This window comes from Nannocystis exedens, from assembly GCF_002343915.1.
Lineage (GTDB): Bacteria > Myxococcota_A > Polyangia > Nannocystales > Nannocystaceae > Nannocystis > Nannocystis exedens.
The window spans coordinates 4658811-4716152 of the sequence record NZ_NETK01000001.1 but is presented as its reverse complement, the minus strand read 5'-3'; the positions used below and the strand labels follow the sequence as shown (position 1 = coordinate 4716152).

At 72.5% G+C, this 57342-nt stretch carries 48 protein-coding genes (2 of these 48 running past the window's edge); 18 read left to right on the top strand and 30 right to left on the bottom strand.

Going from position 1 to position 57342, the window contains the following annotated elements:
• Positions 1-646: the 3' portion of an RNA ligase gene (locus NAEX_RS18550; RefSeq protein WP_096328815.1), read on the top strand. 494 nt of this gene lie to the left of the window's left edge; 646 of the gene's 1140 nt are visible here — the last part of the coding sequence; its start codon lies beyond the left edge, outside the window; the stop codon is at positions 644-646.
• 232 nt (positions 647-878) lie between these two features.
• Here NAEX_RS18550 and NAEX_RS18545 read toward each other — a convergent pair whose 3' ends face one another.
• Complete coding sequence (locus NAEX_RS18545; RefSeq protein ID WP_096328814.1) at positions 879-1841, bottom strand: AEC family transporter; 963 nt, start codon at positions 1839-1841, stop codon at positions 879-881.
• Between the two features lie 524 nt (positions 1842-2365).
• On the opposite strand from NAEX_RS18545, the gene NAEX_RS18540 reads away from it, so the two are divergent.
• A complete protein-coding gene (locus NAEX_RS18540; protein ID WP_170135817.1) occupies positions 2366-2905 on the top strand; it encodes a DUF1697 domain-containing protein in 540 nt (179 codons plus the stop codon).
• Positions 2906-2912: 7 nt separating this feature from the next.
• On the opposite strand, the gene NAEX_RS50395 is transcribed toward NAEX_RS18540, so the two are convergent.
• From NAEX_RS50395 to NAEX_RS18515, 5 genes are all read right to left on the bottom strand, one after another.
• Positions 2913-4145: a hypothetical protein gene (locus tag NAEX_RS50395; RefSeq protein WP_096328812.1), complete on the bottom strand. Its 1233-nt coding sequence runs from the start codon at positions 4143-4145 to the stop codon at positions 2913-2915.
• Positions 4146-4339: 194 nt separating this feature from the next.
• A complete protein-coding gene (locus NAEX_RS18530) occupies positions 4340-5284 on the bottom strand; it encodes a hypothetical protein (RefSeq protein WP_096328811.1) in 945 nt (314 codons plus the stop codon).
• Positions 5285-5384: 100 nt separating this feature from the next.
• Positions 5385-6299 carry a hypothetical protein gene (locus NAEX_RS18525; RefSeq protein WP_143140898.1) on the bottom strand — a complete coding sequence of 305 codons (915 nt, stop codon included), beginning with the start codon at positions 6297-6299 and terminating at the stop codon, positions 5385-5387.
• Positions 6300-6665: 366 nt separating this feature from the next.
• A complete protein-coding gene (locus NAEX_RS18520; RefSeq protein ID WP_096328809.1) occupies positions 6666-7928 on the bottom strand; it encodes a tetratricopeptide repeat protein in 1263 nt (420 codons plus the stop codon).
• Positions 7925-8548, bottom strand: a complete 624-nt coding sequence (locus NAEX_RS18515) for an RNA polymerase sigma factor (protein ID WP_096328808.1) — start codon at positions 8546-8548, stop codon at positions 7925-7927. Before NAEX_RS18515 ends, NAEX_RS18520 begins: the two co-directional genes overlap by 4 nt.
• Positions 8549-9266: 718 nt before the next feature.
• Here NAEX_RS18515 and NAEX_RS18505 point away from each other — a divergent pair.
• The gene (locus NAEX_RS18505; RefSeq protein WP_096328806.1) at positions 9267-9581 is read left to right on the top strand and encodes a hypothetical protein; all 315 of its coding nucleotides are present in this window, start codon (positions 9267-9269) and stop codon (positions 9579-9581) included.
• A 234-nt stretch (positions 9582-9815) separates the two neighbouring features.
• A complete protein-coding gene (locus NAEX_RS18500; protein ID WP_096328805.1) occupies positions 9816-11144 on the top strand; it encodes an ArsB/NhaD family transporter in 1329 nt (442 codons plus the stop codon).
• 60 nt (positions 11145-11204) lie between these two features.
• On the opposite strand, the gene NAEX_RS18495 is transcribed toward NAEX_RS18500, so the two are convergent.
• On the bottom strand, positions 11205-12746 hold the full coding sequence (locus NAEX_RS18495) for a hypothetical protein (RefSeq protein ID WP_096328804.1): 1542 nt from the start codon (positions 12744-12746) through the stop codon (positions 11205-11207).
• Between the two features lie 76 nt (positions 12747-12822).
• Here NAEX_RS18495 and NAEX_RS18490 point away from each other — a divergent pair, with 76 nt between their 5' ends.
• From NAEX_RS18490 to NAEX_RS18480, 3 genes are all read left to right on the top strand, one after another.
• Complete coding sequence (locus NAEX_RS18490; RefSeq protein ID WP_096328803.1) at positions 12823-13953, top strand: alpha/beta fold hydrolase; 1131 nt, start codon at positions 12823-12825, stop codon at positions 13951-13953.
• On the top strand, positions 13950-15017 hold the full coding sequence (locus NAEX_RS18485) for an ATP-binding protein (RefSeq protein WP_096328802.1): 1068 nt from the start codon (positions 13950-13952) through the stop codon (positions 15015-15017). The genes NAEX_RS18490 and NAEX_RS18485 overlap by 4 nt, the downstream gene beginning before the upstream one ends.
• Before the next feature lie 276 nt (positions 15018-15293).
• Positions 15294-15767: a hypothetical protein gene (locus NAEX_RS18480; RefSeq protein ID WP_143140901.1), complete on the top strand. Its 474-nt coding sequence runs from the start codon at positions 15294-15296 to the stop codon at positions 15765-15767.
• Between the two features lie 31 nt (positions 15768-15798).
• Here NAEX_RS18480 and NAEX_RS18475 read toward each other — a convergent pair whose 3' ends face one another.
• Positions 15799-17205, bottom strand: coding sequence for a CotH kinase family protein (locus NAEX_RS18475; RefSeq protein WP_096328800.1), 1407 nt, complete (start codon positions 17203-17205; stop codon positions 15799-15801).
• Positions 17206-17807: 602 nt separating this feature from the next.
• On the opposite strand from NAEX_RS18475, the gene NAEX_RS18470 reads away from it, so the two are divergent.
• From NAEX_RS18470 to NAEX_RS18440, 7 genes are all read left to right on the top strand, one after another.
• Entirely contained in the window at positions 17808-18581 is a 774-nt protein-coding gene (locus NAEX_RS18470) for a polyphosphate polymerase domain-containing protein (RefSeq protein ID WP_170135816.1), read from the top strand.
• Positions 18578-19261, top strand: coding sequence for a DUF4956 domain-containing protein (locus NAEX_RS18465; protein WP_096328798.1), 684 nt, complete (start codon positions 18578-18580; stop codon positions 19259-19261). Before NAEX_RS18470 ends, NAEX_RS18465 begins: the two co-directional genes overlap by 4 nt.
• Before the next feature lie 42 nt (positions 19262-19303).
• The gene (locus tag NAEX_RS18460; RefSeq protein ID WP_170135815.1) at positions 19304-20476 is read left to right on the top strand and encodes an HlyD family secretion protein; all 1173 of its coding nucleotides are present in this window, start codon (positions 19304-19306) and stop codon (positions 20474-20476) included.
• Positions 20473-21810 carry a TolC family protein gene (locus NAEX_RS18455; protein ID WP_170135814.1) on the top strand — a complete coding sequence of 446 codons (1338 nt, stop codon included), beginning with the start codon at positions 20473-20475 and terminating at the stop codon, positions 21808-21810. Before NAEX_RS18460 ends, NAEX_RS18455 begins: the two co-directional genes overlap by 4 nt.
• A 44-nt stretch (positions 21811-21854) precedes the next feature.
• Complete coding sequence (locus NAEX_RS18450; RefSeq protein ID WP_096328795.1) at positions 21855-23216, top strand: lamin tail domain-containing protein; 1362 nt, start codon at positions 21855-21857, stop codon at positions 23214-23216.
• Between the two features lie 156 nt (positions 23217-23372).
• On the top strand, positions 23373-24548 hold the full coding sequence (locus tag NAEX_RS18445; protein ID WP_096328794.1) for a small-conductance mechanosensitive channel: 1176 nt from the start codon (positions 23373-23375) through the stop codon (positions 24546-24548).
• A 103-nt stretch (positions 24549-24651) separates the two neighbouring features.
• On the top strand, positions 24652-25311 hold the full coding sequence (locus tag NAEX_RS18440; RefSeq protein ID WP_143140902.1) for a hypothetical protein: 660 nt from the start codon (positions 24652-24654) through the stop codon (positions 25309-25311).
• Between the two features lie 28 nt (positions 25312-25339).
• Here NAEX_RS18440 and NAEX_RS18435 read toward each other — a convergent pair whose 3' ends face one another.
• From NAEX_RS18435 to NAEX_RS18420, 4 genes are all read right to left on the bottom strand, one after another.
• Positions 25340-25672 carry an RNA recognition motif domain-containing protein gene (locus NAEX_RS18435; protein ID WP_096328792.1) on the bottom strand — a complete coding sequence of 111 codons (333 nt, stop codon included), beginning with the start codon at positions 25670-25672 and terminating at the stop codon, positions 25340-25342.
• 308 nt (positions 25673-25980) lie between these two features.
• Positions 25981-26418 carry a hypothetical protein gene (locus NAEX_RS18430; RefSeq protein ID WP_143140903.1) on the bottom strand — a complete coding sequence of 146 codons (438 nt, stop codon included), beginning with the start codon at positions 26416-26418 and terminating at the stop codon, positions 25981-25983.
• A gap of 421 nt (positions 26419-26839) precedes the next feature.
• The gene (locus NAEX_RS18425; RefSeq protein ID WP_096328790.1) at positions 26840-28198 is read right to left on the bottom strand and encodes a DUF1552 domain-containing protein; all 1359 of its coding nucleotides are present in this window, start codon (positions 28196-28198) and stop codon (positions 26840-26842) included.
• A gap of 3 nt (positions 28199-28201) precedes the next feature.
• Complete coding sequence (locus tag NAEX_RS18420) at positions 28202-29890, bottom strand: DUF1592 domain-containing protein (RefSeq protein WP_096328789.1); 1689 nt, start codon at positions 29888-29890, stop codon at positions 28202-28204.
• A gap of 323 nt (positions 29891-30213) precedes the next feature.
• Between NAEX_RS18420 and NAEX_RS18415 the strand changes: the two genes are divergently transcribed.
• A complete protein-coding gene (locus tag NAEX_RS18415) occupies positions 30214-30420 on the top strand; it encodes a hypothetical protein (RefSeq protein ID WP_096328788.1) in 207 nt (68 codons plus the stop codon).
• A gap of 61 nt (positions 30421-30481) precedes the next feature.
• On the opposite strand, the gene NAEX_RS18410 is transcribed toward NAEX_RS18415, so the two are convergent.
• Positions 30482-30871, bottom strand: coding sequence for a VOC family protein (locus NAEX_RS18410; RefSeq protein ID WP_096328787.1), 390 nt, complete (start codon positions 30869-30871; stop codon positions 30482-30484).
• Between the two features lie 83 nt (positions 30872-30954).
• On the opposite strand from NAEX_RS18410, the gene NAEX_RS18405 reads away from it, so the two are divergent.
• Positions 30955-31674: a hypothetical protein gene (locus NAEX_RS18405; protein WP_096328786.1), complete on the top strand. Its 720-nt coding sequence runs from the start codon at positions 30955-30957 to the stop codon at positions 31672-31674.
• Positions 31675-31793: 119 nt separating this feature from the next.
• Here NAEX_RS18405 and NAEX_RS18400 read toward each other — a convergent pair whose 3' ends face one another.
• A complete protein-coding gene (locus tag NAEX_RS18400) occupies positions 31794-32399 on the bottom strand; it encodes a hypothetical protein (protein WP_096328785.1) in 606 nt (201 codons plus the stop codon).
• A gap of 130 nt (positions 32400-32529) precedes the next feature.
• Here NAEX_RS18400 and NAEX_RS18395 point away from each other — a divergent pair, with 130 nt between their 5' ends.
• Positions 32530-33123, top strand: coding sequence for a class I SAM-dependent methyltransferase (locus tag NAEX_RS18395; protein WP_420814166.1), 594 nt, complete (start codon positions 32530-32532; stop codon positions 33121-33123).
• 417 nt (positions 33124-33540) lie between these two features.
• On the opposite strand, the gene NAEX_RS18390 is transcribed toward NAEX_RS18395, so the two are convergent.
• From NAEX_RS18390 to NAEX_RS18370, 5 genes are all read right to left on the bottom strand, one after another.
• Positions 33541-34020 (bottom strand): hypothetical protein, encoded by a 480-nt coding sequence (locus NAEX_RS18390; protein WP_143140904.1) that lies wholly within the window; start codon positions 34018-34020, stop codon positions 33541-33543.
• Positions 34021-34530: 510 nt separating this feature from the next.
• The gene (locus tag NAEX_RS18385) at positions 34531-36114 is read right to left on the bottom strand and encodes a bifunctional 3-(3-hydroxy-phenyl)propionate/3-hydroxycinnamic acid hydroxylase (protein WP_096328782.1); all 1584 of its coding nucleotides are present in this window, start codon (positions 36112-36114) and stop codon (positions 34531-34533) included.
• A gap of 115 nt (positions 36115-36229) precedes the next feature.
• Entirely contained in the window at positions 36230-36673 is a 444-nt protein-coding gene (locus NAEX_RS18380) for a hypothetical protein (protein WP_143140905.1), read from the bottom strand.
• A 65-nt stretch (positions 36674-36738) separates the two neighbouring features.
• A complete protein-coding gene (locus NAEX_RS18375; RefSeq protein ID WP_096328780.1) occupies positions 36739-37764 on the bottom strand; it encodes an aldo/keto reductase in 1026 nt (341 codons plus the stop codon).
• Between the two features lie 679 nt (positions 37765-38443).
• On the bottom strand, positions 38444-39601 hold the full coding sequence (locus NAEX_RS18370; protein WP_096328779.1) for an FAD-dependent oxidoreductase: 1158 nt from the start codon (positions 39599-39601) through the stop codon (positions 38444-38446).
• Positions 39602-39692: 91 nt separating this feature from the next.
• Here NAEX_RS18370 and NAEX_RS18365 point away from each other — a divergent pair, with 91 nt between their 5' ends.
• On the top strand, positions 39693-40709 hold the full coding sequence (locus NAEX_RS18365; RefSeq protein WP_170135813.1) for an AraC family transcriptional regulator: 1017 nt from the start codon (positions 39693-39695) through the stop codon (positions 40707-40709).
• A 287-nt stretch (positions 40710-40996) separates the two neighbouring features.
• Here NAEX_RS18365 and NAEX_RS18360 read toward each other — a convergent pair whose 3' ends face one another.
• The 11 genes from NAEX_RS18360 to NAEX_RS18305 form a co-directional block, all read right to left on the bottom strand.
• Entirely contained in the window at positions 40997-41965 is a 969-nt protein-coding gene (locus NAEX_RS18360) for a DUF2156 domain-containing protein (RefSeq protein ID WP_096328777.1), read from the bottom strand.
• A 240-nt stretch (positions 41966-42205) separates the two neighbouring features.
• The gene (locus NAEX_RS18355; RefSeq protein WP_096328776.1) at positions 42206-42574 is read right to left on the bottom strand and encodes a hypothetical protein; all 369 of its coding nucleotides are present in this window, start codon (positions 42572-42574) and stop codon (positions 42206-42208) included.
• Positions 42575-42886: 312 nt separating this feature from the next.
• Positions 42887-45349, bottom strand: coding sequence for an FG-GAP-like repeat-containing protein (locus NAEX_RS18350; protein WP_096328775.1), 2463 nt, complete (start codon positions 45347-45349; stop codon positions 42887-42889).
• A 507-nt stretch (positions 45350-45856) separates the two neighbouring features.
• Positions 45857-48115, bottom strand: coding sequence for a hypothetical protein (locus tag NAEX_RS18345; RefSeq protein WP_096328774.1), 2259 nt, complete (start codon positions 48113-48115; stop codon positions 45857-45859).
• 13 nt (positions 48116-48128) lie between these two features.
• Positions 48129-48587, bottom strand: coding sequence for a pepsin/retropepsin-like aspartic protease family protein (locus tag NAEX_RS18340; protein WP_143140906.1), 459 nt, complete (start codon positions 48585-48587; stop codon positions 48129-48131).
• A gap of 14 nt (positions 48588-48601) precedes the next feature.
• Positions 48602-49252: a DUF5678 domain-containing protein gene (locus NAEX_RS48005; protein WP_143140907.1), complete on the bottom strand. Its 651-nt coding sequence runs from the start codon at positions 49250-49252 to the stop codon at positions 48602-48604.
• A 15-nt stretch (positions 49253-49267) separates the two neighbouring features.
• Entirely contained in the window at positions 49268-51097 is a 1830-nt protein-coding gene (locus NAEX_RS18325) for an ATP-binding protein (protein WP_096328770.1), read from the bottom strand.
• The gene (locus NAEX_RS18320) at positions 51094-53451 is read right to left on the bottom strand and encodes a serine/threonine-protein kinase (protein ID WP_096328769.1); all 2358 of its coding nucleotides are present in this window, start codon (positions 53449-53451) and stop codon (positions 51094-51096) included. Before NAEX_RS18320 ends, NAEX_RS18325 begins: the two co-directional genes overlap by 4 nt.
• A gap of 471 nt (positions 53452-53922) precedes the next feature.
• Positions 53923-55056 carry an FAD:protein FMN transferase gene (locus NAEX_RS18315; RefSeq protein WP_096328768.1) on the bottom strand — a complete coding sequence of 378 codons (1134 nt, stop codon included), beginning with the start codon at positions 55054-55056 and terminating at the stop codon, positions 53923-53925.
• A complete protein-coding gene (locus tag NAEX_RS18310; RefSeq protein ID WP_096328767.1) occupies positions 55053-55310 on the bottom strand; it encodes a hypothetical protein in 258 nt (85 codons plus the stop codon). The genes NAEX_RS18315 and NAEX_RS18310 overlap by 4 nt, the downstream gene beginning before the upstream one ends.
• Positions 55256-57342: the 3' portion of a methyltransferase domain-containing protein gene (locus tag NAEX_RS18305; protein ID WP_143825592.1), read on the bottom strand. 160 nt of this gene lie beyond the right edge of the window; only the last 2087 of its 2247 coding nucleotides appear in the window; the start codon falls outside the window, past its right edge; it ends in the stop codon at positions 55256-55258. The genes NAEX_RS18310 and NAEX_RS18305 overlap by 55 nt, the downstream gene beginning before the upstream one ends.

The following is a 57342-nucleotide window of genomic DNA, read 5'->3' as shown; positions in this document are numbered from 1 at the left end:
TCCGGTGCTGATCCGCCACGCCGCACCGCGCCTGCTCCTGCACGGGGCCCGCGACCTGACGACGATGCAGGAGGTCGAGCCCCACCCGTTCGCGCGCGCGTACGGGTGGGAGCTGGTGCCGACGCACGCGGTGTCCGAGCTCAAGCAGGCGCTGCAGCTCGCCCGCGAGCTCGACCCGGCCCGCCACGAGGGGCTGGTCGCCCGCGACGCCCGCTTCCACCGGGTGAAGATCAAGTCGCCGGCGTTCGTGGCGCTGCACCACATGCGCGGCGCGACCAACCTCCGCCACCTGCTCGAGGTGGTCCGCACGAACGAGAGCGACGAGTTCCTGGCGTACTTCCCGGAGGCCCGCCCGGCCTGGCGAGCCGTGCGCGACCGCTTCTTCGCCCTCCGCGCGGAGGCCGAGGCGGCGCTGGAGCGCGGCAAGGAGCTCGCCGACGACCGCGCGTTCGGGCAGTCGGTCCGCGACCTGCCCTACCACTCGCTCCTGTTCGCGGTCCGCAAGGGCAAGGCGCCGTCGATCGCGGCCGTGTTCGCGGAGATGTCGCTGCAGAACCTGGAGAAGCTGCTGCGCCTCGGCGAGCTCAGCCGCGAGCTCGGCGTGCCGCTCGAACCGCGCGCCCGCGGGCCGGTCGACGACGCGTGAGCCCGGCCCGCTCGCGCCTCGCGCGGGCGGCTCGGTGCGGCCGGTCGGGGGCGATGGATGCGCTCGGGGACATGCTCTATCGAGCATGTTTGAGAGGGCAGGATCCCGGAAGGCGGCGCCTCGCGCTCGTCGGCGAAAGGCTCGGCCCGGCCGGGTCGCGGCATGCGCTTCAGGACATGCGCTTTCGGGCATGCTTGAGAGGACATGCCCCTCAAAACATGTCCTTGGAGGGTTACAGGCCGATCGCCTGCAGGCAGGTGAGGACGAGCGGGAGGGTGGCGAGCGACAGCAGGGTGGTGACGACGGAGGCGGCGGCGGCGAGCTGGGCGTCGCAGCCGGCGTCGGTGGCGATGATCGCCGAGACCACGGCGGTCGGCATGGCGGCCTGCAGGACGGCGGTGCGGGCGACGTCGCCGCGGACGTCGAGGAGGAGCAGGACGAGGCAGGCGATCGCCGGGGCGACGAGCAGTTTGATCGCGGCGATGCCGGCGAGCGGGACGGTCTGGCCGCGCAGCGAGCGGAGGTCGAGGCCGAGGCCGATGGTGAGGAAGGCGAGGACGGCGGTGGTCTGTCCGACCTGGGCGAGCGGGCGCGCGAGCGCGGCCGGGAGGGCGATGCCGGCGACGGCGAGCGCGAGGCCGACGAGGACGGCGACGATCATCGGCTGGCGCAGCAAGGAGCCGCCGGCGCGGAGGAGCCGCGGGACCCGCGGGCTGTGTACGGGAGCCCGCGGCCGCGCCATGGCGCCGGCGAAGGCGACGCCGAAGGTGAGCAGGAGGATGGTGGTGTCGACGGTGTCGATGATCACCGCGGCGGTGGCGGCCCCACGCGAGCCGGGGAACACGGCCAGGACGAACGGGACGCCGAGGAAGGCGGTGTTGGCGAAGGCCGCGGTGACGCCGGCCGCGCCCTGGGCCGGCCGCGAGGCGCCGCGCAGGCGCATGAGCACGACGCCGAGAGCGCAGGCGCTGAACAGGGCGACGGTGCATGCGAGCACCGCCGGCACCAGCGCGGGCTCGAAGCGCGCGTCGGCGAGGATGACGACGATCAACGCCGGCATCGTGACCTGCAGGATGACGCGCGCGAGCACGTCCGGCGCGCTGGTCGGCACGGCCCCCGTGAGCCGCAGCAGCTGGCCGACGGCGACGAGCCCGAACAGGGCGATCAGGAGGGGGAGGACGTCGCCGGTCGGCACGGCGAGACTGTTGTAGTCGCAATCGCGGGCGCTGTCTGCGTCGACGGACGGCGAAGGCGGCGAACTGCAGGGGGCCGTCTGCGGGCTACGGCGAAGGTGACGGACCGTGGGCCTCCGTCGGCCGAATGACGGGGAGGTGGCGAAAAGGACAGGTGTCCGCCGTCGGCTCCTGCGGGACGATTCGCCCGTGAGCTCGCGGCGTTCCAGCTCGCGGCCGTCTTGCTCGCGGTTCTCCTGGTGACCGACCGGCTCGCGGTCTTCTGTTCGCGGCGCCCTCGCCCGGCGAGCACCAGCGCGAGGCGCGGGCCTCGATCGCGGCCACGTCGGCGAGGCCGGGGCGGGTGCGGTCGTCCCACCCGCCGTCGAAGGCGGTGGTGCCGAAGGTCGTGCCGCAGCGCAGGCCCTCGAGGCGGCGCGGGTCGGTGACGCGGCCGCGACGAGCACATGACCGATCGGCCATGTACAGCGCGCCGTTGCTTCGGACTTGCCAGCCCCGGGCCGGCGCACGCACCATCGAGCGCGACATGACCACGTTCATCGCGCTCCTCCGCGGCATCAATGTCGGCAGCACGCGCAAGCTGCCGATGGCCGGGCTGCGGGCGCTGGGCAGCGAGCTCGGGTTCGCCGCGGTGCAGACGTACATCCAGAGCGGCAACGTGGTGTTCACGGCGAGCGGCCCGGCGGCGGCTCACGCGGCGGCGCTCGAGCAGGGCATCGTGCGGGTGTTCGGGCTGCAGGTCGACGTCATGGTGCGCACGGCCGCCCAGTGGGGGCAGATCGTGGCGGGCAACCCGTTGCGGGCGGAGGCCCAGGCGGAGGCCAACCACGTGCTGCTGGGGGTGCCGAAGCAGCCGCCGAAGGCCGACGCGGCGGCGAAGCTGCAGGAGCGCGCGACGGCGGGCGAGCGAGCGGTGGTCGCGGGCGAGGTGCTTTGGTTCCACTACCCGAACGGGATCGGGGGTACCAGGTGGTCGCCGGCGCTGATCGATCGGCTGGTCGGATCGCCGCTCACGGCCCGCAACTGGCGGACGGTCCTGCAGCTGGCCGCGATGGCCGGGGTCTGATCCGCGGTCAACGGCGAGGCAGCGGCCAGTCCCAGGCGAGGCCGAGGACGCCGCGCAGCAGGGGCACGCCGATCCGGAAGGCCTCGACGCCGCCGCTGCGGATGCTGAGCGGCGGGAGCAGGAGGTCGAGCACGGCGCCGGCGTGGGCGGACAGCCGCGGGCCCAGTCGCACGGCCAGGGTGAGGGTGGCCGAGAGCATGCCGATCGGTCGAACGTCGCTGGCGCTGCGGTAGGGGCTGGTGGCCCGTCCGACGGCCCAGCCGAGGGCGAGACCGCCGCCGAAGCCGAGGCGCAACACGGTGCGCGAGCCGAGCTGCCGGCGCAGACCGAGCTGCGCGCGGCCGCCGACGAGGCCGAGCAAGATCGATCCGCGGAGGTCGTCGCGCCAGCCGGGCGTCACGAGCGCGGTGAGGCCGCCGCTGAATTCGAGGCGAGGAGTGAGCTCGCGCCAGCCGGCGAGGTCGAGACCCGTGAGGACGCCGGCGCCTCCGGGACCGCCGCCGAGGCTGGCGGCGACGAGCAGACCGTGATGTCGCACGGGCGCAGCAGGGGGGACGGGCGAGGTCGGCGGGAGGTCGTCCACGAACTCGGCGAGCGCCGGCACGGCGGGCGTCTGCGGGCGCGGCTGCGGCGGGGGTCCGGGCGGGGGAACCGGGGCCGAGGGGGTGGGCGGAGTTGAGGTCGAGTCGAGCGGGAGCGAGGCGCTCGATGCCGGCCGCGAGGCGGAGGGCGAGGGTTGTGGCGAGGTCGCGCTCGCGGGCGCGGCGACGGCCCACGGGGCCAGCGGGACCAGCGGAGCGGCGGGCGTGGCGGTGACGGCGACCGGCTCGAGCTCGGGGCGGGCCCGGGTCTCGGTGTGGACCAACTCGGCGGCGCGGAGGGCGACGAGGCCGGGGTGACGGCTGTCGTCGACCGCGAACTCGAGGCGGCGCGGCGCGGTCGCAGCAGGATCGACGAGCCAGAGCGTGACGTCGGCGCGCTCGTGGTCGCGGGAGATCTGCACGGCCGCGGCGGCGGCGTGCTCGGCCAGCAGCGTCGCCATGGCGCCGTCGTCGCGGCCGCGCGCGCCGGCGTCGGTGACGGTCATGCCGAGCGCGCGCAGCTCGTCGCGGACGCGCAGCTCGGCGAGCCGCCAGCGGGCGTCGGGGGCGTGGACCAGGACGACGGTGGCGGCGGAGGCAGGGCCGCCGCCGAGGAGCCAGACCGTGGCGGCGAGCAGACATGCGGCGCGGCGAGCCATCGCGCGACAAGGATGCCCGATGCCCGGCCGATCGGCGACAGGCGGTCGCGGAGCTCGATCGGACCCGCTCGCGGCGCGTCGACGCGACGAACCCGCGGCACACGCGGGTGGCCGAACGAACATGTTTATAAGAACATGTTCAAAGGTTTATGCGCAGAGCTCGCTTCAAGGTTTCGCGGGCGCCCCGGTCGCCGTCACGGGAGGGAGCACACCCCGAGGTGCTCCAGCCCGGCCGGGGGCGGGCCGTCCTGGTAGAAGGGTTGGCAGTGCAGCTCGAGCCCGGGGCAGGTGTCGGGAGAATTCAGGTCGCAGAGGGGGAGGCAGCAGCCGAGCTCGTCGAGGTCGCACTCGCCGGCGCCCGCGGGGTCGTCGCAGAACAGGCCGTCCGCGCACTGGTCGAAGGATTCGCACACCTCGAACAGCCCTCGCTTCGGCGAACCGCTGTCGGGCCAGCACCCGAACCCGGACGAGAGCGGCGCGCAGGATTCGCCGGCCGGGCAGGTCGGCAGCAGCGGGTCGCAGGCGGCGAGGCACAGCGGCAGGGCGAGGTCCATGCACACCTGGCCGAGAGGACAGGTGGGGTCGTCGAGGTCGCCGGTGCAGAGCGGGATGCAGGTGCCCTTCTGACTCCGCGGATCGACGTCGTGGCAATAGAGGCCGAGGTCGCAGGTGTCGGGCCCGAGGTGCCCCTCGACGAGCACCTGACACGGCTCGCCGAGCTGATCGGGCTCGGGGACGAGGGTGGTGCAGGCGATGCTGTCGGTGTCCAGCGGCGGCGGCCCGGCGACGGCGCATTTCTGGCCGGCGGGGCAATCCTGGGCCCATACGTCGCACTTCACGTCGACGGGGGGCATGATGAAGCTGCCGTCCTCGCCGGTGGTGGGGAGGCAGACGAAGGTGCAGTCGTCGGGGATGCCGGTGGTGATGGAGGTGTCGGGGGCGCTGCTCGAGGCCGAGGGGCCGGAGGTCGAGGACATCGAGGCGCCGGAGGTGGCCTCGGGCGGCGGACCTGCGGTGTCGAGCGCGGTGGTGTCGGCCGGGCCCGAGGTGTCGAAGCCGATCGTGGTGGTGAGGATCGGGTCGAGGACTCCCGGGCCGCAACCGGTGAGCGTGATGGCGAGGAGGAGCGCTCGACGCATGCGGAGAAAGGTCGCGCGAGGCGGGGCGGGCGGCTCAGCAAAATTCGGCCCGCTCGCGGCCGGGCGTGAGGGCGCGGCCGCGGCGGGGAAATTGCGATCGTCAGGGCAGGACGCAGGCGCCGACGTGCTCCAGCCCGGGCGGGAGGTCGCCGGGGGCGAAGTACGGCAGGCACTCCTGGCCGACGCCGGGGCAAGTGCCGGGGGCGCTGAGGTCGCAGTAGGCGAGGCAGCAGCCGGCGCCGTCAGGGTCGCACTCGACGGCGCCCTGGGTGGTGCTGCAGAACAGGCCGTCGTCGCACTGGTTGACGAGATCGCAGCTCTCCAGCGGCCCCTTCGGCGGATCGGTGTCGCGCCAGCAGGCGAACCCGGGGTAGAGCGGGATGCACACGTCGTCGTCCGGGCAAGTCTCGAGCAGCGGGTCGCAGGCCTCGAGGCACAGCGGGACCTCGTTGGAGGTCAGGCACACCTGGCCGGCGCCGCAGACCGGGTTGTCGGGGCTGCCGGTGCAGATCGCGTGGCAGGTGCCTTGCTGCGTGACGGGGTCGACGTCGAGGCAATACAGGCCGACGTCGCAGGTGTCGGGGCCGAGGTGGCCCTCGACGAGCACCTGGCAGGGCTCGCCGAGCTGCGCGGGGTCGGGGACGATCGGGGTGCAGGCGATGCTTCCGGAGCTCACCGGCGGAGGCCCCTCGGCGGCGCACTTCTCGCCGGCAGGGCAGTTCTGCGTCCACACGTCGCATTGCGCGGGCGGATCGTCGGGCGGGACGATGAACACCGCGCCGCTCGGGTCGGGGCTGTCGGTGGTGACGGTCGAGGTGTCGCTGAGGGTGGTGGCCCCGTCGGTGGTGCCGCCCGGGTCGTCGGTGGTGACGGTCGAGGTGTCGCTGAGGGTGGTGGCCGAGTCGCTGGTGCCGGTCGAGGTCACCCAGGGGCCGGTCTCGGAGGTGACACCGGTGGTGATGATCGGGTCGAGGATGTCGCAGCCGCCGATGGCGAGGACGAGCGCGAGGGGCAAGGGAGAGTGCAGGAATGTCGGCATGCCCTGGAGTCGCGGGTGGCCGGATCGACGGCTCACGCTTTTGTCGTCGCCGGCGAGGCGGGACGAGCGCGGTCCGAAAGCCCATGCTGCGGGTCGCGAGGAGTGCGAGCCGCGGCGAGCCCGAGCCCCCGGGCGGGCGAGCTCGTCCGGTGATTGCGGGGCAGGCGCTGCAGGACGCGAGGCGTCGAACGTCGGCGCCGCGGGAGGAGCGTGAACGCCGCGCAGCGGGCCCGGCGGAGCCGCGGAACGAATGTGGGGGGTCGCTCTTCGCGGGGCGTCGAGCGAATGTTCGGCCGCTCGCCGATGGGTCGGGCGACGCTCGGGCCAGCGGACGAGGTCTTGTCAATGCTGCACGCCGAGCTCTTCGAGGCGGCGGCGGGCGTCGGCGGCCAATGCACCATCTGGCGCTTCGGACAGGTACTTATTGAACCAATCGGCGGCGGCGGCCGGGTCGCGGTCGAGGTCGAGGGCGACGCGGCCGAGCAGGAAGGCGGCCGTGCGGGCGCGCGGGTCGGTCGGAAAGCGCCGGCGGAGGGCGAGCAGGGCCTCGCGCGCGTGCGCGGCGTCGCGGGTGACGCGGGCGCAGTGGGCCAGCAAATCGAGGCGGTCGGCGGCCAGCGTGCGGTGCAATTGCGAGAGGCCCTCGCGCTCGGCGGCAGCGAGGGCGGCGGCGCAATCACCGGCCTCGGCCAGGGCGATCCACGCGGGAAAGGACGGATTCGCGGCAGAGGTGCTCGCACGGGCTTCGGCGGAGCGGGACGACGGCGGCGAATCGGCTGAGGACGGGCCGCCGGCGGAGCGGGGCGAGGGTGGCGAATGGGAGCTCGAGGAGGGGCTCGGGCGGGCGTCGGCGGAGAGTGAGGTGTCGGGCGCGGTCGAGGAGGCGGCGTCGGCGGTCCGCGCCTCGGCGCCGAGGTCCGATGTTCGCGGGGCGGTCGCGATCGGTGGGAGGCCGGAGCGCGTGGCCGGTGGATCGTTCGCCGCGGCGACGATCGCGGAATCGCGCAGCTCGAGGCGCTGACCGGGGCCGACTCGCGTGGTGCCGGCGGCGTCGGCGACGTCGACGCTGCCTCGCGCGACGTCGACGCGGAAGGTGCCGGTCTCGGGGCTCCACGCGGCGGTGACGTCGGCGTCGGTCAGCGCGACGGTGAAGGGGCCGGCGGTCACCGACCACGCGCGGCCGGGGACGGGCCGGACGCGGAGGGTGACGGCGCCGCGCTCGAGGGCCAGCTCGACGTGGGCGGGCTCGGCGCGGGTGAGGCGAGCGGCGGCGCGGGCGGCCAGCTCGGCGCGGTCGTCGTCGGGGAAGTCGAGGACCAGGGCCTCGCGCTCGGGGGCGGCCAGCCGGGTGCCGACCATGACGGCCTGCTGGGCGACGGTCACCGTGAGCGGCGCGGTCAAGGTCGCGGGGCGGGCGAGGAACATGGCCAAAAGGACAGCTGCGGCCAGGGGCACGAGCCACCAGGTGGTGCGCTCGCGGCGGACGCTCGGGGCGCGGGTGAGGCGGGCGACCGCGGCCCGCTGGCGCTCGCGGCGGACCGGGCCGGGGCCGTCGCCGAGGTTGCGGGCGACCTCGCGGGCGAGGCGCTGCACGGGGTCGGTCATCGCTTCCCCTCGAGTTCGCGCAGGTGTTCGGCGAGCATCGGGTCGCGCTCGGCGAGCCGGCGGAAGCGCGCCTGGGCCGCGGACAGCCGGCGCTTGACGGTGGCGAGCGAGCAGTCGCAGGCGGCGGCGACGTCGCCGAGCGGCTGCTCGTCGATGAAGCGGAGGGCGAAGGCGATCCGCTCGTCGGCGGGGAGGCGGGCGAGCACGCCGTAGGTCCGCTCGAGCAGCTCGCGCGCCTCGTGCGAGGCGGTCGGGGTGTGAACCTGCTCGGCGGCGGCCGCCTGCATGCCGAACAATCGCCGCACCCGGCGACGGCGAATCTCGCTGCGCACGGTGTTGACGGTGACGGCGGCGACCCAGCCGTGCAGGGCCTCGGGTTCGCGGACGCGCTTCAGGCCGGCGAGGAGGGCGACGAAGACCTGCTGCACGAGGTCGTCGTGGTCCTCGTCGGCCCCGAGCACGCGCCACACGAGCCGGTTGACCTGCGCCCCCACGAGGTCGAACAGGGCCGCGCCGGTGCGCGGATCGCCGGCGTGCGCGAGCTCGAGCAGCGCCGTCGCGGCGTCGGCCGCTCCCCGCCGTTCGGGCTCGTGCTCGCTGCGGAGGACTCGCAGGGACATCCGGGTCCAGAGGTCGCACGAGCCAGGGCCGACGGCTCAGAATAGATTCGGACCTGCGCCGATGCCGCGAACGGGCGCGGTTTGCCGCGTTCGGCTGGTCCTGTGCAGCCTTGGCCACCGTTGCCGCGAACGGCAGGGCGGGGCGCGCGGGGGTCGTTGCCGATCGCGGCCGAGGCGGCGGCCGGACTGTCGCGGCGCCAGAAGCCGCGGGGAAGTGGCAATCGCCCGGGCCCGGAGAGCTTCCATCCGCGCCGGTCCGCCGGTCCGTCACCCGTTCGATGCCGCCGGTCGCGATTGCCGGCGCGCTCGCGCTGCTCGCCGGATGCGGCGATGACCCTGGAGGCGAGCACGGGCACGACGGGGGCCGAGGCGCCGCCGCTCGGGCCGCGGATGGCGATGACCCCTCAACGTCATGGGCGCCGGCAACACGCGCGAGTTTTTCTGAGCGCTGGGACGCGAGCGTGCCGTCCACGGGCGACACGAACAGCCGCCGCGACCCGGACCCGTTCGAGGGGCGGGAGCTTGTTCTTCGGCGAGCAGGTCGCGCCGAACGACACGAGCGTCTGGTCGGCCAGGCCCGACGACATGCGCCTCGATGACGGCGACGCGGCGATCTTCGGCCGCAGCGACTGGTTCACCGACGTCGAGCGGCCGTCGCCGACGCCGACGTGCCGTACTCCGCCGGGTTTCCGCGCCCTCGGTTCGCGCGGATGGTCACGTGGGCCGCCTGCGCGCGATCGCCGACGAACCTGAATTTCCATTCGTCACCCCGCGCTTCGACGACGACTCGCCGGTGCTCGAGCGGACTGCGCCGCGAGCGTCGGAGCTGCCGGTGATTCTCGTCGGCGACTTCAGAATGCGGACAGATGACCAGGCGTGGCCGATCCTCACCGGAGGCGAGGCCGGCGCCGGTCCGCGGTTCGACGACGCGTTCGTGCTCGCGGGGCGCGTGGCGCAGCGACAGCGACGGCGCTCCCGTGCGTACGACCCTTCGCAGCGCATCGACCCCGCATTCGTCGCCGGGGCAGACTGACGATTGGGTCGTCGACCCCGTGGGGCCACGGGCCGATGTTGCACGCGACGTCGGGCCATTTTGCGATCGCGGTCGAGCTCGCTGTGCATTGATTGCAGGTCATCGCAGACCGCGCCGCGTAGACTCACTGTTCGGGTGATAGCAAGCGCGAATCGCTTGGGCTAAGCCCCGCCGCGCAGGCAAGAGCTCGGCGTGAGCTGGCTCTTGCATCATGACCCACGAGACATCTTTCCCATGCCCGAACACGTGATCTTCGGCCTCGATCCCCTCTGGCTGGCCACCGCGCTGCTCGTCCTCACCTACGCCGCGATCATGTCGGAGAAGATCAATCGCGCCGTGGTCGCGCTGCTCGGCGCCGGTCTGATGATCAGCCTCGGCGTGCTCACGCAGGAGCAGGCCATCCACGGCGTCGACTTCAACACCATCGCGCTTTTGACGGGGATGATGATCCTCGTCAACATCACGCGGAAGAGCGGCATCTTCCAGTACATCGCGTTCTGGTCGGCGCGCAAGGCCGGCGGCGTGCCGTGGAAGCTGCTCATCATGCTGACGCTGGTGACGGCGGTGTTGTCGGCGCTGCTCGACAACGTGACGACGGTGCTGCTGATCACGCCGGTCACGCTGCTGGTGGCGCGCGAGCTCGACGTGCCGGCCTACCCGTTCCTGTTCGCGGAGATCTTCGCGTCCAACATCGGCGGCACGGCGACGCTGATCGGCGACCCGCCGAACATCCTCATCGGCTCGGCGACGGGGCTGTCGTTCAACGACTTCGTGCAGAACCTGGCGCCGGTGGTCGGCGTGCTGATCGCGCTGCAGGTGCTGGCGCTGCACGCGCTTTGGGGCAAGAACCTGCGCGCCAACCCGGAGGCGCAGCGCAAGATCATGGCGCTCGAGCCGGCCGAGGCGATCAAGGACCCTGGCCTTCTGGTCAGCTCGCTCGGGGTGATGTTCGCGGTGCTGGCCGGCTTCGTGACCGCGCGTGAGACCGGGCTCGAGCCGGGCACGATCGCCATGTTCGGCGCGGCGGTGCTGATGTTCCTCTACGTCCGCAAGCACCCGGGCGCCGACCAGTCGCACCGCGTGCAGGACATCTTCGGCGAGGTCGAGTGGGTCACGATCTTCTTCTTCGTCGGCCTGTTCATGGTCGTCGCCGGCGTCGAGCACGCCGGGCTGCTCGACCACCTCGCCCACGGGCTCGTCGACGTGACCGGCGGCGACCGCAACGTCACCGCGGTCGTGATCCTCTGGGCCTCGGCGGTGCTGTCGGCCATCATCGACAACATCCCGTTCGTCGCCACCATGATCCCGCTGATCAAGAGCATGACCCCGGCGATGGGCGGCACCGAGGGCGTGATGCCGCTGTGGTGGGCCCTGTCGCTCGGCGCGTGCCTCGGCGGCAACGGCACGCTCGTCGGCGCCAGCGCCAACCTGACGGTGGCCGGCCTGGCCGAGCGCGAGGGCGTCCACTTCAAGTTCCTGACGTACACCAAGCTGGCGTTCCCGCTGATGCTCGGCAGCATCGCGGTCGCCCACGCGTACCTGTACTTCTGGTTCCTGGTCTGAAAGTTCTCGCGCGAGGCGAGCGACGCGGCCGCGCCCGGGTGGGTGCGGCCGCGGTCGCGATCAGGGTTCGAGCAGGTGGGCCGGGACGTGGGCGACGAGGCCGTAGGGCGCAGGGGCGTCGAGCGACTGGCCGAACAGGTCGACGGGACCGGCGAAGCGGGCGAGGAACACGACGTGTCCTTCGGGATAGGCGGCGATCCGATCGACGCCGCCGCCGCCGCCGGCGCACAGCGGCAGCGACCAGCGGTGATCGCCGTGGTCGTCGAGGCTGGCCAGGAAGGCGCACGGAGCTGTCTTTTTGGTCAGGAGCTCGCCGCCGAATTCGATCTGCTGGCTGAAGGTGCCGCCGAGGACCCAGCCCGGGCCGGGGCCGACGGCGACGCCGCAGCCGGAGTCGACCTTGGGGCCGCCGTGCGCGCCGGCCCACGCGAGATCGCCGTCGGCGGTGTAGCGGGCGGCGAAGTAGTCGGCGTCCTCGTCGGTGGCGAGGGCCGGGCCGGTGCCGAAGTCGATGCTGCCCTGGAACCACCCCGACAGCAGGACGCCGCCGTCGGCCGCGAAGCGAGCGCCGCAGCCGGCCGAGTTGCCGCTGCCGAGCTGCTTCGACCAGCGGTGCTCGCCGCTGTCGCCGTCGAACACGGCCAGGTAGGCGCCGCCATCGAGGAAGGGGCCGCCGCCGAGGTCGATCGCGTTGGCGAACCAGCCGGCGACGGCGATGTCGCCGTCGTCGGCGACGGAGAGGTCGTGGGCGGCGGCGTCGGCGAAGTTGCCGAAGGCCTTCGACCACAGGTGGAAGCCGCTCGCGTCGAGCTTGGCGAGCAGGAGGTCGCGGGCGTCGGCGGCGGCGAGGGGGCCGCCGCCGAGGTCGATGGTGGCCTCGAAGGCGGCGGAGAGGATGATGTCGCCGGCGCCGTCGACGACGGCGCGCGGCGCGAGCTCGAGGCCGGGGCCCCCGAAGCCGCGGGCCCACTCGGGGGCGCCGTCAGCGGTCAACTGCAGCACGAGGATGTCGCTCAGGCCGAGCGAGACGAGCGGCGCCAGGCCGGGCAGCTCGAGGGTGTCGCTGAACTCGGCGACGAGCAGGAGGCGGTCGTCGCTGCCGACGCTCACCGAGGTCTCGTGCTCGTCGCCGGGGCCGCCGAACCGGCGCGCCCACAGGAGCTCGCCCGCGGCCGTCCAGCGGGCGACGAACAGGTCGAGGCCGCCGGCGCTGGTAAGGACCTCGCCGCCGAGCTCGAGCGTGCCGCCGAACACGCCGGCGACGACGACGTCGCCCTGCTCGGCGATGTCGACGCTGTGCGCGCTCGCGCCCTCGGGGCTGACGAGCGGCACCAGCCACAGGCCGGCTTCTTCGGGGCCGCTGGTGGTGGTGGTGTCGCCGGTCGTGGTGGTGGTGGCGCTCGAGGTCGTCGGCTCGGCGGTGGCGGTCGGCTCGGCGACAGTGGTCGCGGCCCCGCCGCCGCCGGTCGTGGTCGAGTCCGCTGCCGTCGCGCCGGTCGAGCTCGCCGGGTCGCCGTCGCTGGTGGTCGCGGGATCGCCCGGACAGGCGCTCACGAGCGCGAGCGCGAGGGCGAAAGAGCAAGGGCGCGCGAGCGAGTTCATGCGTGGGATGGTACCAGCCGGGCGAGCGGCGCCGATCGGGGGCTGACGGGTGGGCGAACTCGTGCGACCATGACGTGTGCGCTCGTGGTCCCTCAGGCGGCCCGACGGCGTCGCGCTGGTCGGCGAATCGCGCGGACAGGGCGAGCCAGTGGTGCTGGTACACCCGACCGGGATGACGCGGCGCGGGTTCGCGGCGACGGCCGAGCAACTCGCGCGGCACCTCCGCGTCGTTACCTACGACCGCCGCGGCTGGGGCGACAGCCGCGGGAAGGTGGCGCCGCAGCGGTGGTGGGCGACCCATGGGGACGACCTGATCGCGGTGATCGAGAGCATGGGCGAGGCGGCGGAGGTGGTGGCGTGGGGGAGCGGCGGCGCGGCGGCGATCCACGCGGCCCTGCGGCGGCCGGAGCTGGTGCGCCAGCTGGTGCTGTTCGAGCCGACGCTGGGCGCGGGTCCGCCGCGGGCGCGCAGGCTGCGACACCTGCGGCGCTCGCTGGCGTGGGCGGCCGCCGGCGAGCACCGCCGCAGCCGCGCGGTGTTCTGGCGGGCGACGACGCAGCGCGGGGTGTGGTCGCTGCAGACGGGGCACCGCGGCATCACGTGCGCTTTCGACCATGTCCGATCGGACATTCGTGAAATGCTGCTGAGCGCGCCGGGGCCGCTGGCCGACGAGCTGCTCGCGGGCACCGAGGACGAGCTGCTCGAGCGGCTCGGCGAGCTGCGCCCGGAGGTGCACATCCTGCTCGGCGGCATGAGCGTGCGGCCGGTGTTCCGGATCGCCGACCGCTGGGTCGAGCGCTGCCCGACGGCGGGCTTCCGCGGCGAGGACGACTGCGACGCGCTGCTGCCGCTGAACCGCCCGCGGGTGTTCGCGGCCTGCGTGCTCGAGATGCTCGGCTATACCGACTGGCGAGCGATCGCGGCGGCCCGCCTGGCCGAGCTGCGCGAGGTGCTGCGCCTGCCGGCGCTCGAGCGCGTGCGCGTGAGGTGCGTGCGCAACAGCGAGGTGTTCGTGCCCGACGCGACGACGGGGGCGCTGCGCTGGGACCCGGAGGCCGAGTCCGCGTGCGCGAGCCTGATCGTCGGCTCGACCTACGAGGTCACCGGGGTGAGCCCGCGCGAGTTCGGGGTGATCGACGAGTGCGGCGAGGACTACGGCTATCCGCCGCAGTGGTTCGAGCCGGTGGCGATCGACTGGCATGAGTGATCCTCGTGGACGAGGCAGGTGAGCCGGAGACGCTGCTGGGATGGGTGCGCAAGCGGCCGGGGATGTACGTCGGCGGCGTGCACGACGGCAGCGGGGTGCTGCACGTCGCGCTCGAGCTGGTCGCCAACGCGGTCGACCAGGCGCTGGCCGGTCGGCTCTCGCGGCTCGACGTCGGCGTGGAAGGCGACGAGACGCTCGTGGTGAGCGACGACGGACCGGGAATCGCCGCCGACGGCGCGAAGGATCGTCCGTCGCTGCGCGACATCCTCGAGCGACGCTTCGAGCTGCCGACGGTCGACGGGCATCGCCCGCACGTTCACCTCGGGTTCGGTGGGATCGGCCTCGCCGTCGCCAATGCGGTCGCCGAGCGACTCGAAATCGTCACCGTGCATGCGGGGCGCCAGGCGACGGCCTGCTATTGCCGCGGCGTGCCGCTGACGGCGATGCGCGTCGAGGCGACGGATCGGTCGTCGGGGACGTGCATTCGTATCCGCGCCGATCCACAGATCTTCAGCTCGGTCTGCGTGCCGCGGGAGGACCTGCAGCATCGCTTGACGGACCTGTCGTTCTTGCTGCCGCAGCTCCGGATCTCGTGGATGGGCGAGCGGGAGCACCACGGGCGCGGGCTCCCCGAATTGGCGCGACTGCACGCCCCCGCGACGATCGGCGGCGTGGCGCACCACCGCGCCGTCGTGGGCGGTCTCGAGGAGCCGATCGACGTCGAGGTCGCGCTGGTGTGGGGCGAGGGGTCGACGCGCGAGGCGACGGTCCAGAGCTTCGTCAACCTCGGGCGCGCCGCCGAAGGGGTCCACCGCGAAGGCGTGCTCGACGGGCTGCGCAGCTTCTTCCCGCGACGCGGGGCGGCGGCCCGGCGCGTCGGGCTTTCGGCCGCGGTGGTGGTCGTGCTCGCGGATGTCCAGTGGGGTAGCCCGATCCGCGACAAGCTCGTCACGCCGGCGGTGCGGCCCGCGGTCCAAGCGGTGACGATGACAGCACTGCGGGCGTGGGCGGAGCGCTATCCGGAGGCCGCGGCGCGCATCCGGGCGCGTGGGCTCGAGGCGTGAGCGAGCGTCTCGAAATTTGGTTGAGATATGCGGGCAGGGTGATCGACGCGTTTGGCGAACATCAGGCCGTCCGCTCGCGGGGGTCGAGCAGGTGGCGAGCGGCCGGTGAGCGGGGTGCCGTTTCGTCGGTCGGCGACTCCGCCGTTCGTCGGTGGCGCGAGGTCGTCCGGTTGCTCGCGCGGCGGCCGCTGGCGTTCTGCCGAGTCCGCGGGAGGGCGAGGGTGCCGCCATGGGTCGCGGTTTGCCTGGCGGGGGCGGTTGCGCACGCTGACCGCGATGAGAGCCATTCCATTCTTCCGTCCCCGGTCGCTCGTCGGCGTCCTGGCGGTCGTGATGATCTGCCCTGCCACCACGGCCGTGACTGCTGCGCCGGATGCCACGCCGACCGACGCGCTGATCGTCGGCGCGGACTGGTGCGCTCCGCTCGTCGCGCGGGTCCGCGAAGCGGCCGCAGAGCGGGGGCATCCGGTCGCGGTCGGTTCGTCGGTGCCCGCGCTCTCCGACTCGGGCGAGCGAGGCGATCCGGTGCGGGTCGAGCACCTCGACCTCGTGGTCGAGATCGATGTCCCGCCCCCTCGCACGTCCGCGATAGGGCAGAGCATGAAGACCCAGGCGATGGTCTGCGGGAAGGCGGCCGTGACGTGTACGCTGGCGGCCACCGGGTTCGCGCCGGCGGTCGTCGCCTGCTACGGCGAGAGCGTCCTGTGTGCCGGGGCCGTCGTCTGCGCGGTGGCGTCGTGCCTCGATTGAGGACGGCGCCGGGGGCCCTCGCGGCTTTCGATCACGGCGGGATGCACTGGCCGCCGCCGCTCTTCGTGCCGCCGTTCTGCCAGCACGCCAGCCAGACGTCGACGAACGCGGCGCGGTCGGCGATGAACTCGCGCATCGTCTCGACGCCCTTGTAGTACTCCTTGTTGGTGAACGGCTTGTTCACGTCGGCCAGCGCGGCCTCCTCGATCTGCGCCGACCAGGCGTCCATGCGGGCGTGCAGCACGTTCACGTCGTAGGCCACCTTGCGGACGTGGGCGAGCGCGGCGATGTACTTGTCGAACCACTCCGGGTCGTGGGTGACGATGTCGTAGAGCGGGCGGCCCTTGTCGTTGGGTTTGGTGTAGGTGTACGGGTCGACGTTGGGCTCGACGCGGTCGAAGGTGGCGTCCTTGTCCCAGGGGATGACGTTGAAGCCGGTCTTGGGGTCGTTGTACATGTAGAGGTTGAGGCCGCCGGCCCAGGCGCCGTCGTTGTCGGGCATGACGGCCTCGGCGGCCCACTCGAGCACGGCCTGGTCGATGTTGAGGAGCGGGACCAGGTCGGCGAGGTCGTCGGCGTCGTCGAGCGCCTCGATGTCGCTCATGTCGGGGTTTTCCTCGTTGGTCTTCTTCTCCCAGTCGCCGCCCTTCTTGTAGAGGTTGCCGTCGGGGAACTCGAACACGCGCTCGAGGAACTCGCTGTCGACCTTCTCGATGCTGGTGAACAGGCCGTAGTACTCGCCGTTGAGCATCAGGCGGGCGTTGTTGGCGCAGGGCGCGGGCAGGCCGAGGTCGCGGAAGATGTGCATCGCCATGCGGTCGCGCAAGAAGGCGCGGTTGTACTCGGCGGCGTCGAACAGGATCTTCTTCAGCCCGCGGAACCGGCCCTTCTTGTCGTAGGTGTTGAAGCCGATCTCGAACTGCATCTTGTTCTGCCCCGGCCACCAGGTCGAGTTGCCGCGCAGGCGGATCGAGGCGTAGGTGATGATCTCGTCCTGGTACTTGAATTGCTTGACCGGGTGGTCGGGCGTGTTGTCGTCGTCGCCGGCCTCCCACTCGGCCTTGAGGCCCGCCAGCTCCTCCGGGTCCAGCTCGATCTCGAAGGTCGGCAGGATGTCCTGCGCGTAGATCTCCGGGCAGCCCTTCGGCGCCCACGCCGGCGGGTCGACGGCGCCGGTGGTCTCGTCGCCGGTCGTGGTCGCCGGCGGGTCGCCGGTGGTGCCGGCCGTGGGATCGGGCGCGCCGGTGGTCTCGCTGCCGCCGTCGCCGGTGGTCGGAGGAGCGCCCGCGGTGATGGTGTCGGTGCCCGACGGCTGGGTCGAGCCGGCGGTGCCGTCGCCCTCGTCGGCGCCGCCGGTCCCCGTGCCGGAGGCAGTGTCAGAACCAGGACATCCACTGATTGTGATGATAGCGAGGAAGGTCGTCCAATAACAGCGCATGCTCGGTAAATGTACAGAGCGAGGCCCGCGGTTCAAGGGCGGCGCGTCACGGAACTGCAGGTCTATACACTCGACACGCTGGACGCGGGGGACGATTGAAGCGTAGACCCATTGCCCACAGCGCGCCAGGAGTACGTCGAGTGTGTGTCGAGTGCGTCACGTAGGGGGCCGCCCGACCGCCGTGGTCCGCGTCACCGGGCGACAGCGACGAAAACCGGCGGGGCAGCCGCTGTGGCGGCCGTCGCGGCGGTTTTCGGCGATGGAGTGATCGCCGGGGCCGAGGCGCACGACAGCGCCGCAGTAGCGACATTGGCCACGCCGCGAGAGGGGCCGGCGAGGGGCGGACGGGGCGGGCGCTGCGCGGGGAATCGATGCGACCGCGGACGACGCCGTGGAGCGGGTCGCCGCCCGGGTGCGCCGCCCGAACGGGCCCGACAATGCTCGAGCTCACGGTCTCGGGGCACGGGCGGTCCTAGGATGGACGGATGTGAAATGGCGGGCATCCCGGCCCGAACGATCGCTGCGGCGATTCATCACAACCAGGCGCCGTTGGGCGCGGCGACGACGGAGGGCGATGTGTCATGTCCGTGGTAACGGCAAACGTGATCGAGAGGCGTGAGTACAAATACTTGATAGACGACGCGACCGCGGCGCGGCTGCGCGCGGCGATCCGGCCGTTCTGTGACATCGATCCGTACGCCGCCCGCAGCCCGGGCGGGCGCTACACGATCGAGAGCCTGTACCTCGACTCGCCGCTGATGGGGCTCTACTGGGCCAACGAGCACGAGCAGGTCGACCGGATCAAGGTGCGCGTGCGCGGCTACGCCGATTCGCCGGGCAGCCCGGTGTTCCTCGAGGTCAAGCGCCGCATCAACGACGTCATCACGAAGACCCGCGGCCGGGTGCCGCGCGCGTGCTGGTCGCAGCTGCTGGCGGACCCCGCGGCGCCGATCCCCGCCGAGGTCGCCGGCAAGGACCGGGCCGCCGTCGAGCGCTTCCTGGCGCTGACGCGGACGCTGCACCTGCGACCGTTCACGCTGGTCCGCTACGACCGCGAGCCGTACTTCAGCCGCGTCGACGACTACGTGCGGGTGACGATGGACACGCGGATCCGCGCGCAGGCGATGGACCAGTGGACGTTCACGGCGCCGCCCCGCAACTGGCGGGCGCTCGACGACGGGGTGACGATGAAGTCGCCCGAGTCGCTGATCGTGCTCGAGCTCAAGTTCACGACGCAGGTCCCGCTCTGGCTGCACAGCATCGTCGAGCGGCTCGACCTGACGCGGCGCTCGTTCTCGAAGTACGGCACCTCGATCAAGGCGTTCTACGGGGCGATGGACGCGCGGACCTGCCGGTTCGCGGGAGGTTGGCGATGAACCCGGTCGACGTGTTCCTGGCCGGCGACGCCGAGCCGTTCGCGCTCAAGAGCGCCGCGCTGGCGCTGCTGCTGGCCTTCGGCCTGACGCAGGTGCTCGGCGCGGTCTATGTGTGGACATTCCGCGGGATGTCTTATTCGCAGGGGCTGGTCCACGCGATCGTGCTCGGCAGCATCATCGCCTGTATGTTGATGCTGGCGATCGGTGGCAGCATCGCCGCCGGCCTCGGCATCGCCGGCGGCCTGGCGATCGTCCGCTTCCGCACCGCGCTGCGCGACCCTCGCGACATGATCTTCGTGTTCGCGGGGCTCGGCACCGGCATCGCCGCCGGGCTCGGCGCCCACGCGGCGGCGCTGTGCGGCACGGCGCTGTTCTGCCTCGCGGTCTGGCTGCTGACGCTGTCGGAATTCGGCAGCCAGCGCCGCTTCGACGGGCTGCTGCGCTTCCAGCTGCCGATCGGCGCCGACGAGGCGCCGGTGATGAAGCTGCTGCGCCAGTACAGCCGCTTCCTCGCGCTCGTGACGCTGCGCGAGGTGGCCCAGGGCGAGGCGATGGAGCACGCCTATCAGGTGAGGCTGGGCGACCCACGGCACCGCGCGGCGCTGGTGCGCGCGCTCGAGGAGCTGCCGGGGGTCCAGGACGTTTCGTTGCTGCTGCAAGAGCCGACGGTGGAGATCTGAGCAATGATGACCGGGTATATCAGGACTCGTATCCTCCCCTGGGTGGTATGGGCCGGCACGATGGCCGGCGCCGGCTGGCTGTGGCTCGACGTGCGCGCCGAAGGCAACGCCGTCGGGTTCGCGCTCGGCGTCGAATACACGGTGCAGCCGCCGGCGGCCGGCCGGGTGCAGACGATCGAGGTGGCGCCGGGGCAGCACGTGCGCGCCGGCCAGGTCGTGGCGGTGCTCGACACCGCCGAGCTCGACGCCGAGCAGGCGATCCTGGCCGCCGAGCGCGCGCGCCTGGAGGCGTCGCTCGGGGCGGTCCGCGCGGAGACGGCGATGCAGGTCGACGACAAGGCCCGCGAGGCCGAGGAGTCGGTGGCGGCGGCCGATATGGCGGTGCGCTCGGCTCGTAGCAATCGCGAGGTCCGCGCCGCGGAGCTGCGGGCGATCAGCACGCAGTTCGACACCCTCGCCGGGCTGGTCAAGGAGCGCATGGCCGATCGCCGCGAACTCGACGCGCTCGGGGTCAAGCGCGCGGCGCTGCGCAAGGAGGTCGAGGCCGCCGACACGCTTGTGCCCGAATTGGTGCGCCAGGCGGCGGCGGCCCGGGCCCGTCGCGCGGCGCTGCCGACCGACGCGACCGAGCTGGCGCTGCGGCCGGTCCGCGCCGAATTGGCGGTGATCGCCGGGCGCGAGCAATTGCTGGCAGCGCGGCGCGAACAGACGATCCTGCGCGCGCCCGCCGACGGCCAGGTGGCGGAGATCCACGTGCGCGCCGGCCAGGTCGCGGGGCCCGACGCGCCGGTGCTGACGATCGTCGGCCGCGGACCCGGCGACGAGGACGAGGTGGTGGTGTGCCTGCGCGAGAACCAGGCCGCCAGGGTCCGCGTCGGCGAGGCGGTGCTGCTGCGCTCGCGCGGGACCGGCGGGCCGGCGGCGACCGCCCACGTGACCCGGCTGGGGCCGCAGATCACCGAGTTGCCGCCGCGCTGCCGCAAGAACCCCGAATTGCCGGAGTACGGCCGCGAGGTCGCGGTCGCCCTCGACGAGCACGCGCCGCTCTTGCCCGGGCAGGCGTTCGCGGTCAGCTTCCTCGGCCACCCGTCGCCATGCGCCGCCGAAGCGCGCGAGCCGGCGCCGGCGGACGAGCAGGTGCTGGCGGCGCCGATGATCGACGCGATGCTGCAGCCGACCCGCGCCGCCGCGCCGGAGAAGCCGGGGGTGCCATGATTCGCGCGGGCTGGACGCCGATCGCGGCGATGTTGGCAGTCGGCTGCGCGAGCGCGCCGGCGGTCTCGCCCGAGCGGGCGATCGCGACCTGGCGCGAGATGCAGGTCGGCCACCCGCGCGGGCCCCTGCCGGAGGCCACGGCGGCGGCGCTGGCCGACGGCGACGCACTGACGGTCGAGCAGGCCTACGCGCTGGCGCTGGCCAACAACCCGGAGCTGGCGGTGGTCGAGGCGCGCGCCGAGGTGGCGACGGCGGAGATCGGGGCGGCGCGGCAGATCGAGAACCCGAGCGTGCGGGTGTCGAACGTCGGCGTCGACGACTCGGCGCCCGGACGGCTCGGCTTCAACATGGGCCTGCGCGCGCCGCTGCCCCGGCCCGGCAGCGTGCGCGCGCGCGTCGACGCGGCCCGCCACGCGGCCGCGGGGGCGCAGGGCGAGACCGAGGCGGCGCGCCGGCAGCTGCGGGCGAAGGTGTATCGATTGTTCGCCCGCCTGGCCTGGCTCACCGCCGACCTCGAGGAGGTGTCGCGCGCGGTGTCGCTGTGCGAGGAGCGGCAGCGGCAGCTCCGCGCCCGGGTGGCTCGCGCGGTCGCGACCGACGTCGCGCTGGCGATGGCCGAGGTGGCCCGCGCCGAGGCGGTCGACGAGGCCCGCAAGCTGCGCGACGAGCTGGCCCGCGCCGAGGCCGAGCTGGCGCGGCTGGTCGGGCCGGGGCCGGCCTTCAGCGTGCGCGTCGACCGGGCCCAGCTCGACATCGCCGATGTGGTGCTCGACCCGGCGGCATTGACGGAGCAGGCGCTGCGCTCGCGCCCGGAGCTGCGCGCGGTGCAGACGAGGGTCGGTCAGGCGCGCTCGGCGATCACGCTGGCGAAGGTCGAGGCGGCGCCGTGGATCAGCTGGGCCCAGGTCAATTACTTCTTCGGCCCGGGCCCGGCGACGCCGTCGTCGTTCGGGGTCGGATTCGCGGTCGATGTCCCTTTGTTCAGCCTCAACCGCGGGAAGATCAAGACCGCGAAGGCGATCATGCGCCAGCGCCAGGTCGAGGAGCGGGCCGAGGTCGCGGCGATCGCCGGCGAGGTCGGCGAGGCGATCGCGCGCGCGCAGCGGGCCGACGCGCGGGTGCAGGAGATCGAGCGCGACCTGCTGCCGCAGGTCGACGCGGCGGCGCGTCAGGCAGACGCGGCGCTGGTGGCGGGGACGCTCGACGTGGTCGAGGTCCTCGATATCGAGGCCCGCCGGGTCGCCGCGCGACGGCTGCACCTGGCGGCCCGCTTCGAGCGCCGGGACGCGCTCATCGAGCTCGAGGCCGCGGTCGGGGCGCCGCTGCCGCGCTGACAGGGCTGTCTTCACGCCCCCACTGCCATCATCGAGTGTTCGTCATGTCCGAGCGTAAAATCGTAGGAGTCAGTCTGTCCCTATTTTCCATCTTGGCGCCGGCCGTCCTCGGCTGCAATCAAGGCGGCGGTATGAACGACGCCGGCACCGACGACATGCCCGTGGAGAGCACCGGCGAGACCGGCGACGAGCCGGCCCCGGGCACCACGACCACCGGCGACGAGCCGGCGGTGACGTCGGAGGCGCCGACCCGGCCGGTGTGCGGCGACGGGATCGTCGAGGGCGACGAGCTGTGCGACGGGGCCGAGCTCGGCGGGATGGCGTGCGCCGACATCGACCCCGGCTTCACCGGCCCGCTGACGTGCGCGTCCGACTGCCTGTCGTTCGACGTGTCCGACTGCGAGGGCACGCCGGCCGAGTGGGTGGTGCGGCTCAACGAGCTGACGTCGAAGGGCGCGGCGTCGGGGCCGTTCGCCGGCAAGGGCGACGCGATCGAGCTGTTCAACGCCGGCGGCGCGCCGGCCGAGCTGTCGGGCTGGCGGCTGTCGGACGACCCGCTGCTGCCGGCCGACAAGACTTACGTGTTCCCCGACGGGACGACGCTGATGCCCGGCGAGCGGCTGGTGCTGGTCGAGCTCGACCCGATGACCGGCGAGGGCGAGCTGCCGTTCGGCCTCAGCTCGAGCAACGAGGAGACGCTGACCCTGGTCGACGGCGACGAGGCGGTGGTCGACGCGCTGACGGTCGAGGGCGTGGCGGCGATGGTGTCGTGGTGCCGCCTGCCCGATGGGACAGGTTCGTGGGGGCACTGCCAGCAGACCCTCGGCGCGCCCAACCTCGAGGCGGTGACGATCTGCGGCGACGGCGTGCGCGAGGGCGCCGAGCCCTGCGACGGCCTCGACGTCGGCGGGGCCAAGTGCGCCGACCGCGGGTTCACCGGCGGGGCGATGACCTGCACGCCGCAGTGCGTCCTCGACACGTCGATGTGCATGTCGGACCTGGCGGCGGCGATCAACGAGCTCGAGTCGACCAACGACGAGATCGAGCTGTTCAACGCCGGCGCCGACCCGATCGACATGACCGGGTGGATCCTCACCGACCAGGCGTTCGACGCGACCTACGACCCGGTCGCCGACCTCGAGAAGCTGGTGTTCGCCGCCGGGACGACGCTCGCGCCCGGCCAGTTCATGGTCGTCGAAAAGGGCGAGCTGGCCGGGCAGCACCCGTTCGGCCTCAGCTCCAACGGCGACACGGTGACCCTGCTGAAGCCCGACCTCAAGCCGGTGTCCCAGGTCACCTACCTCGCCGACCAGGCCGCGCTGTCGTTCTGCCGCCTGGCCGACGGGCCGCAGGGCAGCTGGTCGTCCGGCTGCAAGCCGACGTTCGGGGCCGCCAACTCGAAGTGAGGCGCGCGGTTCGATGACCGAAGGGACATGCTCGAAAGAGCATGTCCATCGGGTCATTGATGCAAGGTTCGGCGCGGGGTCGCCCGCGCGGGCGCGGCCGCTCGCCCGGTCGCGGGAGACGGCCGCCGGCGCTCGTGGTATACGTCGCGGCCGAACATGTCCGCGAAGGTCCGCAAGCCGCCGCTCGTCCTCGGCCTGGTCGCCCTGGTGGCGACGCCCCTCGTCACCCGCCTGCTGGTCCACGGCGACATGCCCGACACCTGGGGCAAGTTCCCGCCGCCGAAGAGCCCCGACGTGCCGGGCTTCAACTGGCTGGTGTTCGGCCTCGGCGTCGCGCTGGCGCTCGGCATCCTCGAGTTCCTGCGCGCGCCGCAGCGGTTCGGCTTCGCGCCGCCGACGGCCGCCCGCGACGAGCACGTGCCGCAGGTCCGGTTCCCGCCGTGGTGCGTGCCGGGGGCGCTGCTGGCGATGGCCTCGTGGGCGCTGATGTGGGGCGAGCTGCCGGAGGCGGCGGCGCCGTTGGTGCCGTTCAGCTTCGTGCCGCTGTGGTGGGGCTTCATCCTCGCGCTCGACGGGGTGGTCTACCGCCGCACCGGCGGGCTGTCGCTGGTGGCGACCAGGCCCTGGACGGTGCTGGCGATCGCAGCGACCTCGTGCGTGAGCTGGTACTTTTATGAGTATCTCAATTACTTCACGCGCTCGAACTGGTACTACCCCAACGACGCGATCTTCTCGCAGTGCGGCTACCTGGTGTGGTTCGGCCTGGCGTTCACGACGGTGCTGCCGTCGATCTTCGTGGTCTATCAATTGCTGACGACGATCGCGCCGCTGCGGACCCGCTTCGAGCGCGGGCCGAAGGTCGAGCTGTCACGCGCGGCCGTGCAGCGCCTGCTGGGGCTCGGCCTCGCGTCGCTGGCGGCGCTGGTGCTGTGGCCGGCGCCGCTGTTCCCGCTGCTGTGGCTGAGCCCGCTCTTGGTGCTCGCGGCGGCGACGTCGCTGGCGGGCGCGTGGACGCCGTTCTCGGCGATCCGCCGCGGCAACTGGGCGCCGGTGGTGCTGATCGGGCTGGCGACCGCGCTCAACTACCTGGTCGGCGAGATGTGGAATTTTTACAGCACGCCGCAGAACCCGAACTTCTGGAAGTACGACGTGCCGTACGTCAACGTGCTGCACGTGTACGAGATGCCGCTGCTCGGGTACTTCGGCTATCTGCCGTTCGGCATGCTGTGCTGGGTGTGGTGGATCCACCACGCGCGGCTGTTCGGGCTCGACCCGACGATCGACGTCGTCGCCGGGGCCGGGCCGACGCTCGCGCGGCGCGATGATGCTTGAGGTGGGCGCTTGAGGTGGGCGCTTGAGGCGGGCGCTTGAGGCGGGCGCGTGAGGCGGGCGCGTGAAGTGAGCGGGTGAGTCGACCGCGCCGCGGGTTCGTCGGGTGGGGGTCGATGTACCCCGCTTTATCGCGGGGATTCGCTTCCCAAACCCGGCGAAGCGTGCCATGATGGAATCCATGTCTGGCAGGTTTTCGCGCGTCGATTCGCGCATTCGTCATGCGCGCGTCGACGTCTACGGTGCAGAGCTCGACCTCCGCACCCGCGCCGCCACGATCTTTTGGCACCGCTCCGGCCAGACGCCGCTCGTCGTCGGGGAGGGCACGTGGGTCCCTCTGCCCGAGCCGATGGGAGACCTTCGCGGCAGGCTCGTCGTCGAGGGCCTCCATCGTCGCACCTGCGCCTTGCTCGAGCATCAACTCGCGCGCGGCAATCGCGACTGGACGTACGAGAAAGGCCCGTGGATCGGCGCCGAGGCGAGCGCGCGCGCCGCCGGGGTCGAAGCCCAGGCCGCGGACGCCCTGCGCAAGGTGTTATGGCTGTTTTACCGCAACTGCTGGCCGCTTCAATTCGCCGACGGGTGCGGCTGGGGCAGCCGCGGCTACGGACCCCTGATCGCCGCGGCGCTCGCAGACCCAATCCACATGCGGGCCCGCTGGGAATTGCTCATCCTCACCGGCGCGCTGCAATGGCCCGCCAGCGAGGGAGACCTCGAGCGGATCGCCGGCGACTCGCACGGCGACGAGTTTTACGCTGCGCCCTGAGGCGCAGCGCAAACGCTCGGGGGCGGGGTCAGTAGCGGTCGCCGCGGCTCGGCTTGCGGCCGTAGCCGTTGCTGCGGTCGTTGCCGCCGGACGGCGGGCCCGAGAAGCTGGAGCGCCGGTCCTCCGCTTCCGAGACCCGCAGCGGGCGGCCGTCGAGCGAAGCGCCGTGCAGCGCCTCGATGGCCCGCTGGGCGTCGGACTCGCTCATCATCTCGATGAACGCGAAGCCGCGCGAGCGGCCGGTGTCCCGATCGAGCATCAGCTTGACCTCTTTGACCGTTCCGTACGGCTGGAACGCCTGCTGGAGGTCGCTGTCGTTGATCTGGAAGGAGAGGTTGCCTACGAAGAGTCGGTTACCCATTGTCTTGATTCGTCTCTGGATCGGGCTCTCGGCGCAGCGCGCCGGCGGGGGGAATTTTCGGTCGAAGAGCCTGCGCTCGAACGAAGATTGCAGCAGTCAGGTGCTGCTCCATCAACGTCGCCGGAAATGAACCCCAAAACCTTCAGGCGACGCGGAGTCGACCAAATGCCCGAGCGTGCAAGTGCGCCAGAAACGAATGACACCGGGAAAGTAGCACGGCACCGCGGCGATGGCAACGCGGCGCGGGGCCCGGCGCCCGCGCCCGACCTCGACGGACGACGCGAGAAAATTGCGGGGGGCCCGCCGCGCTAGCGCACGCGGCGAGCGGGAGCGCACGAATCGAGGCTGTCGAGTTGCAGGCGAGCGAGCAATTGTTCGACGTCGCCGGCGACGGTGATCCATTGGTCGCCGCCGGAGTGGAGGTAGAGGACGCGGGGCCGATCGCTGGAGATCCGATAATCGAGCGCGAACGGCATGTGGGGGCCGAGGAGCCCGAGGAGCAACGAGCGCGCGGGGTCGATGTTGCCAGGCGGCTTCTTGTCGTCCGAGCGGCCGAAGTAAGCGGGATCCTTTTCTTTTAGCCACCCGCGATTGGCGGCGTGCATGGCATCGAGGTCGTAGAGCTGCACCCTGATCGGGCTCTCGCGGAAGACGCGGCGGAGGACGTGGACCGGGGGATGGCGCCACCGTCGCTCGCCGATCGCCCGCGTCAAGGCGGGCGGCAAATGAAGTCCGTTGATCTGCATCGGCTCAGGCGCGCCCGCGGCGGGGCGGCGGGGGCGCGGCGACCCGAAGGTGAAATTGCTGAACGTGCGACGATTCGAGGCATCCTCGGCGCCGCCCGACGATCGTCGCGCGCAAGACGGACCACCGTAGCACGCGAAGGACGGCGTGTCTCGCGCGCCGACGATTCGCGCCGCTTTTGTGATTCGAAGCGCAGGTGAGGACCGCGGGCAGGACCACGACCCTCGATACGGCCTGGCATCGAGGGCAAGACCACGGGTGAACGTCGTCCCGCGGTTCGCCGCGCTCGATCGACGCGGCGTCGCCGTGGGCCTCGGCGCAAGCTCGCACCAGGGCGAGGCCGAGGCCCCAGCTCTCGCCGACTCGCGGCGCGGCGTTGCGCGAGCGGGGCGAAGCCGTGCCCGCGATCGCTGCGGGGATCGTTCAGGCGAGGCTGAGCGCGCCGGTGCAATAATTCGGGTTGCCGAAGGTCGTGGCCTCGAGGCCCATGGCGTTCATGCAGCCGACCAGGAGGTTGTTGTGCGGGACGTCGCCCTGCACCTGCATCCATCGCCCGGGCTTCATCGCCCCGCCGCACTTGCCGGCGAGGACGTAGGGGATCTCGTGGCGGTCGTGGTCGTTGCCCTTCTGATGCTCGTTGACCCAAATCAGCAGGGTGTTGTCGAGGACGGTGCCGTCGCCCTCGGGGATCGCCTTGAGCTTCTCGATCAGGTAGGCGAACTGCTCGCAGTACCAGATGTTGATCCGCGTCAGCTTCTCCTGGGCGTCGAGGTCGCCGTCGCCGCGGTGCGCCAGCTCGTGGTGGCCCTCGGGGATGTCGAGCCACGGGAACGGCTTGGCGGTGGCGGAGTTCATCCACATCAGCGAGGCGACGCGCGTCAGGTCGCAGGCGAGCGCCATCGCCAGCAGGTCCATCTGCAGCTTGCCGGTCGCGGGGATGTTGCCGACCTTGCTCGGGTCCTTGACGTCGCCCAGCACCGGCGGCTGGCAGGCGCCGCCGACCGTGCCGCCGGTGTCGAGCCGCATCTCGATGTCGCGCACGGCGGCGAGGTGCGCGTCGAGCTTGATCTTGTCGGCCGCGCCGACCTTCTTGACGAGCCGCTGGTAATCCTCGGCGACGGCGTCGAGGACGATCTTGCGCTCGGCGATCCTGCGCGCCTGCGCGACCGGGTCGCTCTCGAGGTCGCCGAAGATCCGGTTGAAGGCGGCGGTCGGGTCGTTCTCCGGCGGGATCGGCTGGGCGGGGCCGCGATAGGAGATCCGCGAGCCCACGTTGGCGCCGTAGACATGGACGCCGAACTCGAGCGAGCGGAACTTGGTCTCGTTGCCGACGGCGTCGGCGATCGCCTGGTCGACGGAGATGCCGTCGGCCCAGCCGGCGGAGAGGCCGTCGGCGCCGGCGAAGTCGCCCTCCTGCAACTCGGTGCCGGTGAGGCCCTGGCCGGTGCCCTTCTGGTGGGCGTCGCCGGGGCCCTTGTAGGCCGACAATTCGTCGACGCCGTCGAGGACGATGACGTCCTGCTTGTGCGGCTCGAGCGGTTGCAAGATCCGCCCGAAGGAGTAGGCGTCGGCGCTGCCGCTCGGGCGCCAATCGTTCATGATCGTGCCGTTCGGGGTCCAGAACACGACGAACCGCTTGGGGCCGCCGGCGCCGCGGAACTGCTGCGGCAGGGCGGCGGGCGGGGCGTCGCAGCCGTGCATGATGTCGAGCAGCGGCAAGGCGAGGCAAGCCCCGCCGGCGCCGCGCAGGAAGGTGCGGCGGGACAGAGTGGAGCGTTTCATGGCTTATTCTCCTTCGGGGGCGCGGCGGTAGAGGAAGGCTTCGCTCTGGGTGAGGGCGATGATGAGGTCCTGGATCCGCCGACCGGAGCCGGCGAACTGACGGGTGAGGTCGTCGATGGTGCAGCTGTCTTCCTTGGCGTCGGCGCGGCCGTAGGCGTAGCGGAACCACTGCAGGGTCATGCAGCGCTCGACCTCGGGTGAATCGACGAGCAGGCCGGCGAGCTCGGGGACGCCGTCGAAGGTGCCCTTGGTGGTGCCGCCGATGATCTCGCCGGTGGCGTCGATCGGCAGGCCGGCCTCCTCGTCGCGCCAGCGGCCGATGCCGTCGAAGTGCTCGAAGCCGAAGCCGACCGGGTCCATCATGCTGTGACAGCCGGAGCACGAGGGGTCGGTCGAGTGCTGCTTGAAGCGCTCGCGCGTCGGCAAGCTCGGGTCGACCTCGGGCGGGGTGATGTCGACGTCGTCGGGCGGCGGCGGGACGACCTGGCAGAGCAGCCGCTCGCGCACGAACTTGCCGCGGTGGATCGGCGAGGTCTGGTTGGGCTTGGCCAGCACCGACAGCAGGCCGCCCTGGGTCAGGAAGCCGGAGGCGCGCCCGGCCGGGAGGTCGAACTTCTGGAAGGTGTCGCCGGTGGGACCGTCGACGCCGTAGTAGTCGGAGAGGTCGCCGTTGAGGAAGGTGTAGGGCGCGAGGTACATCGAATCGAGGTCGCCCTTGTCGTCCCAGATCACGTGATCGAGGAACTCCTCGGCCTCGGCGCGCAACAGCGGCCGCAGGTCGAGGTCGAACTCGGGGAAAGCTTCGTCGTCCTTCTCCATCTCCTCGATGCGCTTCAGCTCGAGCCACTGGCCGTGGAAGTCGCGAACGGTGGCCCGCGCCCGCGCGTCGGCGAGCATGCGCGTGGCCTGCTTGGCCACGTCCTCGGGCTCCTCGAGCCGCCCCTCGGCGGCGGCCGCGAACAGCTCGGCGTCGGGCATGGTGCCCCACAGGAAGTAGGACAGGCGCGAGGCGAGCTCGTACGGGGCGAGCTTCAGCACCTCGTCGTTGCCCTCCATCGGCGCGCCGAACTCGACGCGGTAGAGGAAATGCGGCGACTGGAGCATCGCCGTCAAGGTGAGACGCACGCCGGTGGCGAAGTCGAACTCGTCGGCGGCGGCCTGATGCACCGCGAGCAATCGCTGGACCTCGTCGCCGGTCAGCGGCCGGCGATAGGCGTCGCGGCCGAATTCGGTGATGAACGCCTCGGCGCACGCGTCCTCGCCCTCGCTCTTGACGTCGCAGCCGCGCAGCAGCGTCGGGAGGTCCTTGACGGCCTCCTCGGCGAGCGCCTCGGCCGCCGCGAGGTAGCCCTCGGCGAGCAGCGAGGTGACGACCAGCGCGTCGGCGTTGTTGTTAAACCCGAGCGCCTCCTCCTCGGCCGGGAAGCGCTGCGCCGGCCGGCTGTCGTCGCCGAGCAGGTCGCGGACGGTGTTGTCGTACTCGCGCCGGTTCATGCGCCGGATCGGCGACGGCCCGGGATCGATGCCCTTGCACTCGGCCGCCTCTCCACCCTCGGTATCGACCGCGACGCCGTCCGTGGTGCCGTCGGTGTCGCTGTCCCCGGTCGGGGCTCCGTCCCCCCCGGAGCCGTTCTGACAACCGCCCGCCGCGGCGGCCACGATCGCCCACACTACGATCCCTCTGACATTCATGCCTCGATCCTTGACGGGCATGCGGACCGGCAGGCTGTGCGCTGCAGCATCGCGGCCGAGGCCCGGGCCGCCGACCGGCGCAGACGGTCTGCCGCAGCGACTGTCCGGACATTCGTTCATTCGCCGGTCGATCGCGCAGCGCCCGCCCGCGAATCGATTGATCATACCGTGAGAAATGCATTGTCATGACCACGGCGCCGGTGTACGCCCCGCTCCGCGGGCGCCCGGTCCCGAGGCCCCACCCGGCCGACGCGGGCCGTGACGTCCGCCAAGGTCCTTGCGCGCTTTTACGCCCGCGGCTACGTTCGCCGCGAGGACGCCGGGTGCCGAAGAAGCCAGAGAAGATCACCCTGAACCACGACTTCGCGTTCACCAGCGACGCCGAGCTCAACGAGCAGATCGCGGCGTTCCGCGCCGCTCACGAGGCCGAGCACCAGCAGATCCTGGCGATGGACGCGCGCCGCTCGCTCGGGCCCGGGAAGGTGCGGGTGACGTTCCGGGTGATCGAGAAGAAGCCCCGTCGCGGATAGCGAGGACGTGTCACCCGGGACATGTCCTCGGGGATAGACGGAGCATTGAGCGCCGGCGCCGCTATTCGCCCGGCTGCTCGGCCAGCCGCCAGGGCGGGTTGCGCCGGTTCTCGCCGGCCCAGAACAGGCAGACGACGTTGCCGTCGGGATCGCGCAGGTAGGCCTCGCGCCACAGCCACGGCTGGTCGACCGGATCGGCGTCGAACTGGAGGCCCTGCTCCTTGAGGGCGGCGACCCGGGCGTCGAGGTCGGGACACTCGAAGTAGACGACGACGCCGGTGGCGCCGACGAGGCGGTCGACGTGGTGCAGCGAGAGGGTGCTGCCGCCCGGGCACTCGAAGCGGGCGTACTTCGGCAGGCTGGCGACGATCTGCCGCAGGCCGAGCCGGCGATAGAAGGCAGCGCCGCGGGCGACGTCGGCCGACGGCAAGGTGACCTGATTGAGCTGCATGCCGCGAAGGTAGCGCGAAACGGCGCAGACCGGGGCGGCCGTGCGCGCGCTCGCCCGCGGCGGAGTGGTAACCTGCGCGGGAGATGGCGAAGCGATACGCGCTGGAGCTCGACGAGGCGCTGCACGCGGGCTGGGTGCGCGCGCCGGGCGACGGTTACTTCGACCTCGATCCGTGGCTCCGCGCGAAGCAGGGGGCGCTGCTGGTCGAGCCGGAGCCGCTGTTCTGGGAGTGGGTCGAGGGCAGCCTGTACGACGAGCGACGCGAGGCGGCGATCGTGGCGTTCGACGAGGAGGGGCGCGAGGTCGAGCGGCTGGTGCTCGGCGGGGCGCGAGTGGTCGAGCTCGGGCTGCCGTCGCTCGACGCCGAGGGCGTGGGCGCGCTGTGGCTGCAGGTCGAGGCGAAGACGGCAGAGATGCAGGGCGGCGCGGCGACGGCGGCGGCGCGCGGCGAGCCGCCGACGATCGCGGGCTGCCGCGTGCACCTGCACGGCCCCGCGCCGCAGCAGGTCCACGAGATCGACGCGCTGACGATCACGCTCGGCCGCCGCGGGCTGCAGCGCGTGAAGCTGGCGGTCGAGGGCGAGGCGGACTGGGAGGCGGCCGAGGCGCTGGTCGACCGCGAGGGCGCGCTCGAGTACCTGGCCGAAGGCGCGGGGCCGGTGCTTGCGCGGGTGGAATTCAAAATTGCGGGGATCGACGTCGAGCGCGTGGAGGCCGGCGCGGAGGGCTCGCAGCGGGCCAAGCTGGTGCTGGCGTGCCGCGGGCTCCGGCTCGGGCCGATGGGCAGCGGCACGCCGTCATAGCGGCGATCCGAGGTCCCGCCGGCGAGACGGGCCGATGCATACGCGTGCGCGGCTGGTGCGACCGCGAGAGCTCGCGGCCGGCGCGAAGCACCGCGTCGGCGAAATCGTCGCCCGGGCGATCAGTAGACCGCCAGCGCTTCCCACTCGCCGTCGTCCCGCGCGGTGCGGCGGTGGACGAGGTCGTAGCGATCGCAGCCGGCGGGGTCGTACGCCGTGAGCAGATGCCCGTGCTCGTCGAGCTCGAGCCGGCGCCAGACGCCCCAGCGCTCGAAGTAGTACTCGAGGCCGAAGTCGCTGTCCCGCGGGTTCCACAGCAGATCGACCGGGCCACGCGGCTCTTTTAAAACCTGTCCGCAGAGACAGCCGTCGTGCAGCCAGGCGAGCACGCCGCGCGGGTGCCAGACGACGTCGTCGGGGATGAAGGTGGCGTCGTGGCTGCGGTAGTCGTACTCGATAGCGACGGTCTGCCAGCGCGCGGGGTCAGCGGTCGGCGCGAACACCTGCAGGCCGCCGTAGCGGTCGCCGTAGGAGCCGGACTCGGACCACGGCTGGCCCGACTCGAAGCCGAGGATGAGCTGTCCCCCGGGACAGAAGCGGGCGAAGGTCCAGCGGTCGAAGAAGTCGATCGTCTCGAGCTCGACGACGCGAGAGCCGTCGCTCAGGCGGCCCGACTCGAAGCGCCACACGCCGTCCGGCGAGCGGGCGGAGATCTCGGGGTCGGCCATCGCGAGGGAGAGGATGGCCGGGGCCGGCCGGGGTTGTCGAGGCCGGGAATAGGGGCGGAGAGGCGGAGGTTGAGGCCGGCAGATGCACCGCGTCGAGGGCAAAAAAGAACACTGGGTCGACCGCTGATGACTGGCCGAGCTGGCGGCTCGCCATCGCGCGGTACACCTGGACTTCGGGACAGGTGACGGGGCGTTCGCGCTCCGCCGCGCGCGCAGCGAGCCGTCGACGCTGGTGATCGGGGTCGACGCGAGCGCGGAAGGCCTGCGCGAGCCGTCGCGCCGGGCGGCGGGCAAGCCGGCCCGCGGCGGGCTGGCGAACGCGCTGTTCGGGGTGCTGCCGCTCGAGCGCGCGCCGGGCGAGCTGGTCGGGCTGATCGATTCGCTGTCGGTGCTGCTGCCGTGGGGCTCGCTGCTCCGCGCGGTGGCGCTGCCCGAGGCGGACGGGCTGGCGCGGCTGCGCGGGCTGTGCAAGCCGGGGGCGTCGCTGCAGGTGGTGTTCGGCTACGGGCCCGGCGATCCGCTGGCGGTCCAGGCGCTGCCGGGATTGCGCGCAGAGGGCCGCGCGGCGGCGCTCGTGCAGGCCTACGCGGGCGCGGGGTTCACGGTGACGGCCCGCACGACGAGCCGCGAGGAGGTCGGCGAGCTGCCGACGACGTGGGCGAAGAAGCTGGCGTACTCGAACAGCGAGCGCGAGTTCGTGACGTTGACGGGAGTCGCGAGCTGATGCGCCGGGCAAAGGCAGAGCTCGCCGAGCCGATGAGCGGGGTGAAGCCGGCGATGACGGGTGGCACGAATCGCCGCGGCGCCAGGGGCGGGCGACCCGCGATTCGTCGCACCGAGAATCGTGGCCAGGCCGGCCTGAGCAGGTGTGGGTTTCGGTCGCCGTGCGGGGGCGACAGGCGAACCCGTATGAGCCTGCGATTCAGCGGTGATTCGTCGCAGCGAGGATGGGGGCCAGCCCGGGCGACAGGTGTGGGCGTCGTGCGCGGGGGTGCGGGCGCGGCAGGCGAACCCAGATGCGGGAGCCTGCGATTCAGCCGTGATTCGCCGCACCGAAAGGGTGGCGATGTCGGCCTGCCAGGTGGGCGTCGTGCGCTGATTGCCGCGGTGCGGGGGCGGCAGGCGGCGGGTACACCCGCGATCACACGCCGTTGCGCACGGGTCGCGGGGGACGGACGGCGCGATACGGGAAGCCGGGGCGGCGCAGCGGCTCGAAGGCGGTCACGAGGGCGGAGAACACTTCGGCCTGCTCGGCCTCGCTGGCGGAAGACTCGGCGGCGACCCGCAGGAGCACGGCGGACGGGAGGGCGAGCACGAGGGAGAGGAGACCGAGGCTGTGCCAGGTGGCGGCGACCAGGCCGATGACAAAGAGGCCGGTGACGACGCTGGCGGCGTCACCCAAATCGCGGGGAAACTCGAGCTGCGAGCCGCCCGGGGCCGACGAGACATAGACGCGATACGAGCGCGGGGCGGCGCCGGCGTGGACCTCGATGAAAAAACAGTCGGGCTGGTCGTCGGCGCGAAAGCGGAGGCGGGCTGTCGGATCGGCGGGAAACCGGGCGGCCGCGTGAGCGACGGCGTCCGCGGGCGGGACGACGAGCAAGAGCTTCGGAACAGGCATAAGCGGGTCCTGTTAGCGACACGAACCGGCCGACAGATCGAGGCGTCCACCGCGAAGATGAGTTCACACGTGCCACGGTAACGATGTTCGAGTTCGCCGCGCGCAAACGCGCCGTGGCCTCGAATCGGGCTCGCACGGGCGGCGAGGCGGTCCTCGTGAATCGCAGCAAGGCGGAAAGCATGCCGCTTGCGGGCGCTCTGGGGCGGATCGAGGAGATCTCGCACGCCACGCGCCGGTCGGGGAGGGTGCCGGCGTCGAGGTGCCGGTGCGGATGCAGGGAGGTGCAGGGCGATGCCGACGTGAGATCAGCGGCGAGGCGCCGGGAGCGCTCGCGCGCGGGCCAGCGGGGCCGGCGAGCATGCTGGAGTCACCGATCGCGCCGTCGCCGACGAGCCCGAGCTCGAGCGCGGCGAGCCCGGGCGGCGACGGATCTCAGTCGGCGTGGACGGGGTCGCCAGCGGGCTCGCGGGTGAAGCGCGGGAGGTGCATGCGCGGCGCTGCAGGGGTCGTCTAGCGCGAGACCGGGGCGACGGTCGCGGACTCGTGTCGGGGCTGGGGCGGGCTCGCAGGCGCGAAATGGGCGTCGAAGGCGGCCTGGACGCGAGACAGGGCGGACACGTCGCCGGCGCCGAAGATCTGGCGGTCGGGGCGGACGAGGACGAAGTCGAGCCGGCGCGCGCGCAGGAAGCGGAGCAGGGCGCCGTCGTGCTCCTCGAAGTCGACGCCGGGACGGACGAGGGCGATGTCGTGGCCGGCGGCCCACTCGCGCAGACGCAGGGTGAGGCACTCGGCGCGGACGACGAGGGCGAAGCGATAGCCGAGCAGGTCGTCGAGCGGGAGGTCGATGCCAAGATGGCGCACGCGGACCTGCGGCAGCGGGTGACCGTGCCAGCGCGAGGCGTGATCGAAGCAGCCGTGGCGCAGCCGCGGGCGGCGCATGCCGAGGCGGCGCGTGAGGGCCAGGAGCGGCGCGAAGCGGCCGATCAGGCGCAGGAGCCGACGTCGGCACCAGCGCTGCAGTGCGTGGTCGGCCTGCAGGCGGTTGCCGATGAAGAGGGTGCCGCGCAGGACCTGCTCGACGTGCGCCCGCCGCTCGCGTTCGTAGCTGGCCAAAAGGTCAGGTGAGGCGCGACCGGTGATCACGCGGTGGAGCTTCCACGCGAGGTTGACGGCGTCGCGGATGCCGGCGCACATGCCCTGGCCGGCGGAGGGCGGCATCATGTGGGCGGCGTCGCCGGCGAGGAGGACGGGGCCGGAGCGCCAGGGGGCGGCCAGGAGGGCGTTGTGGGCGTATTTGGCGATCCGCGTGATCTCGAGGCGATCGGAGTCGATGTCGCGGGCGAGCCAGCGGCGCACGGTGGCCTCGTCGGGGGCGTCCTCGTGCTCGCCGAGCTGGAACTCCCAGCGGCGGTTGCGGCCGATGCCGTGGGCGAAGATGCTGAGCCGCTCGCGCCCGAGGCGGTAACGGAAGCGGCCGGGCAAGGCGGCGTCGTCGGCGAGGTCGCGCAGCAGAGTGTCGACGATCAGCCAGTGACGCCGCGGGGCGAGCGAGGCCATCGTCGCGCCGAGGACGTCGCGGGTGAGGCTGCGGCCGCCGTCGCAGCCGACCAGCCAGGCGGCGCGCAGGTCCAGCGATTGGCCGTCGGCGCGCCGGGCGGCGAGGACGACGTGGTCGGCGCGGACGTCGATGCCGACGACGTCGACGCCGAGCTCGCGGCGGACGTTCGGGTAACGCTGCAGGCCGGCGCGGAGGAGCCGCTCGAAGGCCGGCTGGTCGAAGAAGCGGGCGCCGCTGTAACCGTGCGGGCTGTCGCGCTCGCCGATCCGGTCGATGAGCAGCCGCGCGCCGTCCTCGTCGACGATCTCGGCCTCGCCGAATTCGCAGGTGTGCGGCCACAGCTCGGCCAGCAGCCCGGTCGCCTGGAAATTGCGCAGGGTCTCCTCGTCGATGTGGGTGGCCCGCGGGATCGGGTGGACCTCGGGCTCGCGCTCGCAGACGACGACCCGCAGGCCGAGACCGCCGAGCAGATTGGCCAACACGGCGCCGGTCGGACCGCAGCCGAGGATCGCGACGTCGAAGGACGGTGTAAACATTCCCGAGAAAATAGGCGCGACCGCCTCGTCCGAAAATGTTCACAGGAAGACACCCGGTGGCACCGAACCGGCCAGCCGGGTGTCAGTAGCGGCGCCGGGGGCCGCAAGGCCGAATTCAGCGCGGGACGAGGGTGTTGCGGCCGACGAACAGGTCGCGGACGTAGCTCGGCGAGGGGTGCTCGTCGCGGACGACGGGCCAGCCGCAGAATTCGCCGACGCGCGGGTCGACGGCGTAGTCGCTGCGGAGCTGCTCGCGGAGCTGGTCGTCGGCGACGGTGCGCAGCTTGGTCTTGGGGACGGCGGCGCCGAACAGGGCGCCGCGCGGGTGGCGATGGGGGCCGACGACCCGATAGGCGCCGAGCGAGCGGCCGCCCTCACCGTCGACGAAGTAGAGGTGGATGACGTCGCCGAAGTCGACCTTGGCGACGTTGGCGATCATCTGGGCGTGGGCGACGTCGGCGAAGGCGTTGCGACAGATGAAGCCGAAGTTGTCGGCGACGTCCTGCGTGGTGGATGAATCAGCCCTGGCATTGCTCGCGCGGTACAGCCACTCTTGCATGCCGAGCATGCTCGCACGTCCGCCCGGCGCGGTCGCCGGGCGTGTTTGCCCGGAGCGCCGCCGCGCTAGACCGGCGGCGGGTTGCGCTCGCCGAAGCCGCGCTGGTGCCAGTAGGGGTAGGGCGGTGTCTGCTCGCTGGCGGCGTCGAGCCGCGCGACCTGCTCCGGCGACAGGTTCCAGCCGACCGCGCCGAGGTTCTGCCGGAGCTGCTCCTCGTTGCGCGCGCCGAGCACGACGGTGGCGACGGTCGGCCGCTGCAGCAACCAATTGATCGCCACCTGCGGCACCGTTTTTCCGGTCTCGCGGGCGATCTCCTCGACGGCGTCGAGCACGCGGAAGAGGTGGTCGTCGCCGACCGGCGGTCCATACTCGGCCGAACCGTGCAGGCGGCTGTCCTTCGGCAGCGGCTTGCCGCGCTGGATCTTCCCGGTCAGCCGGCCCCAGCCGAGCGGGCTCCACACGACCGCGCCGACGCCCTGGTCGAGCCCGAGCGGCATGAGCTCCCACTCGTAGTCGCGGCCGATGAGCGAATAGTAGGCCTGGTGGGCGACGTAACGCGGATAGCCGTAGCGATCGGCGACGGCCAGCGACTTCATCAGGTGCCAGCCGGAGAAGTTGCTGCAGCCGACGTAGCGGATCTTGCCGGCCCGCACGAGGTCGTCGAGGGTGGAGAGCACCTCCTCGACCGGGGTGAGGGCGTCGAAGCCGTGGAGCTGGAACAGGTCGATGCGATCGGTGCCGAGGCGCTTCAGCGAAGCCTCGACGGTGCGCGTCAGGTGCCAGCGCGAGCTGCCGACGTCGTTGGGCCCCTCGCCGAGGCGGAAGGTGGCCTTGGTCGAGATCAAAAGCTGCTCGCGCCGGCCCTTGATCGCCTCGCCGAGGATCGATTCGGCGGCGCCGGCCGAATAGACGTCGGCGCTGTCGAACATCGTGACGCCGGCGTCGATGCAGATGTCGACGAGCCGCCGCGCGGCGGCGACGTCGGTGTCGCCCCAGGCGCTGAACAACTTGCCCACGCCGCCGAACGTGCCCGTGCCGAAGCTAAGCACGGGGACCTTGAGACCTGATGCTCCGAGTCGTCGGTATTCCATGATGCGCCAGGCATAACACCGGACCGCGCGGGTCTGACCGGGCTCGAGCAGCGAGCGGCCGCGGGCCGGCCGACCGCGGGCGGGGAAGCGGCATGAAGGCCCGCGCGAGGCTCGCTAGTCGCTCGAGATCCAACACACGGATCGCACGCGCGATCGAGATGCGCGGGCGGATCGAGCGAGCGACCGAGGTCGTATGCTGGGCGGGACCGGAGGCGCGATGGGGTTCGAGCGAGAGGCATTCCTGGCCCGGGCGATCGCAAAGGCCCGCGACGAACACGGAGACGTGGCGCCGCCGTGGGCCCGGTACCCGGAGATCACCGCAGGCAGCATCGGCTGACGCATGGGCGACGGCCAGGGCTGAATCGAGGTGTGGCAAGCGTGGCTGTCGCAGGCGCCGACCGATCGCGCGCAGCCGCCCGCACCGGAGGCGTGGGTAGAGACGCTGACGCGGGTGTCGCCGGTCTGACCGGCGCACGAGGCGAACCGGTCCAGGCATGCGAAGGTGCGCCGAGAACGGCCCGCGTTCTTCAGGGCATGACTTTTAGGAAATGTTGTCAAAAACATGTCCAATGGGTCATGTCGTAAGGAGTGGATGGCGCGAGGTCGGGGGCTCCCGCATCACGGCCGAGGTCGTGTCGCCGCCTGGCGGGATGCGCATGTCCTTGAAGACAGCTCGCGGTCAGGCGCGGCCGATCGCCAGCAAGGTCGCGGGCGGCTCCTGCATCACGATCGAGGTCGCGTCGCCGCCGAGGCGGGCGGCCAGCGGGAGGAGCAGGCGGTCGCGCAGCCAGCGGGCGACGGGGTTGGTGATCTCGGCGAGCGCGCCCATGCTGCCGGCCGCGCGGGCGACTCGTCGCACGGCGGGCCGGCGGCGGCGCTGGTAGGCGTCGAGGCCGGTCGCGAGGTCGCTCGCGCGGCGCAGCTCGTCGAGCAGGACGGCGGCGTCGACGAGGGCGCTGTTGGCCCCCTGGCCGAGGTTCGGCGCCATGGCGTGGGCGGCGTCGCCGAGCAGGACGAGGCGGCCGTCGACCCAGCGGCGGCACTCGACGCGGGTCACGCGATTGAAGATGAGGTCGTCGAATCGTCGCACCGCGGCGAGCAGGGGGATCGACGGCGGATAGGCGCGGGCCCACACGGCGCGCAGGGCCTCGAGGTCACGGGCTGCGATGGCGCGGCGGCAGGCGCGAGCGCCGGCCGAGGCGTAGAAGTAGGTGCCGCCGCCGACCGCGAAGCTGCCGAAGATCCCCGCGCCGGTCCAGGCCTCGACGCCCTGCGCGGCCTCGACGTCGACGAGCGCCCGCAGGTAGGCGATGCCCGGGGGACGCACGCGCGCCCCGAACTCGCCGGCAGCGCGGATCTGCGAATGCACCCCGTCGGCGCCGACGACGAGGTCGGCGCGGTGCTCGACGACTCGGCCGTCGATGCGGGCGACCACCCGGCCGTCCCGCTCGGCGCCGATGACCTCGGCGCCGAACTGCCGCTCGGCGCGCGGCTCGGCGGCGAGGGCGTCGAGCAGCAGACCCTGCAGATCGCTGCGCCGGATCATCCGCATGCGCGGAGCTGGTCGCGGCGGCGCGAGCAAGAGCCGGCTGTCGGCGTCGACGAGCGCGAGCCCGTCGACGGCGCGGCCGCGCGCGGCGATCGCCGGGCCGAGGCCGATCGACTCGAGCACGGCGAGGCCGTTCTCGGCGAGACCGATGCCGGCCCCGACGGCGCGCGGCTGGGCGACCTTCTCGAGCACGGTGACGCGGGCTCCGGCGCGGGCGAGGAGGAGGGCCGTGGCGGCGCCGCCGGTGGCACCGCCGACGACGAGGACGTGGAGCTGCGAGAGGTTCATGGCGAGGAGGATGCACCGCGGCGCCACGGGCCGCCTTGACCGCGGTCGCCAGGCTTGTGGCTTTGCCGGCCATCGTCGACAATCCGCGCGAATGGCGAGCCCCTCGGTCCTGGCGGCGATGACGACGCAGGTCCTGGCGGCCGCGCAGAGCCTCGGGGCCGACGTAACGGCGATCGTGCGCGAGGCGGCGATCGAGCCGGAGCTGCTGCAGGACCCGGACGCCCGCGTGCCGCTCGAGCAGCATTTGAAGATGTGGGAGATCCTGTCGCGCCGCGGCGACGGGCTGCAGATCGGGGCGCGGATCGGGATCGCCGCCCTCGGGGTGATCGGCTACGCGATGCAGCACGAGGCGACCGTCGGCGACGCGCTCGCGTGGCAACAGCGCGTCGGCGCGGTGCTGTACCCGGGGCTGGTGCCGCAGCTCGAGCGCCGAGCCGACGCGGCGGGCGACTACGTGGTGTTCGTGCGCGCGATGGTGCCGGCGTTCGCGCGGCTGCGCGAGCCGATCCTGGCCCAGGCGGCGTCGATCGTGACGATGATGCGCGCGGTGGCGGGCGCGGCGGTGCGGCTGGCGTTCGTGACGCTGCCGCTGGCGCGGCCGGCCGATCCGCGCGAGGTCGAGGCGTACTTCGCCTGTCCGGTGGCCTGGGACGCGCCGCTGCTGCAGCTCGGCTTCGACGCGGCGGTGCTGGCAGTGCCGCTGCCGCGCGCCGACCCGCAGCTGTTCGGCTACCTGGCGCGGCGCGCCGAGGCGATGCTCTCTCCAACTCCATCGCCGGCCGACGCGAGCTGGGCCGACCGCGTGCGGCGGGAGATCGGGGCGGCGCTGGCCGAGGGCGAGCCGCGGCTGCAGGCGGTGGCGAAGCGCCTGGCGGTGTCGGAGCGGACGCTGCACCGGCGGCTCCTCGACGAGCAGACCAACTTCGCCGGGCTGGTCGAGGAGGCCCGCCACGCCCGCGCGCTGCAGCTGCTCGCGGACCGCTCGCTCAGCGCGTCCGAGGTGGCGGTGCTGCTCGGGTACGCCGAACCGGCGGCGTTCTTCCGCGCATTCAAGCGCTGGACCGGCGAGACGCCGCAGGGCTGGCGCCGGCGCGGCGAGACGGGGTGAGCGGCCGGGCAGGCGCGGTGGAGGAGCGCTCGTAATTCGCGCCCCGAAGGGCCGCAGGGCTGGCGTGAGTGAGGCCTGAGCCGAGGGGCGTCGCGGGCGGTGAATGCGCGTAGCTCGCACTCGCACCATTCGTTGCGAGCGCGGTGAATGATTGCACCGGCGGGGCTCGTGGTGTCGTCAATCGGGTCGCGGTGCCTTCAATCGCCGGGCGATTGAATATGCTGCGCGAAACCGATCATTGCGGGGAGCGCGGCCTCGCGCCGGGTGCGGCGCCGGGTTCGCGGGGCTCAGGGGGTGGCGCGCCAGATGCGGAGCAGGAATTTTTGACCGAGCTGGACCGGACGGTAGCTCTCCTTGGCGCGCACCAGCGAGGGCGAGCCGGCGCCGTCGCCGGTGTTGATCAGGGCGTCGTCGTCGAGGAGGCGGCAGAACTCGCGGAAGATGAATTGCGAGGCGCCCGGGACGTCGAGGTCGGTCTTCTCGAACAGCACGTTGACGACGCCGGTCGGCAGGCGTTCGCCGAGGGTGATGCCGGCGAGGGTGTCGCCGATCATGAGGCGCACGCCGAACAGGCCGAGGGCGTCGAAGTGCTGCATGGCGGCGGCGAGGGCGAAGGCCTCCTCGTCGTGGGCGTGGTCGTGGTCGCCGCCGCGCTGGCTCAGCCACAGGCGGGCGAGCAGGGCGACGGCCTCGGCGTCGCACTGGCGCAGCGGCTCGGCGCGGGCGCTCGGGTAGGTGCGCAGGAGCTGGTTGATGTCGTTGCGCTTCGACTTGTAGCGGGCGCCGCGGAGCTCGACCATCTCGTTGCGGCGGTAGAAGAAGTCGGGGCTCTCGGGCACGACCTCGAGGGTGTGGCCGCGGAGCCAGCCTTCCCCGTGCTCGCGCAGGCGGGCGACGAGCTCGGGGGCGGCGAAGCGCAGCTCGCCGACGACGGGGCCGCTGTTGGCCCGCTCGAGCAGGGCGACGCAGGCCTCGAGCGCGGCGGCCTCTTGCCACGGGGCGCCGAGCGGGGGCAGCTGCATCGACAGGACGCCGTCACGCTCGCCGAACAGCCCCACGCAGCCCGCGACCGAGGCGATGAACAGGCGCTGGGTGAGCTGCCAACAGACGTTGTTGGCGAAGCTGTAGTCCGACAGGGCGACGCCGGCGGCCGCCAGAGCCCGGTCGAAGGCGGGCTTGTGGTCGAGCGCCAGCGGCTCGATGGTCCAGGGAACGGGTTGTACGGTCGTGTCGAGGGGACGACTGGGGTCAGGCATGCAGGAGCCGACGGAGCGGGGCGGCTGGAACGCGACCCTAGCACCGTGTCCTTCGGCTGTCACGGGGAGGGTGGAACCGGTCGGCTGCGGCGCGGGGCGCGGGCGGAGGACCGGGGGTGCAGACCTGCCCTCGGGTCATTGGCCGGCGCGAGGCTGCCCGCGCCCGGGGCGATGGGCGGGGGTCGGCGGGCGATTGCGGGTAGTACTATCAATGATAAATCGCCGCAATCGCCGCTCGATTCATATGCCCATCGCCTTGCGATCGACGACGACCCGGCTCGAATCGGTGGGGTCGACCCGGACCACGACCTCGCAGCCCGGCTGGAAGCGGGTGGTGAACAGCTGCGGGACGGTGAATTCGGTGACGACCTGCCGCGGCTGCTGCCCCGGCTCCGGCCGCTCGATGTCGAGGGTCAGCTCGGCGACCACGGCGTCGTTGTACCGCGCGCCCGTGTCCCGCAGCCCGGCCACCCGCGCGGGCACCTGCACGCCGTCCCGCAAGATCCGCCGCTGGCGGCCGGCCCGGCGCATGACGATGACGAGCGCGATCGGGATGGCGAGGCTGAAGTAGAGGATGATGCCGTTCTGGATGGTGAGATACTCGCCCATGCGGGGGCGGATACCACGACGCCGGCCGGCCGGCCACGCTCGAATTTGCGAGTCGGGGACGGAAGGGGAGTCGTCAATGCGCTGAGAGACGGGCGGTTTGTATGGTGTCAACGTTGAACTTGATTCAACAGGGAGGTATGGCGGCAGATAAAAAGGACCACGCGCGGTCGGGTCAATGCGAGGGAATGAGAAGAGCAGGATGGGCTGTTCTGCGGCTGGTCGCCGGCAATGGCATCAGGCCGGCGCGCCGAAAGCGGCCGACCCGCGCCGGGCAGGCGCGGGTCGGCGAGGCTTGCGAGCCGGAGGCGCGGCTCAGCCCGGCGGGATGCAGACCTTGTCCATCGGCGAGCTGTTGTTGTCCTCGACGCACTCGTTGAGGATGCCGTTGCCCATGCCGTCGTCGTCGGCGACGGCCCAGACGGTGACGGAGTCGAACAGGCCGGGGTACTCGATCGTGACCTGCTCGGCGGCGCCGGCGACCAGCGGGCCCTTGGTCGGGACGACGCCGAGGAGGCCGAGGTTCTGCTCGTAGAAGGCGACGTTGACGCCGGGGCCGACGCCGAGGCAGCCCTGGTTGGCGACCCACACCGAGAGCTTGAGGCCGGTGGCGCAGACCTGGGCGTCGAAGGTCAGGTCGTACGGCACGAGGTCGGGGGCGCAGAAGTCGGCGGCGCCCTGGACGTTGTTGCGGTAGCTGTTGTACGAGCTCCAGTTGTTCTCCTCGACGGTGGGGATCTCGCCGACCAGGCCGACGTTGGTGATATGATAGGAGTGCTGGTTCCAGACCGGGCGGGTCGAGACCCAGTTGTCGAGCGAATCCTTGAAGACCTCGATGCCGGCGTCGGTGACGAGCGAGGCCTGGCTGTCGTTGTTGGTGGCGAACACGATGTCGGCCTTGAAGTCGCCGTTGACGTCGGCGATCACCGGGTACTCGGTGCGCGTGCGCGAGGAGTTGCGGTCGCGGAACAGGACCTCGGCGTCGGTCATGTTCTTGTTGCAGCCGGGGCCCGGCGGGTTCATCGCGCAGTCGGGCTCGACGCCGGGGTAGATGCGGATGTACGCCTCGTCGTTGTAGACGACCTCGGCCCGGCCGTCGCCGTCGAAGTCGAACACGGAGGAGCCGGTGACCTGCGAGCTGTCGTCCTCGGTGGCGGCGGTCCACAGCTGGGTGAGGGCCATGCCGTCGAACTGGAACACGGTGTAACGCGCGGACCCGGCGACGCCGATGTCGCGCACCCCGTCGCCGTCGAAGTCGGCGATGTTCGGCGGGCCGCCGGTGCCCTGCTGCGGAATGTTGGCAGTGGCGATCTGCACGCCCGTCTGGCCGTTGAGCACGCGGACGGTGCCCATGGTGACGAGCACGACCTCGGGGTTACCGTCGACGTCGAAGTCGGCGACGCCGCAGAAGCCGTCGCTGGCGACGTTGGAGGTCCACAGCACCGAGCCGGCGAAGTCGTCGCCGGCGACCGTGCCGGTGGTCTTGTAGGCGGTGCGCCCGCCGATGAGCTCGGGCCGGGTGTCGCCGTCGAGGTCGGCGACGCAGGAGATCGGCCCCTGGCCGTTCAGGCCCTGGCCCACGTTGCCCTCGTACAGCAGCTTGCCGGTGTTGCTGAAGATCGCCCGGCCGAACAGGATCTCGGGGGCGCCGTCGTTGTCCATGTTGGCGATCGCCACCGAGCCGCTCGAGTTGGCGCCAGTGAACGGGTCCGACTTCCACAGGGGGGTGCCGTCGCTGTCGATGGCGATCAGGTACTTGCCCGCGCCGCTGGCGACGATCTCCGCCCGGCCGTCCATGTCGATGTCGCCGGCGGCGATGTTCGAGGTGCTGTTGGTGCGGTACATCGGGTCGGTGACGGTCCACACCTTGGCGCCGTCGTCGCCGCGGATCGCCCGCAGGACGCCGTCGGCGGTGATGTTGGTGCCGGTGTACGTGTTGAAGATGATCTCCGGCACGCAGTCGTCGTTGAGGTCGACGACGATCGGGATCGACGAGCTCTGGTAGTGATTCGGCATGTCGTCCGCCTGCGGGATCAGGTGGTTCCACGTCGGCGTACACACGCTGTCGGTACACACCTCGGCGACCTGACAGTCGGTGTCGGCGTTGCAGGCGATCACCTTGCGCTTGCCCCACGTGAACAGCGGGGTCGGCTTGAACACGTTGGCCGGCGGGATGTACTGGCAGGTCGGGTCGGCCTGGCTCGGCAAGCACAGGCCCAGGTTCGGGTCGCAGATGAAGCCGTCGTCGCAGGTGTCCTGGGTGGGCTTGGTCGCGCACGCCTGGTCGCTGCACGCCGGGCCAGGGGTGACGCAGGCGCCGAGGTAGCACAGCTGGCCGTCGGCGCAGCACTCCTTGGCCTCGCCGCACGGGGGCGGGCCGCCGCAGTCGGGCACGCACTGGCCGTTGTCGCACAGCTCGCCGTCGCCGCAGCAGACGCCGCTGCACATCTGGTCTTCAGAACATGTCCCGGAGGTCGTGTTGCCGGTCTCGCTGACGGTGCCGGCGGTGTCGGTGCCGCTGGTGGGGGCGACGGTGTCGGTGCCGGTCGGCGTGGCGGTGGCGGTGGCAGTGGCGGTGCCGGTGCCCTCGGTGGGCCCGCCGGTGGCGGTGCCGTCCGTGCCGACGGTGGACTCGGTGGGGCCGCCCGTGACGGGCAGGGTGCCCTGGGTGCCGGACACGCCGCTTTCGCTGTCGACGCGCGAATCGTCGCCGCAGGCGGCCGCGAGCAGGACGGACGAGGAGAAGATCGAGACGCAGGTTCGCAAGGCGCGGGCCATGAGACCACCTATCGGGGCAAGAGAGGGGGACCGATGATAGCCCAGGGACCGCGCTCGTCGGGCGCGAGAGGACCGGCGTCCAGGGCGACGTCTGCGCGAGGCGGCGCGAAACGGTTCGCGCGACGGCGCGAGCGAGGGGCGGCCGCAGATTCGCCACAGACAGGTCGGACGACGCCGCGCGGGGAGCCGATGCGATCGCCGCGTCGCAGTCGCTGCATTCGCGAGTGTGACGAAAACGCGCGACGGGGCGCAGCGCGAGCGTGCAAAAAGGGGCGGGCTGGTGGCGCGCGATGGTGACGCAGCGCGAGCGCGCAAGGGCGGGGGCTCGCGGCGGCGCGCGGCGAAAAACCAACGCGAGCGTACAGAGGCGCAGGCTCGCGGGGTCGCGCGATGGGGGACGCAGCGCGAGCGTGCAGAGGGGCGGGCTCGTGGGGGCGCGCGATGGGGGACGCAGCGCGAGCGTGCAGAGGGCGGGCTCGCGGGGGCGCGATGGGGAGTCAGCGCGCCTCAGAGCATCCAGGCCCGCGCGAGCTCGCGGTGCTGCTGGGCGCGCGCGTCGTCCCCGGCGGCGGCGGCGAGCTCGGGCCACACGAGCGGGTCGCCGAGGCGAGCGATGACGGCGGCCAGAGCGTCGGAGGCGGCGCGGAGGTCGGCATCGGGGCCGAACGCGGCGAAGGCGTAGAGGCCGGGCCGCTCCTCACCGGCGGGCGAGGTGAGGCGATAGCGGTCGCCGCTCTGGACCTGAAAGCTGCCGCGGTGGGCCTGCACGACCCGCCGGAGGTCGCCGAGCGCGGCCTCGCCGGGGTGGACGCCGTCGATGCTGAAGGCGCGATAGCCGGCGCGGTGCAGCGGATCGATCTCGGCGTAGAGGTAGACCGGTTGGCCGTCGTCGTCCTCGTGGCTGCCCAGCGGCCGCGCGTCGAACACGACCTGATCGAACAACCGCTGCGGCTGGTCGATGCGCGAGATCTGGAGGATCCGCGCGGTCACCGGGCCGGTGCGCGCGGCGTAGAGGTCCTGCCGCTTGCCGCTCGGGTGCTCGACGCGGATCCGGCACAGCTCCCAGCGCAGGTCGATCGGGCCCTCGCCGTCGATCTCCATGTCGAGGCGAGCGGCGCTGTGACGTACGCGGTCCCAGGCGCCGAGGAAGGTGGCGGCGACCATGCGGTCCCAGTCGTACGCGCCGGGCGCGAGGTCGGGCTGCAGCTGCAAGGCCTCGTCGACGAGGCGCAGGACGGTCGGCCAGTCGCGCTGCTGGCGGGCGTTGCCGGCGTGGGCCAGGCGGGCGGCGAGGGCGTCGGCGGGATCTTCGGCGAGCTGCGCGAGGAGGCGATTGGCGGCGTCCCAGTCGCGCGCGCGGGTGTGCCGGCGGGCGGAGACCCACCGGCCGCGGCGCTGCTTGGCCGGATCGGCGCTGGCGAGCAGGCGCTCGCCGAGCGCGCGGTGGCGGTCGTCGTCCTCGGCGTGGCGATAGGCGACCTCGAGCAGCTCGACGGCGTCGTCGTCGTCGGGGTGCGCGTCGACGTGCCGCTCGAGCAGGTCGGCGGCCTCGCGCGCGAAGCCGAGGTCGAGCAGGGCGGCGGCGTGGCGACGCGCGTGGGCGGACGGATCCGCGGCGACGGCGGCAGGATCGGCCGCGACGCAGTCGCGCAGGCGCTCCTCGGGATCGTCGGGGCGCTCGCCGCGGGGCTGGGCGAGGGCTGTCTCCAAGGACAGGCGCAGGGCGGCCAGCCGCTCGGGGGCGCTGCCGGGGCGGTGCAGGCGGGCGGCGAGCCGCTCCATGGCGGCGAGGTGGAGGGCGGCGACCTCCGGGCTGCCGCGCTGGATGGCGAGGTCGGCGGCGGCGGCGGCGATGTCGAACGGGAGGCGGTGCGAGCCGTTGAGCTGCAGGCGGGCGATGAAGCGCTGCAGCAGGCGCCCGAGCTCGAAGCCGTTGGGCCAGGCGCCGATCCGCACCAGGTGGACGAGGGCGTCGGTGTACGGGTCGTAGTGGCTGGGGGTCGGGAGGATGTCCGCAGGGACAGGTAGATGCCGGAGCGCGTCGTCGCCGCGGCCGAGGCGGGCGTAGATCCGCGCGAGGTCGATCTGCCGGGCCCGGCGCTGACTCTCGTCGCGCCGACCGTTGGCGATCGCGTCCTCACACGCGGCGAGGGCGTCGTCCGTGCGGCCGAGAGCGATGAGGCAGGAGATCCGCTCCGGCAGGAGGGAGGTGCCCTCACGGCCCTGGCCGGCGGCGACGAGCTGCTTGTGCTGGGCGTCGAGGAACTCGAGCGCGGCCTGCGGGTCGCCCTGCTCGCGCAAGGCGCCGGCGTGCTCGCAGCTGATGCAGGTGAAGCACGGCCAGGTCGGGTCGATGCGCGCGAGGGTCTCGCGCGAGACGTCGGCCCGCTCGCGCGCCCACCCGGGGCCGTCGACCTGCGAGTAACAGGCGGCCAGATCCTGGACGGTACACACGGCCTGCGGACAGCCGCGCGCGGCCTCGCCGTGGGCGTAGTCGACCAGGGCGACGGCCTCGCCCAGAGCCATGTCGCCCTGACAGCGGTGCAGGACGCGGCTCTGCAAGTGCCAGTGCCGCACGAACACCTCGACCCACGGGAGCCCGGCGGCACGGGCCAGGGCCAGCGCCTCGGGCGCGAGGGCGTCGACCCGATCGTGGTGATCGTCGACGGTAGCAGACGGGATCCGCCGGATCAGGTCGGCGAGCCGGACGTGCCCGCCGCGGCGCAGCTCGGGATCGATGTCGTGGACCCACTGCCAGATGTCCATGAGAGCATGTCCTTCAGGGCAGGAAGCGGAAAGGGGGCTTGGGGCCGAGGTTGCGGTGGACGAGACCGACGCGATCGAGCACGCCGCGCTGGCCGAGGAGGATGGGCGCGACGAGCGGGCTCGATGTGACGTAGACGAGGGCCTGCTCGAGGACGAGGGAATGGTCGTCGAGCGCGCGTCCCAGCCGCAGGTCCAGCGCGACCGAGCGACAGGTTTCGCGACCGTGCACGGCGGTATGCCAGGGCAGCTCGGGGCCGAGCAGGGAGCGGTCGAAATCGGGGACGGTGGCGAGGATCTTGTCGCTGACGAGCGTGATGGTCGCGCCGGTGTCGACGAGCGCCTCGATCGGTATCGACCAGGGGAAGGACGCGCTGCGACGCAAGCCAACCCGGACCAGCGGCTGCGCGATGCGCCCGAATTCGCCGCAGGCACGGGTCGTAAACGGGTGGGTGGTTCCGTGGCGAGGATCCATGCGGAGTGGATGAGCTAGAACGGTAGGGCCGGGACGGTAGCGAGGCACACGTCGTCGAGAGAGACGCCCTGCGCGCGCACGGACTCGAGCACGGGAGGGAGCGAGTCTCCGTGGGCGATGACGCCCCGGGTGGCATGGAGCGCGACGTGCTGGCCGATGTATTGCTCGATCGATGGATCTCCCAGCCAGCGGAGACACGGGTCCTCTTCGACCTCTTCTCCGGCACCGACGACTGGCGCGGAACGAGCCGCGGTCAGGCCGGCGACGAGGTTCGACAGCTCGGTGAGCTTCTGCTCGAGCGCAGCGAGCTTGCGCCGGCTGTCATCGAGTTCGCGCCGCAACTCGGCGATCTCCGGGGTTTCCGCGAGCTTGTCGTTGCCCGAGCGATCGAAGGCGAGCGAGGCGAGCACCTGGCGAGCAGCCTCATCCCCGAGGAGACGCGCGACGAGGTCGGCGACCGAAACAGAGGACACCGAGCCCTTGAGCGGCTTCTTCTTGGCGGCTGTTTTCGCCTGCTTCTTGACCGACGTCTTTTTACCGGCCTTCTTGCCGGCAATCGGCTTCTTCTTGGCGACGGGCTTCTTGACCCGCTTTTTCTTGGGCTTCGCTGCAGGCGCGGCCCAGGCTTCGCTGCTGCGCGGTGGGCTGTGCGGGTGCGGCTGCATCGTCCGCTGCGCAGGTTAGCGCGCGGGGCGGGGGGTGTCGAGGAGCTCGCAGACGGCCCGGCCGTATTCGGCGAGGGCGGTGTGGAGGCCTTCGGCCTCGTTGGCGGCGGCTTCGCTGGCGCCGGCGACGAAGGCGACGAGGGCGCGCAGCAGCTTCACGCCGGGGTGGCCGGCGTCGATGCTGGCGCGCTGCTCGAGCAGGCGGACGATCGCGGGGTTGTCGAGGTTGACGTAGAGGTCGGCGTCGACGCTGGCGTCGATCTTGGCGGTGAACATGCGCATGAGGCCGAGCGCGCCGCTGGCGATCCGGCCGGCGGCCTCGTCGCTCTCGACGCGGCGCTTGAGCTCGGCCTCGCGGTCGGGCACCAGCACGAGCGGGAGCTCGGCGGGGGCGAAGCGGGCGGCGATCAGGCGTTGACCTGGCCTTGTGAGCATGTTCGAAAGGAAAGCTTGCTGGTCGGCCGGGAGGTCGGCCGGGGGGAACACGCGCTTGTTGCCGGCGGCGGTGCCGAGCTCGATGACGGCGCCGCCGCGGCGGTCGGCGTGGCGGCGGACGAACGGGAGGGCGCCGTAGCGGGTGCCGACGACGACGGGGACGCGGAGGGCGCGGAACAGGACCTCCTCGAAGCCGCCGCGCGGGCTGAGGCTGGCGTACAGCTTGCCCTGGCCGCGCCGCTGGACGACGGCGATGGGCAGGTCGCCCTCGCTGGTGGGGACGGTGAGCTCGTCGGCGAGCAGCTCGAACAGGCGGTCGTCGCACAGGGCGGCGCCGAGGAGGGCCTCGTTGTGGCGGAGGAGGACGCGCCGCCAGGCCTCGGGCTCGCGCTCGGCGATCTGCTTCATGCCGTCGACGAGGGCCTCGGCGATCGCGGCGGCGACGGCCCGGTAGGCAGGGTCGCGCTGGAGATCCTCGCGCGAGGCGGTCGGGGTCAGCTTGGCCGACTCGATCGCGCCGCTGACGAAGCCGGCCCACGGGGGCAAGAGCTCGCGCGCGTCGTCGTCGAGCAGCATGCCGCGGACGTAGACGTGGAGGTTGCGGTTGTCGGAGGTGCCGTAGGTGGCGGCGTCGTGGATCCACAACAGGCCGCGCACGTCGGTGCCCTCGCGCGGGCCGACGTCGATCGTGCACAGCGGCTCGAAGCGGCGCTCGAGCCGGCGGGCGAAGTCGAGGCGGAGGGTGCGGGCGCGGGCCGGGTGGGCGTCGGGGACGCGCCACGGGGCGGGCTGGGCGTTGACGGCGACGTCGTCGTCGCCGACGAACACGGGCAGCGGCAGGAGGGCGCAGTAGTGCAGCAGGCGGGCGCGCAGGGCCGACTCGTCGCTTAGCTCGCGGAAGTTGTCCTTGAGGTGGAGGGTGACGGTGGTGCCGACCGGCCGGCTCGCGGCAGGCTCGATGCTGAAGCGCTCGCCGCTGCGCGATTGATAGAGGAGGGTGGTGTCCGGCGATTGATAGGAGGTGGTGGTGACGGCGACGCGGGTGGCGATGACGAAGGCCGAGAGGAAGCCGAGGCCGAACAGGCCGATCAGGTCGTCGCTGCCGTGCTGCTCGCGCAGCTTGCGGGTGTAGCCGGCGCCGATGGTGGCGAGGTAGCGGACGATCTCGTCGCGCGTGAGGCCGGCGCCGGCGTCGCTGACGGCGAGCGTGCCGGCGGCCGGGTCGCAGACGACGCGGATCTCGGGGGCGAACGCGGCAGGGTCCTCGAGCCGGCGGCGCACGCACGAGTCGTGGGCGTTCTGGACCAGCTCCCGCAGGGCGACGAAGGGGGTCGAATAGAGGTGCTCGCCGAGCACCGTCATGAGGCCGAACAGGTCGACCTGGGTGGCGAGGATCTCGGGGGTGGTCATGGTCCGATCAGCTTCTTGACCTTGTCGATGCGGCCCTGGGCGCTGTCGTCGCCGAGGTCGCGCGCCTTCTCGTAGTGGGTCAGGGCGTCGCGGTAGCGCAGCACGACGAAGTAGGCGTCGCCGAGCTTGAGGTGGTACGACTTCGACTGCGGCGCGGCCTCGACCGCGAGCTCGGCGAACTGCACGGCTTTTTGCTTGGCGCCGGTGTCGAAGGCGATGTCCGACAGGCCCATCAGCGCGCGGGCGTTGCGGTTGTCGTAGGAGATCGCCCGGTGGAACAGGCTCTCGGCGTCGTTGCGCCGACCGGCCTTGAGCGCGGCGACGCCGTCGTCGGCGAGCTGCTTGGACTTGGCCGGGTCGCGGTTCGACTTGAGCGCGGCCTTCTTCGGCCGCTCGACGTCGGTCGCGGCGGCGCCGTCGGCGGCCTCTTCGTTGCTGTCCTCGGGGACAGGTGCGGGCTCGGGCGGCGGGGGCTCGGGCGGCGGGGGCTCGGGCTCGGGTCGCCTGGCGGCTGGCTTTTGGGGCAGCTCGATGCCGGCGCCGCGGAGGCCGGCGTCGAGGTCGAGGTGCTGGGAGATCGACAGGTGTGAGGCGTCCCGGTGAGCGTCGAGGGTGCGCTTCTGCCGGCGCTCGGCGTCTTCGTCGGTGAGGGCGCCGACGAGCCCGAGCGCCTGCAGCTCGCCGAGCGACCAGCTGCCGCTGCGGGCCTTCTCCTGGAAGAGGTTGAAGGCGCCGGGGGTCATGCCGCTGCGCTCGACGGCCCGCGGGTGGTCGGGGTCGAAGGCGCGGGCCCAAATGTAGTACTCGACGGCGAACGGGCGGGCGCCGGCGACGTCCCAGTACTTGTCGCCGAGGTTGACGAGGCCGGCGGCGAACTGGCCGCGCAGCTCTTCGGCGCGGGCGTCGGCGAGGCCGGCGGCAGGGCCGGTGATCGCCTCGAGCTCGAGGACCTTGGTGTAGGCGGTCGGGACGTCGGGCTGGTCCGGCGGCGGGGCGACGTAGAAGGTGCGGCTGGCGGCGACCAGCGCCTCCTCGGCGAGGGCGTCGATGCGCGAGCGCTCGGCCGCGGGCGGGTCGGAGGTGCGCAGCGCGACGGCGACGGCGACGCCGGCGGCGACCAGCGAGACGCCGGCGACGACGGGCCACAGCCACCGCCGCGGGACGGCCTGCGGGCTCGGCATGCGCGCGCGCAGGCGCTCGAGTCGGTCGGGGGCGCACTCGGGCAGCGGGAGGTCGTCCCAGGCGGTGCGCAGGCCGCAGGCGATCTGCGCCTCGCACAGCGCGGCCTCGAGCTCGTGCATGTCGGCGTAGCGGTCGTCTGGCCGTTTGGACAGGCAGCGCAGGACGACCTGCTCGAGCTGCGCGGGCAGCTGGAGGTCGGGCCGCACCTGGCGGAACGAGGGCGGCGGCTGATGCACGTGGGCGTTCAGGACCTCCTCGAGCGCCTCGCTGGGGAACGGCGGGTTGCCGGTCAGCAGCTCGAAGGCGACGCAGCCGGCGGCGTACATGTCGAGGCGACCGTCGAACGGTTGGCCGCGGATCTGCTCCGGCGCCATGTAGTGCGGGGTGCCGGCGATCTTGCCGCGCCGCTCCTGCCCGAGCACGGCGGCGATGCCGAAGTCGACGACCTTGACCACGCCGTCGCGCCCGCCCTTGCGCACGAGGATGATGTTCTCCGGCTTGATGTCGCGGTGGACGATGCCGGCCTTGTGCGCGGCCCCCAGCGCCTTGCACAGCTGGCGGAAGATCGCGAGGACCTCGGCCGGCGAGCGCACCTCGGTCTCGGTCGCGGGCACGAGGTCCTTGCCGTCGAGCAGCTCCATGCAGATGAAGAGCCGCCCGTCGGGCAGCTCGCCGAAGTCGTAGATCTCGACGATGTTGGGGTGTCCGGTGCGGCTGGCGGCGCGCGCCTCGGCGCGGAACACCGCCGCCATCTCGGCCCGCCGGCTGAGGTCGTAGCGCAGAACCTTGAGCGCCACCTTGCGCTCGATGTCGACGTGCTCGGCCTCGTAGACGACGCCCATGCCGCCCTCGCCGAGCCAGCGCACCAGCCGGTAGCGCGTGCCGGGCACGACCCTCCCGCTGACCAGGCGCACCCGCGTGCGCTCGCCCGCGGCCGCGGGGGCCTGCTCCGGCTCGAGCATGGTGCCCACGGTGGCGTCGATCGAGCTGGCCGCCGGGACAGGTTCGGTGATCTCCGGCGAGCTGGCCGGAAGGACAGGATCGGTCTCGGCGGAGACCGAACTGGCCGAAGAGACAGCTCCGGCGAGGGCCGCGACGGCCCCGCCCGGGCGCGCGGCGGCCGGGGGGTGGTCGACCCCAGCGGGCTCGCCGTCACGGCCGGGCTCGGTCATTTCGCGACGAGTTTAGGTCAGTTTGCCGGCCCCGAACGACGCGCCGTGGATCGAAGGTCGCGCGCGTCGTGCGGTTCCGCGCAGGTGGGCCCGCGCGTCCGCGGCGAGATCGAGCACCTCCGCGAGCGCGCCGCGCCGGGTCGCCGCTTCGCGCGGCGGTCATGGGCGCGTCGAAGGATTGTCGCGGCTTCGACGAGCTCGGCGGCTCGAGAACGGCATTCGTCGCCGGCAGAACGACCGCGACGCAGTCGAGGTTCGCCTGCACCGTGCTCCGGCCCGGCATCTCGTCGTGCGGCACAGGGTGGATCTCGACGCGGGCGGCGATCGTCGAGGAGCACGCCGCATCCTCGCCCGCGGGCGAGGCGATGCCCTCGACGCGATCGGGAGCGCGAGGGCTCGAGGGCTGGAGGGTCGTGAGCTCGGCGACCGCGGGTCATACGAGCCGCGCGGGGCCGATCTCGCCGAGCTCGATCACCGAGCGGGCGGCGGGGCCGGCTTGTCTTGCGGGTAGACGAGGATCTTGGCCAGCTCGGGCGTGACGCGCAGCTCGCCGCTGCGGGTGATCAACGCGGCGTCGAGGCCGGGGTGCGACTGGATGAACTCGAGGCCGGCGTCGACGCCCATGACGGCGACCGCGGTGGCGTAGGCGTCGGCGTCGGTGGCGTTGGGCGCGAGGACGGTGATGCTCTGCAGGCTGCGCTCCTCGGGCACGGGGAAGCCGGTGCGCGGGTCGAGGATGTGCGAGTAGCGGACGCCCTCGAATTCGATGAAGCGCTGGTAGTCGCCGGAGGTGACGACGGCCCGGTCGCGGGCGGGGATGGCGGCGACCGAGCCGGGGCCGTCGGGGCGCTGGATGCCGACCATCCAGGTCTTGCCGCCCTTGGTGCCGGACACGAAGGTGTCGCCGCCGCCCTCGACGATGTGGTCGGAGAAGCCGCGCTCGCGCAGGACGGTGGAGGCGCGGTCGACGGCGTAGCCCTTGGCGATCGCGCCGAGGCCGACCTTCATGCCCGGCCTGGCCAGGCGACCGCTGCGCGTGGTCGCGTCGAGCTCGATCGAGCGCCAGTCGACCAGCGGCAGCTTCTCGAGGATCGCCTCGCGCGTCGGCGGGCGGCTGCCCGGGTCGTACTTCCACAGCTGGCCGACGGCGTAGAACGTGGGGTCGAAGGCGCCGCCGGTGGCCTGGGCGATCTCCTTGCTGCGCTGCAGGACGTCGAATAGCTCCTGGCTGAGCGGGCGCAGCGGCCCGCCGGCGGCGTCGTTGAGCTGCGACAGCTCGCTGCTCGGGCGCCACTCGCTCATGATCTGCTCGATGCGCTCGATCTCCGCGAACGCGGCCTCGATCGCGGCCCCGGCCTCGGCCGGCGCGCGCTCGCCGACGTGGACGTTGATCGAGACGCGCGTGCCCATCTGCTGGGTCTCGGCGTAGATCGTGCCGTCCTTGCGCACGGGCGGACCCGCGCGCTCCGGCGCGGGCGCGGGGGCCGGCTCCGGGGCTGTCTTTGCGGGCATGTCACTCGGGACATGTTTGTTCGGACCTGTCCCCTGGGGCTGGCCGCAGGCGAGCAGGAGGACGGCGAGGGCCGCGAGCGCGGGGCGGGTCACTTCTTCTTGTCCGGGCTGAGGCTCGGCGGGCGCGGCGGAGGCGGGCCCTTGGGCGGCGGAGGCCGCGGGGCGGTGACGACCGGGGCCGGCTCGTCGTCGGGCTCGAGCTCGTCGACCGGCTCGAGCTCGTCGATCTCCTCCGGCTCCTCCTCGTCGGCGGCGCTCTCGGCCGGGCCCGGCGGCGGGCGGAAGGCGTTCTTCACCGGCGGCAGGCTGTCCTCGCCGGGCGGCTTGAAGGTCGGCGGCCGGAACATGCTGCCGCTGGCGCTGGCGCTGGCCGAGGCCTTCGGCTCGGGCAGGCGGAACGACGGCAGCGAGGGCTTGGGCGGCTCCGGCGGAGCGACCGGCTTGGCGGCCGGGCGCGGCCCGCTGGGCTCGGCCGCGGCGGGGCGGGCACCCGAGGGGGGCGGCGGATCTCCGGGGCCGCGGCCGCGGTCGGCGAGGGGTCGGCTGCCGCCGTCGGGCCGGACGAGGGCCGCGCGGCGGGGTCGGTCGGCTTGCGCAGGTCCGGTAGCGGGCGCTTGCCGGAAGCGGAGTCGGAGAGGGCGCGCCGGCCGGACGCGGCGGCGTCGGGCACGGGTTGGGCGCCGGAGGCCTCGGCGTCGGCGACCGGCCGCTTGCCGGAGGCGGCAGCGTCCACGGCGGGGCGGCGGTCGGAGGTCTCGGCGTCGAGGGGGCGCTTGCCGGAGGCCTCGGCGTCGGCGATCGGGCGCCGGCCGGAGGTGGCCGCGTCGGCGACGGGGCGCCGGTCGGAGGACTCGGCGTCGGCGATCGGGCGCTTGCCGGAAGCGGCTGCGTCGGGCTCGGCGTTGGGGCCGGAGATCGGGCGGCGGGCGGCCTGGCCGGCGGAGGGCTCGGTGCGGCGGAGCTGGGGGATCGGGCCGCTCGGGCGGCGGCCGGCGGTGGCGGAGTCACCTGGCCGAAGGGCCAGCTCGGCGAGGGCCCGGTGGGCGCTGCTCTCGCCGTCGCCCTTGAGCTCGGCGGGGACCGGGCGGCTGGCGGACGACTCGGAGGGCGAGCGGCGCAGGCTGCCGGAGCTCTGCCGGCGGGGCAGCAGCGGGATGTCGTTGAGCTCGGAGAAGTCGTCCTCGGTCTCGGCGAGGCGCGACAGGTCCTCTTCGGGCTCGCTGGTCGGCGCGGGCGACTGGGCGGGCGGGACGACCTTGTGCGAGCGGGTGTCGGGGTTGTTGAGGTCGGAGAAGTCGTCCTCGTCGACCGGCACGGGGGTCGGACGGAACGTGCTGGCGGGGCGCACCGACGAGATCTCCGAGTCGCGCAGCTGCGACAGCGCCCGCAAGCCCGAGGCCTCGGAGCCCGGCACACGCGCGCGCAGGCCGGAGGACTCGGCGTCGAGCGGGCGCACCTCGGAGCTCTCGCGGAAGCGCAGGCCGAAGTCCTCGGGCGACGGGGTCTCGACGACCGCCTGGCGGCCGGTCTGCCGCAACGCCCGCATGGCGCCGGTGCGCCGCCGCGGGTCGGACTCGTCGAGGTCGATGTCGAGGTCGAAGTCGCTGACGTCGGACTCGCTGAACGGGAGGATCGGGTCGGAGACGCGGGCGTAGCCGACGGCGAGGCCGCCCCACAGCTTGTCGAGCTCGGGGTAGTGCCGCCAGAACCGCGCCGCCAGCCGCGGGCCGGGCCGCGCGGTGCCCTTGGCGACCTCGACGTGGATCAGCCCCGCGTGGACCGTGACCGCGAGGACGTGGCCGGCGTAGTAGGTGTCGATCGCCTCCTTGAGCCGCCAGAACAGCTCCTGCGGGGCGCCGTCCTTGCCGATCACGGCCTTCCACATCTGCAGCGGGCCGTGCTCGATGACCGGGGCGAACAGGAACTCGCGGCCGCTGGGAAACAACAGCTGAAAGCGCTCGTGCTCGATGACGTAGTCGTCCTCGACCGCGCCGAGGTTGCGCAGCATCTTGCCGAGCTGCGGCCCGGTCGGCCGGATCGCCCGCAGCGCCTCGAGTCGACGCAGCGCCGCGGTCATCCCGGCGTCGCGCAAGATCTCCGCGAAGATGTCCTCGACCTCTTCCCAGGTGCCGTGCAGCGGCACGGTGGCGAGGATCCGGCCGCCGATCTTGCACACCCGGATCATCTCGCCCAGCGCCGGCTCGAGGTCGACCGACTCGCCGAGCACCAGGTTGGCGACGACGAGGTTGTAGCTGTCGTCGGCCATCGCCGTGACGTCGTCGAAGTGGCCGGGCTTGAAGTAGACCCGGTTCTTCCACTCGGGGCGGATCCGCGTCTTCGCCAGCTCGAGCGCGCCCTCGTCGGGGTCGATCGCCAGGA

Coding starts and splice junctions, on each gene's coding strand:
- NAEX_RS18540 (WP_170135817.1), top strand. CDS start 2,366: ATGACCACGTTCATCGCGCTCCTCCGCGGCATCAATGTCGGCAGCACG.
- NAEX_RS50395 (WP_096328812.1), bottom strand. CDS start 4,145: ATGGCTCGCCGCGCCGCATGTCTGCTCGCCGCCACGGTCTGGCTCCTC.
- NAEX_RS18530 (WP_096328811.1), bottom strand. CDS start 5,284: ATGCGTCGAGCGCTCCTCCTCGCCATCACGCTCACCGGTTGCGGCCCG.
- NAEX_RS18520 (WP_096328809.1), bottom strand. CDS start 7,928: ATGACCGACCCCGTGCAGCGCCTCGCCCGCGAGGTCGCCCGCAACCTC.
- NAEX_RS18515 (WP_096328808.1), bottom strand. CDS start 8,548: ATGTCCCTGCGAGTCCTCCGCAGCGAGCACGAGCCCGAACGGCGGGGA.
- NAEX_RS18500 (WP_096328805.1), top strand. CDS start 9,816: ATGCCCGAACACGTGATCTTCGGCCTCGATCCCCTCTGGCTGGCCACC.
- NAEX_RS18495 (WP_096328804.1), bottom strand. CDS start 12,746: ATGAACTCGCTCGCGCGCCCTTGCTCTTTCGCCCTCGCGCTCGCGCTC.
- NAEX_RS18480 (WP_143140901.1), top strand. CDS start 15,294: ATGAGAGCCATTCCATTCTTCCGTCCCCGGTCGCTCGTCGGCGTCCTG.
- NAEX_RS18475 (WP_096328800.1), bottom strand. CDS start 17,205: ATGCGCTGTTATTGGACGACCTTCCTCGCTATCATCACAATCAGTGGA.
- NAEX_RS18465 (WP_096328798.1), top strand. CDS start 18,578: ATGAACCCGGTCGACGTGTTCCTGGCCGGCGACGCCGAGCCGTTCGCG.
- NAEX_RS18455 (WP_170135814.1), top strand. CDS start 20,473: ATGATTCGCGCGGGCTGGACGCCGATCGCGGCGATGTTGGCAGTCGGC.
- NAEX_RS18450 (WP_096328795.1), top strand. CDS start 21,855: ATGTCCGAGCGTAAAATCGTAGGAGTCAGTCTGTCCCTATTTTCCATC.
- NAEX_RS18445 (WP_096328794.1), top strand. CDS start 23,373: ATGTCCGCGAAGGTCCGCAAGCCGCCGCTCGTCCTCGGCCTGGTCGCC.
- NAEX_RS18435 (WP_096328792.1), bottom strand. CDS start 25,672: ATGGGTAACCGACTCTTCGTAGGCAACCTCTCCTTCCAGATCAACGAC.
- NAEX_RS18430 (WP_143140903.1), bottom strand. CDS start 26,418: ATGCAGATCAACGGACTTCATTTGCCGCCCGCCTTGACGCGGGCGATC.
- NAEX_RS18425 (WP_096328790.1), bottom strand. CDS start 28,198: ATGAAACGCTCCACTCTGTCCCGCCGCACCTTCCTGCGCGGCGCCGGC.
- NAEX_RS18420 (WP_096328789.1), bottom strand. CDS start 29,890: ATGAATGTCAGAGGGATCGTAGTGTGGGCGATCGTGGCCGCCGCGGCG.
- NAEX_RS18410 (WP_096328787.1), bottom strand. CDS start 30,871: ATGCAGCTCAATCAGGTCACCTTGCCGTCGGCCGACGTCGCCCGCGGC.
- NAEX_RS18405 (WP_096328786.1), top strand. CDS start 30,955: ATGGCGAAGCGATACGCGCTGGAGCTCGACGAGGCGCTGCACGCGGGC.
- NAEX_RS18400 (WP_096328785.1), bottom strand. CDS start 32,399: ATGGCCGACCCCGAGATCTCCGCCCGCTCGCCGGACGGCGTGTGGCGC.
- NAEX_RS18390 (WP_143140904.1), bottom strand. CDS start 34,020: ATGCCTGTTCCGAAGCTCTTGCTCGTCGTCCCGCCCGCGGACGCCGTC.
- NAEX_RS18385 (WP_096328782.1), bottom strand. CDS start 36,114: ATGTTTACACCGTCCTTCGACGTCGCGATCCTCGGCTGCGGTCCGACC.
- NAEX_RS18380 (WP_143140905.1), bottom strand. CDS start 36,673: ATGCAAGAGTGGCTGTACCGCGCGAGCAATGCCAGGGCTGATTCATCC.
- NAEX_RS18375 (WP_096328780.1), bottom strand. CDS start 37,764: ATGGAATACCGACGACTCGGAGCATCAGGTCTCAAGGTCCCCGTGCTT.
- NAEX_RS18370 (WP_096328779.1), bottom strand. CDS start 39,601: ATGAACCTCTCGCAGCTCCACGTCCTCGTCGTCGGCGGTGCCACCGGC.
- NAEX_RS18365 (WP_170135813.1), top strand. CDS start 39,693: ATGGCGAGCCCCTCGGTCCTGGCGGCGATGACGACGCAGGTCCTGGCG.
- NAEX_RS18360 (WP_096328777.1), bottom strand. CDS start 41,965: ATGCCTGACCCCAGTCGTCCCCTCGACACGACCGTACAACCCGTTCCC.
- NAEX_RS18355 (WP_096328776.1), bottom strand. CDS start 42,574: ATGGGCGAGTATCTCACCATCCAGAACGGCATCATCCTCTACTTCAGC.
- NAEX_RS18350 (WP_096328775.1), bottom strand. CDS start 45,349: ATGGCCCGCGCCTTGCGAACCTGCGTCTCGATCTTCTCCTCGTCCGTC.
- NAEX_RS18345 (WP_096328774.1), bottom strand. CDS start 48,115: ATGGACATCTGGCAGTGGGTCCACGACATCGATCCCGAGCTGCGCCGC.
- NAEX_RS18340 (WP_143140906.1), bottom strand. CDS start 48,587: ATGGATCCTCGCCACGGAACCACCCACCCGTTTACGACCCGTGCCTGC.
- NAEX_RS48005 (WP_143140907.1), bottom strand. CDS start 49,252: ATGCAGCCGCACCCGCACAGCCCACCGCGCAGCAGCGAAGCCTGGGCC.
- NAEX_RS18325 (WP_096328770.1), bottom strand. CDS start 51,097: ATGACCACCCCCGAGATCCTCGCCACCCAGGTCGACCTGTTCGGCCTC.
- NAEX_RS18320 (WP_096328769.1), bottom strand. CDS start 53,451: ATGACCGAGCCCGGCCGTGACGGCGAGCCCGCTGGGGTCGACCACCCC.
- NAEX_RS18310 (WP_096328767.1), bottom strand. CDS start 55,310: ATGTTCCGGCCGCCGACCTTCAAGCCGCCCGGCGAGGACAGCCTGCCG.